Genomic DNA, 57,671 nt, shown 5'->3' on the forward strand with positions numbered 1-57,671 from the left:
GATAGTATTTTTTCAATCAAAGCAAATAAATTACAAAGTTCATCTTCTTCTAATGCACGTTCAACAATAAAGAATAATATTCCGTTATATGTTCCATTGGTTTCAGGTCGTAAAAAATAAGCAAAAAAATCATTATCATAATTTCTTACAAAATCTGAGTAATAATTCATCATTTCATTTATTTTAGCTTCATTACCCTCAAAGTACGTATTAATTTTTTCAATGAATTTACTATTTTCAGAATTACTACTTTCGAGAAGTAAATTATATACAGCAAATGAGTCTGAATAATGATGTAATGCTTCTGCGTTACCATTTCCTTTTAGCACCAAACCCATAACATCGTTAGATTCCAAGATAAACTCTGTAATGCTAACAGCTTTATCTTCTTTGACCAATGTTGCTGCACCTTCAATACTTTTTCTGACTTTATCCATTTTACTAATTCTTTTTTCATCATTATTACTATGTTTTTTTAAGAATTCGTCAATATTATTGATATCTATGGTACGGACTTTCTTATAGTCACTAATGAAAAGAACTGTATGGTAGAGATATATTTCTTTAAAGTAAGATATTATACTTTCACAACTAAAATCGAAACATCTGGAAACAAATATTTCTTCATTTATTGCTCCTCCATGAAACAGTTTTTGCTGCTCTTGGATATATTTTCTAGTTTTGAAGTTAGTTAATGACATATTAAAAAAAATTACTACTCAATATAATCGGCATTGTTTTCAAATTTATCTTTAAGCTGAGTTGTAGCGTAAAAAGCTATCCCAATTGAAAAAAAAGCGACAATAAATGCACTATGTAACAAACTAAATCCCAAATTTTTCAATGGCATATAACCAAACTCAGTTAAAGGGAATAATAAGCCTCTAACTACATTTGGTACAATAGAGGCAACTGTACCTCTTAAATTGGTTCCAAATTGTTCAGTTGCATTCATTACGATTAACCCCCAAAAACCAACACTTGCACCAAGTAATGCACACCTAAAGTAAAAGTCAATCGAAGAAAAAATAGGAACATATAGATATATTGAAATAGCAAGAAATTGAAAAGCTAAGTAATATTGTATTACCCTAATTCTTTTGGCTATAAATATGCTTATCATACTAGCAAAAATATCAAAAATAGCTAAACTAAAATATGCAATCATAACAGCAATTGCTGGTTTGATTTCAGAAAGTAGTTTAACTTCCCCAAACTCTTTTGAAAGTGGGATTAAAAAACCCATTATATAGTATGCTGGTAAACCAGCTAAAATACAGTAAAGCATTTTCAATCTTCTATTCTTATCTGACAAAAGGTATAATAAACTTGTGTCGGCTTCATTTTCGGATGTTTTTTCAAATAAAATAGACTCCGAAATTGCAGAACGGAAAAATAATAGAATAATACCCAAGACTCCGCCTATAATAAATGCCCAGCGCCACCCACTTAAACTCAAATAAGTTGTATGTTCCAGTGATAACGCTACAACTCCAGCTATTACGGCTCCAAACATTCCAATTACTAAAAATATCATGTTTGTTAAAGTAGTCTTATTTGGAGGTACGACTTCTTTTATCAATGCTAACCCAACTCCCATCTCTCCAGCTAAACCAAAGCCTGAGAAAAATCTAAGGGCTTTGTACCAAGCTATATCTTGAATAAATGCATTTGCAATGGTTGCTATTGAAAAAGTAAGAATTATGCCTATAAGTGCTATTTTTCTGCCGTAAATATCTGAAATTCTACCCCAAAAAATTCCACCAATAAAAAAGCCAACAACTGTCCAATTCATTAACGAAATAGCAAAAGTACCTAACTCAGTCTCTGGGATATTCAATTCCAGTAGACTTTCAACTCTAACATTAGCAAAAATGGTTAGGTCATACAAGTCCACAAAATATCCAAATGATGCTATTAAAACAATAAACCACATTTTTCGAGTCATTTTTTTATTTTCCATAGATTTATAAGTTTAGTAAAATAATGCAAGCAAGTTGCGGATAAATTTTAGTAGAAATCTTATTTTTTCTTATTTTTTAGCTAATTGTATTACAAGGCATTAATTTTGTTGTCTAAAAGATAAAACTACTTAAATGCAATTAGATTTAAAGAATAAAATTTGCTTAATTACAGGTTCTACCAGCGGAATTGGGCTTGCGATTGCGAAAAAATTACTTGATGAAAAAGCCATTATTTATATTAATGGAAGGGATGAACAGAAGATGAAGGATGTACTTTCATCTCTGAAATCGGAATATCCAAATATCCCAATTAATGGAATTATTGCAGACTTATCAAAAGTTGACGGAGTTGAAAAAGTAATTAAAATGTTGCCTAAAATTGATATACTTATTAATAATGTTGGTTTTTTTGAGCCAAAAAGCTATTCTGATTTGACAGAATCTGATTGGAATGATTCATTTAATGTAAATTTTAGATGTAGCGAAAAATTGTCAAAACACTATGTAAAAGATATGCTATCAAACGGCTGGGGGAGAATTATATTTATTTCAAGTGCTTCTGGAATTCATATACAACCAAATCTTTTACCTTATGGAGCAGCCAAAGCTGCACAATTAACAGTTTCAGAAGGACTTGCAAAGACTACGATATACACAGGGGTTACAGTGAATGTAGTTGCACCAGGACCTACTTGGACAGAAGGGGCAAGAATTTTTATTAAAAAACTTGCCACCCAACGAAATGAAAGTTTTGAAGATACAAAACAAAATTTCTTCAAAATTGATAGGCCTAATTCAAAAATCAAAAGGTGGCTGTCTGTAGATGAAGTTGCAAATCTTGTAATTTTTTTAGTAAGTCCACTTGCTTCAGGGATTAACGGACAAATTTATATGCTTTACTGAAAGTATTTTATAATGTATTTTATTATCCAAAATCATAGAAATAGTCATTAATCATCTTGTTAAAAGTTTTTTCATATTGAATGACCCTATTTTAAATAAAATAGAGCATAAAATATTGCGACCTCATAGCAACTGCCGTTCACAAAGTCTCTCTTGTATAACTGTCTCCAAAATTCCAAATTCTTGAAAACACTAAATATTAAATCTATTAAGGCCTTCTGTCGGAAGGTCTTATTTTTTAGTGTATTTCAAACTAAAACTTTGAGTTGATTTAGTGAAGCGGAACATAAACATTTCTTCAAAACCTATTTTAAAAAGCTCAACCAATCCAGAACCCATATATGGGAATTGTTTTGCTTGGGTGTGGTATAAGCTTCGTGATGAGTTATTAAAGTATTCACCAAAGCCAAGCTGAACTGTAAATTGTTTTATTCTAAGACATACGGAGACCTGTTTTATAGTACACATTCATAGAATTATACCGTTACATAACCGAATAATAAAATTACTAAAATGATTCGCTTTTAATTTGTACTATTGCTGAAAATATTAATTTTTGAGATATAGACACTATTATAATAATACAAAAAGTACAACAAAACATTCGTATTTTTAGGAATTAGTTACAAATTAATGAAGACGATAATTGACAAACCAACCAATATAAACAAAGACTTGTTAAATCAACTTATCAATTTGGTTGAAGAGGGTGCCCAAGTTCAAAGACATTATATAGAGAGAGGAATTGAAACAGCCGACTTAATTGCATTATACGTTTTAAATGGTATTATACTTAGTTCTGTCACTTTGAAAAATCCATTGAAATCATACAAAGACAGCGTGTTTCAGTTAGCACGAGCTAACAAATTGAATATTGACAGTCTTAAAGAGTTAGGTTACATAATTACAAACCCTGAACATGAAGGGCAAAAGCTTTGTCAGAGTTTATTAACAGAGTTTTTTAAAATCATAGGAGAAAAACAAATGTTTGCAACTACACGCAAACCTTCGATGGCTCATATTCTTACGAAATTTGGCTTTGAAAAAATTGGACACACATATAAGACTGATTTGGAACTATTAGTTTTAAATGTTAAGGATAACAGAACAAATATCTAAAAAAAAATGATGAGAGAACAACTATCCACATATAAGTTTTAAAAAATGCAGCGGAATCATTCAAAAATGGCTTGAGGTTATACTTTGATTCAATTTTGCTGTATAATAACAAATCCTGTCCATCAGCTTTCCAATTAGCTGTTTTAGCTCTTGAAGAATTTATTAAATCTTATTGGGTGGAACGCTATTATTATTCAATTTCAAATGAGGGTTTTCCTGATAAGGAATTTGAACAAGAATGGTTGAACCTATTATATTTTCATCCAAGAAAACAGAAAGCCTTTTTTGGGTGGGGCATTTCAAGGGAATACAGTTCAAAGTTTATAACAATGATTGAAAAAGGAGAGTTAAAGTTAAAGAAACAAAAAGCAACGTATGTTGGGCTTAAGAAAACCAAAAAGGTTATTGATGTTAATGGTAAAATATCTTTGCCAACACAAATAAAAGAATTGGACGCTATACAGCTTATCTCGCTTTTAACTGACTATTTAAAGGACCGATGCGAAATGAAAAAGTTTTATGAATATCATTTTGACATTGAGGAAAAAGATGCACTCTTAACCGAAGAACTACATAACGAATTAAAAAAAATGGCGACACCGAAGTTGACTAAAGAGAACACCATCATTTGAGACAATATTGAAAAAAGGCAGCAGGTAACACAGGTAACTGTTGCACAACTACTTCCAAAAATCCAAAATTTCCAAAAAACAAATATATTGACATCCCGAGGTCTTTTTGTTGATTGCTTTAAATTTTAGGTGGCTTGCAACAGTTATATATTTCTTCAAACCCTAATAAAACCTACCCAACTAAGCCAGCCCCCCCCCCCTATACGGGCATTGTTTTGGTTGGGTAGGTATAATCATCACTTCTTCAATATTTTGTTCCGTTTCAATAGCATCAACTAATCTGATAATCTAATGGAAATTGGGTCACTTGTAAACTAAACTTGTCTCCAGTTACAACGAATGGAGCTACTTTAAGGTTATCATATTACCCATTCTACTACATAATCGCCGTTACTTACAGGATTCTAAATTGTATTGTTCTAAGAAATGAGAAAACCTGTTTAGTGGTACAAAATCATAGGATTATGAAGTTTTATTACCGAATAATAAACTTATCAAAATAATAAATGCTGATTCACTTTTAATTTGTAGTATTGCTGATAATACTAATTTTTGTGATATAGTCACTATTATAATACTATAAAATATTACATCAAAAGTATAATACAATATTGTAATAGTCCTAATAAATACAAAAAGTACGATAAAACTTTCGCATATTTAGGAGTTGGCTGCAAGGGTAAAAAGACACTTACTTAAATCATGAATGACATTTTTAGCGATATTGAACAAGCAGAACAAAACAGAAAGAAATTTTCTGACGATATAACTGCAAGCAAGTATGACCTTGACTCTTTACTAACAGAATTTAGACGTATTTCTATGTCTTATTATGATAAAGGAATGACGCCAGAAGAGCAAAAGAAATTTCCCAAAAAAGAATTTTCTACACGTATCAATGGACAAGAAGTAAAAATACCAATTGATAATAATATTTATGTGGATTTAATTACTTTAATCGATACGATGTATCCATCACTTATTGCCCCTTTTCACCATTACAATAATTACATTGACTTTTACTGTAAAGACTTTCTTTGGGACGATATAAAATATGACTTAGACGAAGATGAACCAAGAGATTCTAATACTTTGCGGAAAATTAAATATCAAATTGAAATTCAAGCATTGTTAATGTCAATAAAAGCTGGACTTGATAGATTTGTAAGTTTCTTTTCATACTACTTTAATGGTATTTCACCACACACAACTTTTGGACGTTATAAAAAAGAAAAAGATAAATATGATGGCTTTATGTATATTGTTAATGCTAAAAAAGAAAAAGACTCTTTGATGGCTTTCATACACGCCGAATATTTTGATTGGATAAAAATTGCTGTGGCACCGAGAGACACAATTACTCATTACAACGACTTAGGAATCTACTATGAATTTAATAGTGAAATTCAGGGAGACATTCCAGTTCACTACAATGAAAGGTTAATAAAGGAAAAAGGTCAAGCAGTAAGCCCAGTCTTTGTTTATTCATACCAAACAATTAAAGGATTTACAGAGAGTTGGCATAAATTTATTTCCAAGACATTCTTAGAACTTTTAACGAAGGACCTTATAACTTATCATCCCAAATTTTGAATACTTAATTTAGTTCTTGACCGAAAGAGTCCAGCAACCAACATTAGGTTTGGCATTATTAGGACAGACGGATATGGGTTCAATATTTATACTTTATTTTGCTTCAAGTTATTAATTTAGCTTATGAATAAAACATCAGCAATATTGCAATTATCAACTCTGATTATGGGCTAACGGGACTCGAATTCCCTAACAACGTCAAGCCTTTTCTGTGAGCAGTAATATTAACACACAGCAAACAATGTTTAAATTTTATACAATACCATCAGACGACATTATTGACAAACTTGTTGGTGAACAAGCAACAATAAAATTGTCATCAGCCTTTAATCTTAATGACCCGTATGAACTTAAGTTTAATTTGGACTTAGACCCATTAGCAGAGGGACATGAAGAACAATATTACAGAAATAATCCAGGTAGCACATTCGAAGATTTTAAAAGTTGGCAGAAACACACGTTGGAACACGATGGTTACACTTGGTACATAGAACAACAACTAAGAAATGCAGTGGCTCAAACAATAGCTCTATGCTCGTTTACGGAAGAAAATAAGAACAATTTAATGTGGTCACATTACACCAATAATCACAAAGGCATTTGTATCGAGTATAAACCAGAGTTATTTGAATACTTAAAAACATTAAAAGGTTACGTTGTTTTTAGTAAAGTAAATTATTCTGATGAACCACCAACTATTAAAGCACTTGAGGATGTCAATTCGAAAGTTAGAAAAGTTATGTTTAACAAGCAATCAGAATGGAAATATGAAAAAGAGTATCGAATTGTTTTCTTAAGCGACAAAGACACAGAGTTTATTCCAATACACAAAAAATATATCAAGTCTGTTTATATAGGTGCGAGAGTTGATAAAGAGATAGAGAATAAAATATTTTCAGTCTGTAGAAATACTGAAATTGAGGTATTTTACGGCATAACACTTGGTAAATCCTATGAAGTACATTTCCAAAAACATAAAGACGGAACCTTTTATTCAAAAACATTTTGGAAATAAGACTACAGCTTTTAGGGGTTTGGCATTATAGTGACATACGAGCAAATCCTTATCTTTAGTTTTTAAATCTGACTTTTGTTATAGTTGAGATGAAAAAAATCTATTACACTTACAAAGTCAAGTCCTAAACCGTAAGTGGCAAGGTTATGACTATACCTTGTAGCACAAAAATCATGTTATTACAAAAATCAATCATAGATGAAAGCAGAAGCAATGTCATTAACCTTTTTAGGTAATGAAGGACTGGTTAGAATCCCTTTTTTTCAAAGAGGCTATGTCTGGAACATAGAAAATTGGGAAGATATTATAAGTGATTTATTAGACTTTAAAAAGAGCCACTTTTTAGGTTCCCTTATATTAAAACAACTTGAAAAACAAACAGGTAAGCCCAAAGAAGTTCTTGTAATTGATGGACAACAAAGGCTTACAACATTGAGCATTTTGTTAAGAGCACTATACAATAGCTTTGATGAAGAAACACAAAATAATTGTGACTCATCAATCAGAAATTATTTGTTCTTTAAAAAGAATCAAACCGACAAAAACTTTTTTGTAAAAATTGAACACTCAAAAATTGACAAAAAATATTATCAGAAAGTTATTAATAACGAAATTCCTCAAGATGAATATGATGCTATTGTTGTTGAAAATCCTGCCACCAAGACAACTTCAAAATCAAATAAAGTTTTACAATGCTTTAAATACTTCTCTGATAAACTAAAAGAAACTTCAGTTGAAAATCGTTTAGAGTTATTTAATCGACTTCTTGACCAAGAAAATAAAATATTAGTAGTGATTGACTTGTCTGAAAAAGAAGACGAGCAAGCTATTTTTGACACAATTAATAGTGCTGGTGTTAGGCTGAGTAGTGCTGATATTATTAAGAATGCATTATTTCAGAAAGCTTTAGACCTCTTTGATAGTATTGAAGAGGTAGAAGCTTTATACAAAGACCATTGGGAAAATGTATTTTTGATGGATGAGGATGCAATTAACTTTTGGGACACTCCAAGAGCAACAGGTAGATTGATGAGAGATAATATAGAAATTTTGCTTCACTCTATTTCTGTGATAAAAGGGTTTTTCGACCCAGACAAACATACCTTGTCAGACCTTTCCAGTTTGTATAAGTCATTCATTCTGAAAATCAGCAAGGTTGATTTAGAAGCATTTATAGAAGAAATTTCAAAATATGCGAAACTATTTAGAGAAAAAATCCTTGTGTTTAATAGTAGTAGCTTGTTTAGTTACCAAGACAGTTCGCGACTTTTTCATATTTTGAGTGTGTGTGAAATTTCAACTTTCCATCCTTATATTCTCTCATTATTTTACAAGTATGACAAAAATGAAAGTAAGCTAAATGAGGAATTACACAAGATTGAATCGCTAATCATAAGACGGATGATTACAAAATCAGAAACGAAGAGCTACAATAAAATGTGTAAGGAGTTTATAAAAGACAATTCAAATATTGACATCAAAATTTCAGAACACACCAAAGATGAGATTTTAAATGGACTTTCCAGCATTTCCAACAAAAACGCAACACTACTTTTATTTTGGGTTGAGCTTTATCGTAGAGCAAATGACAGTAAACAATCAGTTAAAGAACTAAAATACAATTATTCATTAGAACATATCATGCCTCAAAAATGGGAAGAGTATTGGGGCGATGTTGATATCCTTGATTCTAATTCAAATATTATTATGGACAAGGAAGCTGCTAAAAGAGAACGATATTCAAAAATCTACTCAATTGGAAATCTGACTTTACTAAACAGTTCTTTAAATACATCACTAAGAAACTATGAGTTCAGTAGAAAGATTGAGGGCGAAGGAAGAAAAAGAGGAATCAGACATTATGCAGATTTGGGAATTACTCGTTTTGACATTTTAGACAATTATGATAATGGTGACAAAGTTTGGAATGAGCAAAAAATAAATCAACGGACAACAAATTTGGCGAATGACATACTGGCTATGTGGTAGATAAAATATAAATTTGCTATATGTAGTAGATTAACGTGAATAAACTAAATTGAAAGAAATAAAACCACTACCTTTTACAAAAGTTTCAGACAAAAAATGGACTTTTCTGTATTCTTTTAATCTAAAAACGATTAGAGATATCTTCATCTATGTTAATAGGCAACCTATTACTAAAAAAGAACTCTATGAAAAAATGGAGCAAAATATCATCAAACCACCAAAAAAACAATGGAGTGATGATAAAAACAAGAAGAAAGATAGATTAAAACTTGAATATTTACATGCGTCTATTTTTCTTGGATTAATTTCTCAAGACAATAACTTTCTGCTAAGTGTTAATTTTGATAGTTTTAGTAAGGAAAAAAAAAATCTCATTAAAGAAAATGAAAAAAGAGATTTTTCTACTGAAAAACAATCTTTAGAGTTAAATGATATTGAGAAAAAAGAGTTTTTGTCTATAATTTTCTCCTACAGTAGAGCAAAAGATTACTTATGGTGGTTTACAAATTTTGAAACACAAGAAATCTCCGATATTACAGTAGAATACATTCAAAGAGAGGGAAAACCTTTCTATCTGATGAAAGACAATACATCTAAAGGTGCAAGAATATTACATAGAACTATAGATAATAAAGATTGGACTATTCCATACGAAGAAGAGAAAATCAATAAAAAAGGAAAATTAACCTTGACCAATGATTATAGTAGGTTAGTAACATTTGTTTTGCCGAGTTGGTTTTGTGAATTAGAAGTAATAAATAGAATCCCTATTTTGAAAGAGTTTGGTTTTAAAAAGGGGAACTGGGAGATGCATTATCCTATATCGTTAGTAGAAATATCCCTTGAAGAGTTTGAAATATTTATTAAAACGACATTTGGAGACAATTCTAAATCTTATAATGCAATATGGATTCCGCAAATAATATACAAAACTGCTCTTAAATATCGATTGCCAACAGAAGTAATAAAAAAACTAATAATTCGATTGTTTGAAGAAAAAAGACAAGAATTTACCTTGGAGAGAAGTTCGTATCAAGTATTGAGATACTCCGCCGAATCGCAAAGGCGAAGTGATAATTTTCACCAAGAACTTTTCATAATTTATAATGATTTTCTAAGAACCTATTTAACAATTAATAACAAAAAGATATGAATACTTTTCAGCAAAGTTTAATTGGTAAACTGAATGAAAATCCTGAAGACAGGTATGCTAAATTAGGATTGAAATTTAATCCTTTTCCCGCTGCTGCAATCGCACAGTTTACGCATTTAGACCCTGTTGATAGTGACATTTTTGAAAAAATAGGTTATTTCATTACCAATACTTACAAAAAAAATGTTAACGATGGCAATATAGGGGATTATGCAGGCTTAACAATAGTTGGTTCTTATGGTTCTGGTAAAACACACTTAATGAAATATATAGAACGTCAAATAAATGACATCTCTATAAACAAATCAGTAGATTTTAGTTCACTAACCGCATTCATAGATAGACCCGAAGAAAAGCCACTAAACATTATTACTAAAATCATTGAGGATTTGCAGCCAGATAATTTACGGAGAATGATTTGGTATTGTATTTACCCCTATTTAATATCAAATAAAGACTCCTTTTTTGAAACGTATTTCAAAACATCTCTATTTACTGATACAGACAAGGAAGAATTGTTTAGACCTGAAATTTTAGGCAATCCTTTGGTCTTTTATGAAAAAGTTAAACGTCTTCGTGGAAATATAAATAAGCTATTTGAGGACTGTCAAAATATACTTACACATTCAAATCATGATTTTCAAATCACTAATGATATTTCAATTGCTCAAAGGTATCTTGGATTGATTTTTCCTGAAAAAGCTCCAAATCATAATTGGGAAGTATTAACGGGTTATGTTACAACGAAAGATGTCCAAAATAAAGAATTTTTATTTCTGAAAAGCCTCGTTAAAATTTTACAGAAAAATGGATATGGTATGTTATATGTTTTCATTGATGAATTTGAGAATTTTGCAACATTGAAAGGTGCAAAACTAACAAATTATATCAATACGCTGAGTACTATGATAAATAAGGAGAGAAATTGGGCGGTTATTACCTCAATAACTCAAGATGCCCTTCAAGCCATAAAACCAGAATCACCTCAATTGTTCGACAGATTGGTAAGTGTAGAAATAAAATTAAATTCACTCAATATGGAAACGGGAAAAAGAATGATAGACAACTATTTAAACTTTGCAAAAAAGTCATCCGAAGTCGAAACGCCTAATGTATTTTCAGAATTACTACTAACAGAAATGATTCGAAAAACAGAGGGAAATGCAAGAGGACTCATAAAACTTTGTAATAAAGTAATAGAAAAAGCTGCCGATAGTAAAAATTTTCAGATTCCTATTCAAAGTGAAATACTTGCTGATATAAACTTTTAACAAAATGCCATCTATCCAACTAACTGATTTAAAATTAAGAGTTTTTGTTGATACAAATGTTTTGATTGATGCTTTTATCACCCCTGACAATATAGTTAAAAATTTTTTGTCAGACCTATCTTCTCATCCTCAAATAGAGTTAGTAACATCTGATTATGCTTTGTGGGAGCAAAACGAGTTTATTAGGCAACAAACGTGGATTACAGACTGTGTAAAAAACAATCGCTCGTACAAAGAAGCTCAAAAACACAGTATCAAAAACACTAAAAAGCTTAGAAGAAAAGTTGAAAAAATGATTACTGTTGCTTCTGAAAAGGCAGAAGAGTTAGGAATTATAAACTATAATTTAATGGATAATGCAACGTTAGAAAGTGACTTTTTTGCTTTTGTTCAATATTTGCAAATAAATACTCGAATTGCAAGTAAAGATATATTGATACTATTGTCGGCATATTCTACTCAATCATCAGCCCTTTTAAGTAGAGATAGTAGATTTAATGGAGAAGTTACAAACTTGGAACTTTCATTAGATAATTCATTATTACCTGATAAATTAAAACAAATTTGCTTCATTAAAATAAACAAAATTAATAATCCATCGAATTTACAATATATGGAGTGGTTCAAAGATAGACTCCAAAAAAAAGCAGCTATTGGAAAATGTATTAATTACTATCAAAATAGAGTTATTGCATTGGACCTTAAAGAAGAAGTTTGTTTAGGCAATTATTTATTACTTGTGAAATTCGGTGACAATAATGAATTACAGAAAATAGTCTTCCAAATCGGTCAAAATTGTTTAAGAGATTATCAAACTAATACTAATGTTCAACAAGGTAAAAAAGTGACAGTAGCTTTACCTCCGGGCAACACTATTTATCCTTTAGACTGGTTTAGATATACAATAGTTTTCAAGCTAACTGATATTTAAGACTATTCCAAAATCAAAATGTTTTCAGAAAGTTCCAAACTATGACGATGCTTTAGTGTTTTCCATTTAGTCCCTCTGGTTCTAATCTTAATCTTTTCATAAGAATTGAAGCCTGCATTTTTGGCAATATCACCTAAAATGTCAGTAGTTGGAATAAAAATGCCGTATGGAGCGGAATCACCAAGTACCATAAAGGTTTTACCTCCTGTTTTCAAAACACGTCTAATTTCTTTAATTACGTTATACATATCTTGAAAATAAAGTAACATCATTATATCGAAACTTTTATTCCCTTTGCGTTCATTTCTGTTGTCAATAATTTGATGATAGTATTCTATTAATTGTTCAGCAACTTTGTTGTTTTTTTGATAAAACTCAGAACTTTTCCATTCTTCAAGAGAAAATTTATTTTCTGCATAATGTGTAGTTGATGCAGTTACTAAATTTTTTCTAACTTTTTGAGTTATATCGTTCCAGTTAGATGTAATTCCAAAAAAATGAGATTGTACTTTTGATACTTCTCCGTAATCTAAATTATTAAGGTATGGTGGCGATGTAATACACGTATCACAAGAATTCGATGGTATCTCTGAATTAATATTTCGAGAGTCTTGTAAATAAATTTTAGATGTTCTTTCTAACGAACTGTAAGTTTTTAAATCTGATAACATTGTAGTTGCTATCTTATAGAAAGCATCCAAACATTTAACATCTTGTAGAACCTTACTTCTTGATATATAAGGAGTAGATATTGGGTTTATACTACATTTATGTAACGTTTGACTTAGTGCTAATTTAAAAAACAAATAAATTTCTTCATCTTCTATTCCCTCAATATAACTTTTAATAGAATATAACTGTGCTAAATTTTCTGAGGTGTAAAGTGTATATAAGAGAGGGTTGATAAATTGGGTTGTGAGTGTACTCTCATTCTTCTGAACAAAATCTATAATATTGACCAGTCTTTTCTGCATGATGGAATCATCGAAATTCCAATTCAATTTTGCTTTAATAACATCGTACATAAACGACTGCCCTTCATTCCCAATCGCTCTAATCTGTCTTTTTTGAGCCTGCACTAATGTTGTCCCACAACCAGCAAATGGCTCAAAAATCATGTCATCTTGTTTTAAAAGGTTGCTATCAATTAATGTATCTATCAATTTATACGAAAATCCTGCGGTAAATTTATACCAACTGTGAATAGGAGATTTTAAATTATCCTTAGCTGTACCAATATTTTCGTGGACAAATTGCATATCTAATTTTTTTACACAAACTTATCAACTAATAAACACTTTTCCCAAGGTTTTAAAATATTTTTAATTTTACAGAGCTACCTTTATTTTGCCCTTGTTTTTTATTCATAAAAGACATATTCTGTGTCCCATAGGTCATAATTGTTTTTGACCCAACCAAAATAATAGCTTAAATACGCAATTAGCTTGGTTGGGTTACTATATGTATAACTTTTTTCATGAAAAATCCATGCCGAAATCTACTACATTATTTTGCTGATTATCAGTGGCTTCGACACTCCAACTTCTTATTCCGATTGTTTTTTGTTCGACTAAATTTTCAGGTAATTCATTAAGGAAATAACTCTCAACGGTCTGATTTTCAAGTTGATAATTTTCAGCATAGATTGATTTTTTTGTACGTGTTACTATCAATTCATCTTTGGCTCTTGTTAAAGCAACATACAAAATCCTTCGCTCTTCCTCCACTTCATCCAAGTTGCCTATGGAATAAGTTAGTGGAAATTGTGCTGGTGAAACATTTAGCACAAAACATGTATCGGCTTCTAAACCTTTGGCTGAGTGTATGGTGGAAATGATGACCTTATCTTTATTTTCACTTTGCTCAATTGTTGCTTTTTGTAATGTTGGGGAATTATTGATTTTCACTGAATTATCCAACAAACATTCAGTAATAAATTCACCCAGATTAGAATATTTACTTGCTAATACCTCTAATACTGGGAAATCTGGCTTTCTCTTGTTTTCCCAATCTTCTAAGTATTTAACAGATAATTGCTCTTTTAACTCCTCATACCCTTGATGTACGGCTTGTACTAAATTATGCCTATTATCAAAAATACTTTTTAAGGTTTTCGTAAGTTTTTGTTCGCTTAAACCAGATAATGTTTGCAACCAACTGATACATTCCTCCATATTACTTAAGCCAAGCATTTTTTCAAGATAAGTTGATGCTCGTACATCTCCAATCCCCTTCCAAAGAGTAAGAAACCTAATCCATGCGATTTCATCATTTTTATTATTAACCACCCTTAAAGCTGCAAATAAATCTTTTAAATGTGCTGATTCCATAAACCCCCTACCACCATAAGTAATAAATGGAATTTTCTTTTCAATAAAAACCGCTTGCAAGCTTCGAGTGTAAAATTGAGACCTTGATAATACCAAATGGCTCTTAAATTCTTTATTTTTATGATGAAAATTATCTAAAATTTTATCTGCAATAAAATACGCTTCTTCCCAGTCGCTTTCAACATTTATTAATTGTGGAATAATACCTGCTCCCCTTACGGCTCTTAATTTTTTATCATAATTGAGTGGTGATTTTTCTAAGAGCCAGTTTGACAAGTCCAGAATCTCTTGTGTAGAACGGTAATTATCTTCGAGTTTATACACTTCCGATTCTTTCACATTATCTTTGAAATTGTGGATATTTTTAAAATCAGCGCCTCTAAAAGAATAAATTGATTGTGCATCATCGCCTACACAAAACAAATGGCAAAACTCTTGAAATGGGCTGAGTAAATCCCACTGTAATGGGTTCGTATCTTGCATTTCGTCCACTAAAATATGCTCATACTTACGACAAATAATTTTTCTCGCATTTTCATCTTTTTGCAGTGTTTTAGCTACGATTTGCAAAATATCGTCATAATCAAGATAGTTTCTCTCTCTTTTCTTAGCTTCGTAACCCCTTAGAATTGCCTCAATACTTGGTTTTATTTGTAGCAACATTTTTTCAGCTTCTTCACCCTTGAGGTCAGATAATAACTTGATTTTGATAGTCTCAGTAAGATTCAACTTAGTATTCCGTGCAAAAGAATACATATCAACCAATTCTTGGGGTTTTATTCTAAGATTTTCAAAATGTAGACTATTCTTGCCGCAAATCAGCTTCATAATATTTATTTGGTCATCTTCATCTATGATAATAAAGTCTTTGATTCCAAATACATTCGGATGTGCAAGTAATAGATGATTACACCAAGAATGGAAAGTACTACCAGATAAACTTTTCGACTGACTAACCCCCAAAGCAGATTCAACTCTGGTTACGATTTCTTGAGCCGAACGCTTGGTAAAAGTAAGAATAAGGATTTTGTTAGAGGGTACTCCTTTAGAAATCAAGTCAATAGCACGAGCAATAATTGTCTTAGTCTTTCCAGTACCTGCCCCAGCCAATAATAGTAGGTGTTTTCCACCAAACTCCACCGCTTTTTTTTGATTTTCATTAAGCTCTGTCATCGTTCTTCAACTTTGAATTTATGTATTATGAGGAAAATGCCTAACTCGTGAATTAAAATTAGACACTTTCCTTCATAATGTGGCTTTCTACTTAGCTAAATCAATTTTTTGAGCAGTGATATTATTGAAATATCTATCCCCAACTTTTCTTGATTTGACATTAGCTTGCACCGATACATGATTTCCGACAGCTATGTTCGGATTATTTACTTTATCATTCCATACTTCTATAACAATAGATTTAGGGAATTTGCCAGCTTCAATTTCAAGTAAAAACTCTACTTTTTTACTCGATTCATTGTTTATAGTCACTTCCACTATTGGAAGGACTTCTGTGATTTGTCCACTGAAATACATTGGAGTGTTTGTTTTGACCCAACCAAAACAATTACCATTATAAGGGTTTGTAATGGTTGGGTAATTAAAAAATTATTATTCAATATCTTGTACCACTAATTCATATTTTGTTGGCTTACCAGCAGCGGTATGAATTTTAAGCGTACAAGGCTCTGACCTTATATTAGTGATTTCAATTTGTAGTTCTTCGATTTCCTTCAACCTTTCTTTCAAAGTATTATCTGAACACTCAAATTCAATCTTTAATATTTCAATCAGTTCTTGCTGAGCCATAGTTGCTTCTTTAAAAATATCACCTATTTTTTCAGCTACCATCTCAACATCTGCTACCTGACGACGTTCTGCCGTCTTCTGTCTTACTAATTCTCTATCTGCTAAAATTAAACCTTTTGCGATATCAGAATAAACTAAATACAAAGGCTCATGTCTTTTACCACTTCTACTCTTCAGGAATTTCAATTTTATGAGTTCAGTATCTTGATTTTTTGCATCCCTTTCAAATCCAATATGGATAACTGATGAAGCCTTGTTACCTCCCTCCGTTCCCGTGTGTCCACGAGCTTTCTCCGAGTTAGGATTCTCATGAAGAATCAACATAAACGTTGCGTTATAGTTATCGCATAGATTCCCTAAGTAATCAAACAACTTCATGCTTTCTGATGCAGAATTAAAATCTCCAACGCAATCGGTTGCAACATCCAACAAAACAAATAACGGATTCTGTGTTTCTGACTTTACATCATTGATAAACTCTTTCACCGCCTCAAGCCTTTTATGCCTGTTAATTGCTTTTATAGAGGTAAATCTAAAGTTTGAGGTTTGAATAGATTTATCAATACAAGATTTATTTTTGATTGATTGAATTCCCATCGGCAACTCTTCTTTCAAATTTCTCTCAGTATCAATATAACAAACCGTAACTACCTCATTATCAGATTTTTGAAAACCTAAAAAATCACTCGAACAACTTGATTCACTCAACAATAAACTACAAAATAATTCTCCAAGTCGTGTTTTATGACTACCATATTTTCCCTGTAGCAGATTAATAGTACACTTACGAACTACTGGAGTATCTCCCAAAACTATCAGAGGTGGTGAATAAACTATTTCTTCCGATGCATATTTTGAAATCAATTGTTCACTTTCCAAAAGCTTCACCAAAATTGTACTTTTCAAAGTTTTTTCTCTTATGATTGGTGGTTCTGGACTTGCCAGAACCTTTTCCAATTCACTCAAGAGTACTTGTTTATCCAATTTTAGTTGAAACCAATCGGCTATATCTTTCCCACCAGAATCTTTCAATATTGATGGCAGAATAAAATTTCGTATGCCCAAACTTTGGGACTTCTTACTACTTCCTTCCAAGCCTTTTCCATCAATATCTAAACACAAAACCAAATTTCTGCACTTACTTTTCAGTAACTCCAAGGTTTCAGCGTTTATTTCGGTAGAAACATTATCAATGCCCACAGACCAAATTCCATCATCATTCAGATTACCATTTGAAACCAGACAATCTTTCAACCCCTCAACAATTAATATCGTAGTACAATTTTCAGGTAATTGATAAACACCGAAAACACCATTATATCCGCTCGGCTTTTGCCCAACCCATTGATGTTTAAATTTTTTATCTTTTACCAATGGCATATATATCTTGTAGGAATTATCGTCAATCTCAAAAGAAAAAATAGGATTTAACTTATTTGAATAAACTTGTTTTCCATTTTTTGTTTTAAATCCTAACCAACTCTCTACCTTGTATTTACTTAATACTTCCTTACTTATGCCATAATCATTCCAGTAGTCGAAAGAACCACCGATTTCAAATTCAACCTTCCGCTCCGTACTCGATAGTCCTAACATAAGGTCATCATTTATTAGGCTCATTGCTACATAAAAGTCAATATTCTTCAGCTTCATCACAAAATCTATCGCATTAAAAACCAACCCTTCTGCAAAATCCTTATATAAGTATATTCCTGAGGTTGATTTAAAAATGCTCACCGATGGTTTTTTATCAGTGCGAAAAGGCGAATTAAAAGCTTTTCCGATTTCTTTAAACTCAGTGGCATAAAACTTGAAAATTTCTAAGCCACCGTAAGTAATGCTTAGAATATTTTCTTTTGTGAGGCTATTCAACCCAATCACTAGTTGTAATATCGGAATCAAGCAATGGAATCAATTTTTTCACCCATCTTTTCCCTTTATCAGAGAATACCAACACTTCTTTAGTTGTTCCCGTTTCACTATTTGTTATTTTCTCATTATCAATCAAACCTCGCAACTTAAACTCATACATTACCCAACCCCTTTTTGTAATGCCGTATCGTTCTAAAATCATTCGAAATTTGAGAGTTGACATATTTAACTCTGTTGCGACATATCTGTCGAGGTGTGCGAAACTATATCTGTGTAATTTCATTGTTTTTTTTTAGTTTTAATGATTTTTTAATAATTGATTTTTTTGTTTCTCGTTGCCCTGACAGCAAAAACATAGAGAGATTTTCTCTTAAAAAATACAATTTTTTTGCTTTCTTTATATAAGAAATATCTCCTCGATTCACCATCGAATAGAGCGTTGGCACTGCCAGATTCAAAAAAGCAGCGGCTTCCTGAATCGTTAAAAATTCAGGTAATGAGTCAATTTTTTGCGGAAGAGAAATCTGTCGAACTGCTACATTCACTGCATCGGTGATGAGTGTCTGGAGTTCTTGGGGGGTGGTTAACACCAGATTATTTTGCATTATCTTTTTGTCATTTGGCTATGATTTTCTCAAATGACGATGCAAAAGTGTGATATAAAAAAAGTAAAATGAATATAAAAAATGGGAAGTTTTTGTGTGGATGTTGAATGTTTTTATCCCATTGATTATCAGTTATTTATGGATAGGTTTTAGCCATTTTTCAACCATTTCTATTCTATCGGATGTTTTTGGGAATTTGTGACCAGACATTTCATAAATATCTGTAAACAATAAGAGTATTTGTCTTTCAGAATAGCCTTGTATTGTAGAGTATGCTGTACAGTTATTGATGTAATTAAAAAATTGTTGGCAAAATAAATGGTTAGTATTGATTTTTTTATACTCCGAAGCTACATTGAGTTTGTCTAAGGCTTTTTCAAATGTCTCCATAAAAAAAATGTCAAGTTTTGCTTTTTCCCAAAGTAAACTATCCTCATTTTTATCATAAATGTTCATTTTTATGGGTTTTGATTTACCTTCATCATCTTTTAGTTCTACTATAATTTTATCAATGATGTACTTATGATGAGAAACGATAACTTTTTTAGGCTCATCTTCTTTAGGCTCATCGTCGTTATTGTAGTAGTCTGGGTCTATAAAATCTAATTCTTGCTCAACTTGCTCTTGGAGTAATCTCTTTAATCTTGATAATTCGCTTTGAATTTTTGATATTTTACCTGCATTGTGAAATTTTGGTTTATTATTTTCATACATGCCCAAGCAGACTATCAATAGAAGTTCGATTTTATTTGAAAGTAGAATTGGATATTTCTTTTTTAATAGGCTATCCATTTTATTATACAAAACTCTTGAAACTGCCAACCTACAGATTTTATCAAATTTTACGCCTAATACTTCTCTTATATTCAAAACAGGAAAAAATGTATCTAACTCTTGAATGATTGAATTATCAAAAAGAATAATTTCAATGGTATCAGAAGGATTTTCACAGAATTCCTTCATTCTTTTAAAAGAAATATCTGCATTGGCAAAATATGTGTCTTTTAAAAAAGATTGAAAATCTATTGATTGTTTTTCTTCCATTAAAAGAATAGGGTTAATTTATCGCAAAATTAATAATTAGGAATAGAGTTCACAGCCTTCTTTTTCATCTCATCGGCTATCCTTATATACTTCATTGTATGTTTCAACGAGGTGTGCCCCATGAGTTTACTTACGGTAGCAACATCACTTCCATAAAATGCTAACAAAGTTCCAAATGTATGCCTTGCACAATGGAATGTGATGTGTTTATCCACCCCTGATACTTTTGCCCAGTTCTCAAGATTCTTAATTGTTGCATTGTGGCTTGGTAAATTAAATACAAAATCATCATCGTTTCTACGCTCAGGTAAAAATTTCTTTGCATTTGCATTCAAAAATAGGTTGACTGCTATATCTGTTTTAGCTTGATTCATTTGCAATGAGTCACCCTTGATGTATTTCCATTTTAAGGCTTTGATATCAACGAACCGTAATCCTGTATTACAAGCAAATAAGAAAGCATTTTTTACATTTTCATTACCACAATAGCTTGCTGTTAGTAATTTCAACTCATCAATATTCAATACATCTTTTTCTATACTCTTCTCTTGTTTTGTATTTTTTACATCTTCGGTTGGGTTTTGCTTGAAAATTCGATTTGTACCTTTACTTGAGTACGTTATAAATTTTTTGAAGCGTGCAAAATATGTGTGAGGGGTTTCACCATTTAGTTTTTTATCAAGGTAGGACTTGAACTTAAGGCACAGCGTTTCATCAACTTGCTTAGTGGAAAGTGGTGGTGGTGCAAATTCTTTAAACTGCTGATAAACTGCCAGCATAACTCTTTTATCTTTCTGCTTATAATTATTTAGATAACTATCGAAATATGTATAGAAGTCTTGGTTTTTTGTTTTCTTTTGCTCTACTATATCATCAATCTCATTATTAAAAAACTGTCTTTCTCTATCATTTCTAAGAGCTTCGACTTTGATTTTTACTTCTTTATTATGCTGCTTCTCAAGTACGCCTTTTGGTGTAATAAAAAGAAATTCATTTGTTGATTCCCATTTACGTTTATTGTTTTGATACCATACAAGATAGAGCCTCTCTTTATTATCAGAAGTAATTTTTCCCTTTATAGAGATACGTTGTTTGGTAGATTGTATTTCCATTTTTAATTCTGTTTTTTTATCTTTGTTTTTCTACACTTTGTAAAGTTAAAAAAAGTGTGGAAGAAACGAAACTAATGGAGGAAATTGTAGAAAAATTGTAGAAATTCAATAAATGAAATTATATAAACATTTGATTATAAGTTATTTATGCACACTAATTAGTACCCGTCCTCGGTACAACCGTAAAGCCTTGATTATCAAGGCTTTACGTGTTTTTAGACACTTGTGTTTTGCGTTAGTGACAAATTAATGACAAAAATTAGTAACTTTCCCTAAAATCTCCATTTTCCTGACAATTATCATACAAAGCTTCTCAAAAAAGCACTTCCTTTGCATAAAAATTACCCACAGATTATTATGCTTATTACCACAGCCGAAGAAGCTCTTAAATTAGTAAAGTCAGGCGATAACATTTTTGTACATAGTGTAGCTGCTACTCCGCATCATTTAACTGATATTTTAGTAAAAAGAGCCGATTCTCTAACAAATGTTGGCTTATATCATCTTCACACCGAAGGCGAAGCTCCTTACACCAAACCTGAATATGCTGGTATATTTCATACCAATGCATTTTTTATTGCAAAAAATACTCGTCAAGCAATTGCCGAAGGACGAGGAAGCTACATCCCCATTTTTTTGTCTGAAATACCAAGTTTATTTCGTCAGAATATTATTAAGTTAAATGTTGCACTGATTTCAGTTTCTCCACCCGAAAAAAGTGGTTTTTGTTCATTAGGTACTTCGGTCGATGCCACTTTGGCTGCCATTGATGCTGCCGATATTGTCATTGCACAAATCAACAAATATATTCCTCGTACGCTGGGAGATAGCCAAATTCATACCAGTCGAATTCATTATGGCGTTCCTTTTGATGAGCCTTTACACGAAGTTTCTTGGGGAAATCCGACCATTGAACAGCAAAAAATTGGCAATAATGTAGCATCTTTAGTAGAAGATGGAGCCACACTACAGATGGGCATCGGAAGTATCCCAAATGCTGTTTTGGCAGCTTTAGAACACCATAAAGACTTAGGTATTCATACTGAAATGTTTTCTGATGGTATCATTCCTCTGATAGAGAAAGGTGTGATTACTGGAAAATACAAAAAACGCAACAAAGGCAAAATCGTATCAACATTTCTTTGTGGTACAAAAGATTTGTATGATTTTGTTGATGATAATCCATTGGTTACAATGATGCGAGTCGACTATGTGAACGATACTTCAATCATTCGCCAAAACCCTAAAGTAACTGCTATTAATAGTGCTATCGAAATTGACATCACAGGTCAGATTTGTGCCGATAGCATTGGTGATTATATGTACTCAGGCGTTGGTGGGCAAATGGATTTTATCAGAGGGGCAGCACTTTCAGAAGGTGGTAAACCCATCATTGCCTTGAATGCAACTACTTCTAATGGTTTATCTAAAATTGTATCTCATCTGAAAGATGGAGCTGGGGTAGTAACAACTCGGGCCCATGTGCATTATGTTGTAACAGAATTCGGCATCGCTTATCTTTATGGAAAAAATTTAGTAGAAAGAGCTAAAGAACTCATCAAAATTGCTCACCCTGCTCATCGTGAAGCATTGGCTAAAGCTGCTTATGAACGATTTAAGCAAAATTATTCCAAATAGTATTTGACTATTGCTAAGCACAAATGCCCACTTCTTAAAAATTCCGTACCTTTGTGTATGGATTATTTCAAAAAATTACTTGATTTGCTTAAGACTGAGCGTGAGGAAGACCACGCTCAGTATCAAAAACTTACCGAACAATCATCTGTTGCCGAGCGTCGAGCCAATGGACTAACTTGGTATCCAATTGCTATCAGAGGCTCAGAAATGAGTCGTGGAGATTACATTACAGTCGAGGTCGAACGAACTACACATCAAGATATTTCACATCAATTACGTACTGGGATGCCTGCCGTTTTTTTTGGCAACCACGATCCACAAAAAGATCGTATTGAAGGCACGATTACGCACCAAAATGGCAATAGATTAAAAATCACACTTCGTACCGATGAATTGCCTGATTTTGCTCGTGATGGCAAATTAGGAATTGATGTACTTTTTGATGATAATTCTTATGATGAAATGCAAACGGCTCTCAAGCTCGCTAATGAACTTTCGGAAAAACCTGAAGGTAATTTAATAAAAATTTTAACGGGTGAACGACAGCCAACATTTAATAAAGATTTATATAAAATCACATTACCAAAACTCAATTCTTCCCAAAACAATGCAGTTGACAAAATACTGTCAGCCACTGAATTAGCCATCGTTCATGGCCCTCCAGGTACTGGAAAAACCACTACTTTGGTACAAGCCATCAAGGCTTTAATCAAGCAAGATAATGCTAAAATTTTGGTTGTTGCACCAAGTAATACCGCAGTAGATTTATTGAGTGAGAAACTTTCGGAAGAAGGCTTAAATGTATTGAGAGTAGGCAACCCTGCAAGAGTAAGCGAGCGTTTGATGTCATTAACTTTAGATAGTAAAATATCCGAACATCCAATGATAAAAAATGCCAAAATGCTAAAAAAACAAGCCAATGAATACAAAAGCATGGCTCATAAATACAAGCGAAATTTTGGAAAGTCGGAGCGTGATCAGCGAAAATTATTGTTTGAAGAAGCTCATAAAATCATGAAGGAAGTTGATAATACCGAGCAGTATATCATTAATGATTTAGTTACAAAAGCTCAGGTGATAACAGCAACTTTGGTTGGTTCAAATCATTATACAGTCCGAAACCTAAAATATCATACAGTAGTAATTGACGAAGCTGGACAAGCCTTAGAACCAGCCTGCTGGATTCCTATTCTAAAAGCTCAAAAAGTAGTCTTAGCTGGTGACCATTGTCAATTATCACCAACGATTAAGTCAAACGAAGCAGCAAAAAATGGTTTAAGTACTACTTTGCTTGAAAAATGTGTAGCTCTTCACCCCGAAGCGGTTACGCTTTTAGAAGAACAATACCGCATGAATGAGCAAATCATGGCACATTCTTCAAAAGTTTTCTATAATAATCAACTAAAAGCCCATGATTCGGTAGCTAAACATTTGCTTTTTGATAATGATTTACCATTACTATTTATTGATACAGCAGGATGCAGCTTCGATGAAAAACTCGACGGTACAAGTTCGACAAACCCCGAAGAAGCAGCATTTTTATTCAAACATTTAAGTTTATTTACGACTGAGTTAAAAACATATTTTTCAAAAGAAAACTTCCCAACGATTGCTATTATTTCGCCTTATAAACAGCAAATCAATATTCTAAAAGAGCAACTCGAACATTCACCCGATTTACAAGATTATCTTAGCAAGATTTCAGTAAATACCATTGATAGTTTTCAAGGACAAGAGCGAGATATTGTCTATATAAGTCTTACTCGAAGCAACGCCGAAGGAGCGATTGGCTTCTTGTCTGACATCCGTCGTATGAATGTGGCCATGACCCGTGCCAGAAAGAAATTAGTTGTGATTGGTGATAGTGCTACACTGGCAAGTTCAGCTTTTTATGCCGATTTCATTGCTTTTTCACAGGAAATTGAAGCTTATCAGAGTGCTTGGGAGTGGATGTAAGGGGATTTATCCATAGTCCTTATTTTTTTTATTAATTCATCGGTATAAATTTTAGCACCATACTTATTCAGATGGTTCTCATCAAACAAGTAGCTTCTTTTTTTCATATTGTTTAGAAACAAAGGTGAATAAAACCATCTATTCTCAGGAAGTATCTTATTGAAAATTGGAAAAGTAAGCGTTTTTTCTTTTATATCTTTAATCGTTGTAGGCACAAAGAAAATGATATTAATATTATTTTCTTTACCCTCATTAATTAATTCTTCAATGAAATGAAGATATTTATGCTGGACAGGATTTAATTCTTTATTTACATTTGCTATTTCTTGAAAAGTAATAACTGTCTTATTACTTCCTTTATAAATTGAAGAATCGTTGACATATCCTATTTCAGGTTTAAGCGTCAAATTTGATTCAAATAGTATCTTGATTGATTCCTTTAAGCTCAGAAAATGAAATATTATGTTATCTATTTTTTCAATTTTTTCACTGAGTGTCAAATGTAATTTCAATAAATTTATGCAATCAGTTTCTGAAAAAAAATATTTATAGGAGACTGGAGGAGTTGGTTGGCTGCTGCAAAGTTCTATAAATATAGTACTTTGAGGTGGAGAAATCTTAATAAGTCTTTTTGCTAATAAGTAGTTATACAAAAAACTTGATTTAGATAATCCAAGGTTATAAATTCCTTTCAATTTAAACGTTTTTTGCAATTGGTCGGTATTAACACTTCGTCGAACCCTACTTGTACCAACAAAATATATTTTTGGTGATTTATTTGCAAAATCAATTTGTTTTTTAAGTTCATCAGCAGTATTAATCATATTAACGACAGTTCTACATCCGATACTAAACAAAACAACTATAAAAACATAGCTTGTGAATTTCAAAAGAGATGGCTTTGTTGAGCTAAGCATATTTAGAAACGGGTGTAATAAAAATTCTGTTGAGGAGTTAAACCAAAGAAAAGGATAAGAATGGTCAAAAGTATATAAATCAACCAACGTTTTGTGAAAGAAAGTGTCGCTATATATTCATCTATACTTTGTTGATTTGCTTTCCGATTGATAAAATCCATAAATAAGAAAAGAGGTGGTATAAAAATGAATTGTTTTATTAACGTTGTTTCATTCAAAAATCTAAAGTTAGAACTTAAAAATAGTGCATTTATTGAGCTTTTAAAGTCATTAGACCTAAAAAAAATAGCAAGAAAAGCAGCAATAATTAAGTGATAGAAAACACCAGCTATTTTTCTAAAATTAGTTGAAAAAACCTCAAAATATTGTTGATAATTTCTTTCTAATAATATCCATGTGGCATTAAGTATTGACCAAATCAAAAATTTAATAGATATTTCATGCCATAATCCAATGAGCAAAAAAGTGATAAAAGTAGCTATATTATTTGCGTTTTTAGACTTTATATTCTTTGCAATAGCAAAAAAGAAATAATCTCTAAACCAATGATTTAGTGTAATATGCCACCCTTTCCAAAAGTTTTGTCTTGAATTTGACAAATAAACTCGATTCCCAAAATTAGGATTGAGACGAATCCCAAAAATGCGAGAAATACCTTGATAAATATCTATATAAGAACTAAAATCACAATAAAGTTGTAAAAAAAACAACAGTCCACCTATCAATACTATTATTCCTTGATAGGTACTTGGCTCATCCATAATTCTATCAACAACGACCTTAAGCTTTTGAGCTAATACAAGATTTTTAAATATACCCCACAAAACTAACCTAAAACCCGCCGAGAAATTTTCATTTGAAAATTCGATTCTATCTGTAAATTGTCGGATAGTTTTTTTATACCGTTGCAAAGGTCCTGCACTTACGTATGGAAAATAACTTAAATATAGTAGAAGGCGTTCGTAGCTATTTTCTGCCACAATATAACTCTTCTTAATGTCAAAAAGATAACTTAAAGCATTAAATGTTATGTATGAAATACCAAGTATTTCAAGCGTTTTTGTTCGATTTTGAACAAATAAGAAAGAAAATTTTAAAAATAAAAGTGGAAGTAGTGTACAGATAATAAGTACAAAATACTGAGCTTTGAAAGCTTTTTTTTCAACGTTTTTTCCTGCAAAAAAAACAAATAAAGTGTAAAAAAGAATAAAGATTAATCCAGTTAACCCAGCATTAAAAGCATAAAATATCAGGCTCCCAAATAAAAGTATTCTCCATGCTTTTATTTTTTTTTGTAGAATACTAACACTTACAAGAGCGATAAAGGCAATAACTATCGTAATCGAAAGATTGATTGACATAGAATGTTCTATTTCTTGGTAACATACAAGTTTTTGATACCACGCATAAAGACCGATTTTTGCCAAACTACTTCATCCTGTTCACTCAAACGATATTTTTTCAAGCAAAGAGCTAATGGTTTTAATAATCCTCGAAGTTCTAAACGGGCTAATTTTGCACCAATACATGAATGTGAGCCACTTCCAAATGCTAAGTGTGGATTATATCCCCTTTCAGGAACAATTTGTTGGGCATTTTCAAATACTGATGGGTCTCTATTAGCAGAAGCTAAACACAAAAAAAGCTTCGAGCCACTCGGGATTTCATGCCCTCCAATTTCAATCGGATTTTTATTAATCCTGATGGTATATTGTTGAGGTGAGGCAAAACGGAATAACTCTTCGACTAAAACATTAACTTGTCTTTCGTTGGCTTTTTCAATAAAATCAAGTAACTTAGGTTGTTTTAACATCTCAAGCATACTCATGGTCAAAGTATCCACAGTCGTTTCAATGGATGCAAAAAAAACTAAAGAAATAAGAGAGATAAGTTCATCTTTAGACAGAGGATTTGCCAATGCTGAATTATGCTTGCAAATTTGCCTAATAAATGAGTTCTTAGGTAAATCTGGGTTATCAAAATCGTCGGATATCAACTCAAAAAGCCATTCTGCTTCTTTATTTATAGCTTGATATGTTTTAATAGGAACATAAATCCCCTGAGACATTGCTAAATGATGGGAAGTATTCCTAAGTTTTTCATAATTATTCCAAACATCTTTAAAATCATTTGGCTGATAAAATGAAGAAAAAATTAAAATGGGAAGTATTGAAGCAACATGCCCTAAATCCAAATTTTCATCCTTAAAATTTTGATCTAACCAATGCTTAACGTTGGTACTCACAATCTCATCATAATCGTACTCTTTTAACGTTTGTTCTAACAAGGCCCTACCAATCAAATGCATCTCATCATTCAAATACATTAACCATTTTTTAGAGCTTTTGGCTAAGTATGGACATTGTGCTGTATTTTTAAAAATAATGGGTTCTTTGATTTCAAAATAACCAGATAAATCAGTAGTATAAAACTCATCAGAACGTAAAATTTGCTTTATATCGCTGTGTCTAAACAATATCCACTCGCTAAAATTTCCTTTTTGAACGGGGTTAAATTCTAAACATTTAGAAAATTGCGGATAAGGGTCTTGGATATATTCGCTCGATGTTGGGTTCCATTTAATTAATTGTTTTTCTTCAATAGCCATTCTATTAATTCGTTTACTGTTTCAAACTCATTAAATATTGTAGGTTCGATTTCATAACCAAGAAATTCTTCTAATGAATAAGAAAGGGAAACTGAAGAAAGAGAGTCTAATCGGTAATCTTCAATGGGTGAATTGAGAGAAATTTGATGTGGTTTTAATGCTAATTCTGAGGCCAAGTTTTCTTTGAACCAGTCTTCTAATTGTTCTTTTGGCATTATTTTAATTTATATTTTTTGATAATTAGATCGTTTACAAAGGTAGCATAAATTCAAAAAAAGATTGATTGTCTTTTCAAAAAATCATCAATACTTATGCTTTTCTTTTTAAAAGAAAGGCATTTATAGCCATACATCTATTATTAAAAAAGCTTTTTGTTCACACATTAAGCAACATAACTTTATTGTTTTTTAAAGGGACTTGGGTTTATTTTAGTTTTTGGTAGATAAGAAAAGAAAAAAGTCAATAAAATAAGACTAATCATTTTATTGACTCCTTCATTTATTTCAGTAAATCCTGCAAAGTTTCAAAATTCAGTTTTTCATCAAAAATCGCCCGAATTGGGATTTCAAAGCCTTTTATCACACTACTTTTAATCGTTCCATTACTCGATTTTAGATTTAATTCATAGCGTTTTTCGTTTAATAAATATTGCTCAATTACCTCACTATCAGGGTCTATTATCCAATATTCAGCTACTTTATGAGTTTCATAATCATCAAATTTAACCCCTCTATCATTCTTTGCTGTACTTTTTGAAAGAATTTCTACCACAAAATCAGGAACAGGGAATAATGTTTGAACTTCCTTGAAATCTTTTGCTTTTTCATTTCCGAAAAAAACAATATCTGGTTCATAATCATTTCGAGTAAAAACTGTCATTATTTTCTCAAAACCTACAAAACCCAACTTGTATTTATAGCAGTGGGTATCCAATAATTTGTACAGCAAACCTGTAGCCTGATTATGTCTTTTCATTACAGGTGAATGCACAACAATTTCACCATTAATGAATTCAACTTTCATTGATTCATCAATTTCGTTATAGAATATCTCCCTACGTACTCGCTCTTCATTCAATTTACTACTTACTTCTTGAATCAACAAAGGAGCATCAGGTAAATCTAAGATCTGTTCTAAAAGATTTTGGTGGAACATTCATTTGCTTTTTAATAGCACTAAGTTAGTTATTTTCACAAATACTTCCAAAGTTTTACTCATCAAACTTCACCCCTACTGGCTTACGATATTGCTCAAAAGGGATTTTCAGTAAACTTCCCAATCGGGCATTTTCTTCAGGTTTCATGTGTGTATCAATGCCATAAATGATTTTGTCACGGTCGAGAATCATAAATGTCCCAAAAATTCTATCCCAAATCGAAAAGATATTTCCGTAATTTGAGTCTGTATAAGGCAATACATAATGATGATGTACTTTGTGCATATCAGGTGAAACAAGCACCCAACTCATAGCATTGTCTAGCCATTTAGGAATCACAATATTAGCATGATTGAACTGAGAAAGTAATACTGAAATCGCTTGATACATAAAAACCATCCACATCGGAGCTCCTGCTATTACAATACCCATTGTCGTAAAGATAAAACGAAAAACACTTTCGCCTGGGTGATGGCGATTGGCCGAGGTTGTGTCCACGTTTGTGTCCGAATGATGTACCAAATGAAATTTCCACATCCATTTCACTTTATGTTCTGTCCAATGTACAAACCACGCCCCTATCAAATCTAATAATAGTAATCCTACAATTGTAAAAGCCCAAAGCGGCATTTCGGGCAACCATTGTAGAATGCCAAAGTGATTTTGTACAGCCCAATCAGCCGATTTAAGTAAAATAAAGGCCAAAGCAAAATTGACAATAATTGAAGTAATGGTAAAGAAAATATTGATTCCTGCATGTTGAATTTTGTTGTATTTAAAATTGAACAACGGAACTGCGTATTCCACCATCCAAAAAAAAGCAATTCCACCAACTAAAATAATACTTCGGTGCAATGAAGGTATCGTTGCAAAATAATCTACTATTTGTTGCATAAGTTTATAGGTTTTTAGTTTCTTGGCATAAAGTTAGAGAGAAGAACGAGATATTAATATTTTTTTTATGCGAAAAAATTACAAATATTTATATTTTTTCTTTAATTTGTGATATAATAACTTTTGTTTATCTATTTTAGTTTTTTTGAAGGTGTTTAATTGATTTTACATGAAAAAATGTGTTTTCCTTGATCGTGACGGTGTATTAAATGAAGAACAGCATGACTATGTAAGTCGTGAGGAAGATTTTGTGATTCGAGATGGCGTAGTTGAAGGACTGGTTTTATTAAAAAACGCAGGTTATTTACTCATCGTAGTAACAAATCAAGCTGGAATAGCCAAAGGAATGTACACCGAAAGCCTTGTCAGGGATTTACACAATATTCTTCAAAATAAATGTGGTGGCATTATTGACGACCTTTATTTTGCCAAACATCATCCAAAATATACTTCAGATTCGCTTCTTCGTAAACCTGATTCGCTCATGCTTGAAAAAGCGATGGCAAAATACCATATAGATTCTACCCAGTCATTTATGATTGGTGATGCCGAGCGTGACGTAAAAGCAGGAAAAAAAGCTGGTGTAAAAACAATTCACATTACGGGAGGTAAAGAAACAACCGATTTAGCCGACTGGCAATTTGGCAGTCTGTTGGAAGCTTCAAAATTTATTACTAACTCAATATAGTAAAATCAAGCGTGTCTTTTTTCTACAGGTGTTTTCGGAGCAACTTTGCCATAAGCAGGGCATTGTTGACGGCGACATGATGCCATTCCTACAATCATCAAAAGGCTTAATATCAATAATTTAGACTTCATTAGTAAATATTTTATTGGTTGTTTTAATATCTTTATTCATGTCCTGAGTCTATCGAAAGAATCAGGACATGAGTAATTTTTTTCAAGTTCACAATGTTTAATTTCTAAACGCAAATATCGCAAAATTTATTTTATAGCACCGCCTCTTCCTGTAACTCTTCTGTGGTCTTTTTGCTCTTTTTGCTAATACTATTATTGATCAATTTTTGTGGCTCTGTTTTTTTATCTGACTTATAACCTAAAATTTTCATCATTGAGTCACTGTCTTGTTCGGGTGAAAACAATTCGGTCGTAATATTTCCTTCATCATCCAAATTAACCAAAACGTGCTGTGGAGCTGGAATCAAACAATGTTGAATACCACCGTAGCCACCCAAAGATTCTTGGTAAGCTCCTGTATGGAAAAATCCAATATATTGGTCTTCGTTGTCAATGTCAAAAACTGGTAAATATAAGTCTTCTGAGTGAGCCTCTGTATTATAAAAATCAGCAGAATCACAGGTCAATCCTCCCAAATTTACTTTTTCATAAGGACTATCCCAGTTATTGACAGGCATCATGATATATTTCTGACCAATTCCCCAAGAATCTGGCAATTGTGTAATAAATGAGCCATCAATCATGTACCATAACTCACGGTCATTTTGCTGTTTTTTATCAATTACCTTGTAAATAACTGCCCCACTTTCACCCACAGTATAACTACCAAACTCTGTAAAAATATGTGGAACTGGTACGTTATTTTTATTACAAATCCACTGAATATTTTCTATAATTTCATCAATCATTGCTTGATAATCATAATTAAAAACCAATGATGTTTGAATCGGCAAACCTCCACCAATATCAATCGAATCAAGTTCTGGACAAAGTTTCTTCATCTCGCAATACTTGAACATAAAACGAGTAAGCTCAGACCAATAATAAGCATTGTCTTTGATACCTGCGTTGATAAAAAAGTGCAACATTTTGAGTTTAAAGCGAGAATTTGGCTTTATTTTCTCTAAATACAAGCTATTAATATCATTATAACGCACACCCAAACGTGAGGTATAAAAAGCAAAGTTTGGTTCTTCATCAGTTGCAATTCTTATGCCAACACTTACAGTTTCGGCGGTAGAATTTTCGAGATAATAATCAATTTCTTTCAGATTATCCAAAATTGGAATACAGTTTACAAAGCCATCGTTATGCAAAGCCGAAATATCCTCTAAATACTTCGGACGCTTATATCCATTTGAAATGATATAAGTATTTTTATTTATTTTTCCATCTTCATACAAAGCTCTGATGATATTGATATCAAAAGCCGACGAAGTTTCTAAATGCACATTACTTTTCAAGGCAGTTTCGATCACAAATTTAAAATGTGATGACTTTGTACAATAACAATACGTATAATTGCCTTTATAATTATACTTTTTCATCGCATTTCTGAAAAGCAATTTGGCATTGTCAATATGCTCTGCTATTTTTGGCAAATAGCTTATCTTAAGCGGTGTACCATATTGCTTGATAATATCAGTTAGGCGAACGTTGTTAAAAAGGAGTGTATGGCTATCATCGACACCAAATTCACGAGTTGGAAACTCAAATGTTTGTTCGATTAGATCTATGTAACGTTTCATATTAAGTGTAAAATTGAAAAATATGTGCAAATGTCATATTAAATTAAGAACTTTGCAATGAAATTATTAGCTTCTTTTGGCTTTTAGCAATTAGCTATTAGCATTTAGCTAAAAAACGTTTCCCTCCATTAGAGAAACGAAAGTTTTCTATAAAAATTTAAAAGCCAAACGCTAAAGGCTACTAGCTTTTCTTTATGAGCAAAAAAATACATTTTATAGCTGTTGGTGGTGCTGTGATGCACAACCTTGCACTTGCCTTACACAAAAAGGGTTATCAAGTTACTGGTTCAGATGATGAAATCAATGACCCATCGAAAAGCCGCTTGGCTGCAGTAGGTATCTTACCTACTGAATTAGGTTGGTTTCCTGAAAAAATAACTGCCGATTTAGATGCCGTGATTTTGGGGATGCACGCCTTTGTTGATAATCCGGAGTTGGCAAAAGCACAAGAGCTTGGTCTAAAAATATACTCTTTCCCAGAATATATTTATGAGCAAAGCCTTAATAAACAAAGAGTGGTAATTGCAGGAAGTCATGGCAAAACAAGCATTACAAGCATCATTCTTCATGTTTTAAAGTTTTATAAACGAAAATTTGATTATTTGGTTGGTGCTCAAATTGAAGGCTTTGATATAATGGTCGAACTCAATGATGATTCACCAGTTATTATCATCGAAGGTGATGAATATCCAGAATCAAAAATTCATCTCAAATCAAAATTTTTATTTTATCACCCACATATTTGTTTGATTAGTGGCGTAGCTTGGGACCATTTTAATATTTTCCCAACTTTCGAGAGTTATGTACAAACTTTTGAAGAATTGGCCGATGGTTTGCCAAAAGCAGGAAGCATCATTTATGATGAAACCGATGACATTGCCAAAGTTATTGGGGAAAAAGACCGTGCTGATGTGGCTAAGTTTCCTTATAAAGCTCATCCGTACAAAGTCGAAAATGGCAAATGTGTATTATTAACCAGCAAAGGCGACGTACCATTAGAGATTTTTGGAGAGCATAATATGAAAAATTTGAATGGTGCAAGACTCATTCTTGACCGTTTGGGAATAAGTGATGAAGAATTTTATATAGCAATCCAACATTTTACTGGAGCATCAAAGCGTTTGGAAAAGCTGGGTGAAAATACCAATACATTGATTTATAAAGATTTTGCTCATGCACCTTCAAAACTTGAAGCTACCACCAATGCTACCAAATCTTTGTACCCAAGTCGTCGATTGATTGCCTGCTACGAATTGCATACTTTTAGTAGCTTAAATAAAGATTTCTTGCCACAATACGAGCATAAAATGGACGATGCTGATTTGTCTATTGTCTTTTATTCGCCACATACCCTTGAAATGAAACGCTTGGCGATGATTTCGCCAGAAGATATTAAAAAGGCTTTTGGGGACAAAAACTTGCTTGTATTTACTGATAGTCAACAACTTATTGACTTTTTATTAAGTCAAAACTGGTATCAAACTAACCTTTTAATGATGTCTTCTGGAACATTTGGAGGCATTGATTTAGCAAAGTTAGCAGCCGATGTTTTGGCTAAGGATGTCCAAGAAGAATTCCCGAAAGTAAAGGTTATTTCGCAAGTAAAAGAAGACAATTCATGGTCAGGCTTGCTTTCACAATTTAAGAAAGCATTTGAATAAAAATAAAACTTTTCAATAGCCATAGTACTACTGATGATAAAATTATAGTTTAAAAGTCTTTTTCAGGTAAAATCATTTTTTAAAACATAATTTTATCATCAAAATCAAAAACAAGTCGTAACTTGAATTTTGAAAATAATTGAGCAACTTTTTGCTAATGACTGTAAAAAGGTTTTTTATTCATTAATGATGAATATTAAATTTATACCAAATGGAAAAAAATCAGGAAGTAAAAAAAAGAATACCCCCGATAAGGGCAACTATTAGATTTAATTCATACCCCTCTGAAATTTGGAAAGAATTTTTTCCAGAAGGCCAAAAAAGACGATATATGGTGTCCAATATGGGGAGGGTAGCATCGTTTTATACAGATATTAATAAAGATGGGTATCTCTTGAAATTGTCACTTGGTGATTTAAAAAGTGGTCTGAAAATTTCGCTGAAAAAATATTTCAAAGACGAAAATGGTAAAACCATCTCTGAAAATCAGTCTTATCCAGTCCACTACCTCGTTGCTGAGAACTTTATGGAAAAAACTGATCCTGATCATGTAAAAGTTCTACACATTGATCACGATAAAGCCAATAATCAAGTAACAAATTTGAAGTGGGGAACGCTTGATGATGCCTTGGCTCATTTAAAAAAGAGTCCATTTTATAAAGAAAGGACAAAAGGTCAAAAATTGACTGTTGAAAAAGTAAGACTTATCAAAAAGAAAATTGCGGAAGGAAAAACTAAACAATCTATTTTAGCAAAACAGTTTGGTTTATCTGAAATGGCTATTTATCGCTTGAAAACTGGAAAAAACTGGGCAAATGTAAAGATTTGATAAATAATAAGATAGCCATCAACTTATTTCATATACTTCCAAAAGCCCCAAATTTTTCTGTTTTTTAAGTAGGTGAAATCGGTTTCATTATCGTATGCTTCACGCTCAAAACTGATTCTTCGATAAGCTATCCAAGTATGACGGCATTTGCTAAAGTGATATAGCCATTCCGATAAATACCATATATAAAAAGGTATGATCAATAATTCCAACTGTTGCCGAATATGGATTCGCTCATGATTGAGCAAAACCATACTCGGCATTTTTGGTTTTACGATAATAAATGGAAAAAGCGTAATTCCTTGTATTTTTTTGAATGGAATTCCTTTAATTAATATCATTTTTTTTGGTATTAGGATTTAGGTAAGGGTGGATTTAAGAATAGAGATATTAGGCGAAAGTTTTGAGAATAATATACTAAAAAAATACTTACTTCTCAAAACCTTATTCCTACTCCCTAACACCTAATTCCTAACACCTATTTCACAAAAATATCTTTTATTGGCTTCCCAACACAGCCATTTGGCTCTAAGATATTCAATAAAGCTGCCAAAGTAGCTGCAATATCTGAAATATACGTTTGTTCGACGGTTTCGCCTTGAGGTATTTTCCAGCCATACCAAAGTAAAGGTACATGGCGGTCGCTTTGCCACATTGTGCCATGTGTTGTTCCTTTTTTAGAGCCACTATACCACGAAGGTTCAAACAAAAGCATGATATCTCCACTACGTTTTGGATTATAAATATTCTCAATGAGTGGCTTATAAAACGGTGGAATTGAAGCTGAATTGATGTCATGTAAATTGACGACTTGGTAAATAGAAGAACCGAGTACAAACATCTTTTCTTTTACCAAATCATATACTTGCGACATAGTAACATTCTTCTTTGCCATCAATTCGTGATCAAGATATAACTGATAATTGTCTTGTGCTTTTATCCATTTTCCTTCACCAAATTTTTCTACCATTTGCCCATTCAAATAGTTAATTTCCTTTGTCAGTTCTAATACCCCTGATGGAATTTTATGCTTTTTCAAGAAACCTGCAATATCGGTCACTCCGTGATCAGCGGTTAAGAAAACCAAATAATTGTTTTTCCCTAAAGTAGCATCTAAGTTATTAAGAATCTCAGCAATATCACGATCAAGGCGAAGGTATGTATCTTCAATCTCTATCGAATGAGTGCCTGTTGCATGACCAACATAGTCGGGTGTTGAGAAACTTACACACAAGAAATCAGTTTCTTTTCCTTTCCCCATCGCCTCATTTTTTAGCGTTGCCAAAGTCAATTCTTTGGTAATGGTATTCCCATAAGGCGAAGTCAATAAAGCACCATTATTACTGACAGTATGAGGAAAAACTGGTAATTTTTCTCCAGACAAAACATTTTCATATTCCTGATTATCTTCTTCACTTTCGGTATATTGCTCAATTGGCAGTAGCGTTTCCCACTTTTTTGCCATTAATTTTTCTGGCAGTTTTTGTGCATTAAAATCTTGTAACCATTTAGGCAATTCTTTCATGTAATAAGTACTACTAATCCAGTTGCCCGATTTAGAATCAAACCAATAAGCAGCATCTGCTGAGTGACCTGCAGGTAAAATACCACCTCTATCTTTTACAGCAATCCCGATAACTTTTGATCGAAATGAAGTTGCTAATTTGAGTTGATCGGTTATGGTACTTGTGTGCATATTTACAGGTGAACGCTTGCCTTCAGTGGCCGTGGCTTCAGTCCCAACGGCACGAGCAGTTGTATCTTCGGCTACATAAACTGAGCGATTTGCCAAAGGATCATACCACTCATTGCCAATGATCCCATTTACTGCAGGAATTGAGCCAGTATAAACAGCAGCGTGTCCAGGACCAGTAATGGTACTTGCATAATGATAATGGTTGTTTTTGCAATTAAAGCCTTGATTCATCAATCTTTTAAAGCCACCTTCGCTATACTTAGCATAATAACGATAGAGATAGTCATAACGCATTTGGTCAATCATGATTCCCAAAACCAATTTTGGTTTAGCGGCATAAACGATATTTTTATTTTTTTGTGCAAAAAGCGGAGTGCCGCTCAGTGGTAGAATTATTAAGAGAAACAAATAAGATAGATATTTCATATTGATGTTTGAAAGATGATTGATGGTCCAAAAATAGTTATCTTCTTTTGAAATCATTGGTAAACAAGATTAATTAATTAAAAAATTAGATAAAAACGCCTTAATATGAGAGATGTATTTGTACTGATTTCAATATTTTATTGGAATAATCACGGAATAGTACAACTTTAATTGAATTTTAACCCCCCAATTTTGTTTTGTTTTGCTCAAAAGTAGTAATCTTGTGAAAAGAAATCTCAAAGAGTATTTTATTATTACTCGGGAAATCAAAAAAAAATATGAAAACTTTTTTTGTCTTGATATTGATTAGCTTTAAGCTCCTTGCCTTTCCAATAGGCGATGGCAAAGCTATGTTTGCATCAGACACTAAAAGTACACATCTTAAAGAGTACCAAAACGCTGTCAATATAGCATCTTTTGATGAAGAATTGACCGAAAAAAAAGAATCAGAACATGATTCTACACCAATAGTTACTGAGAAATTAAGTTTCAATTTTGAAGATATCTTCTCTTCTTTACTCGTACAAAGAAATAATATCAGTTGGGTATATTCTCCACAACTCAATTCTGATCAACAGCTATATAGGCTTTATTCCAATTTTCGTATTTGATACTCCTCAAATATTCCCAGTTTTGCTTATTTGTTTTGAACAAATCTCCACTCCTCATTAAAATTTTTGGTAGTATTATTTATATGATGGCTATTAGATTTATTGTATCTAAAATGGCTAAATATTAATCATTTTATCAAAAAACGGTATTTATATTTCTGTCAATAAAACTATAACTTTTATGAAAGCACACAATTCAGAAAAATTGTCGCCACAGTTTGATGAACATGAAGTATTGCATGATTTGAAGCATTTTTTGCCAGCACAAGCTCCGCTAAAAGACTTTGTTCATCATAATACATTACATGCTTTTCAGAATCTCAAATTTTATGATGCCATTCGTAATGCTTCAAAAATATTTGGATATAAGGTCTCGCTCTCACTCGAAGAGTATAGATCACTATACGATACAAAACGTATCAACCCTTTGATTTTAGACAAGATAATTTCAGAAAAAAAAGGAGTGGAATTACTTGAAGAATGGAAAGCAAAAGCACTTTATGGCAAATATGATGAATCGAATCAGCCAAGAATTGGTCAATTAAGAGCTAATTGGAAAAAGAAATATTATATTGACTTAGATTTATTAGTTCATCCAATTTTGTTTCGCATTTTATGCAGTTATCTTGATCAAGGTATTGCCATTTGGGGATTCCCTGTTTCGCATAAAGGTTTTCTTGATTCACTTCGAGAAATGGAATTGAATACTTTCACAAGTTTCTTTAAAACCCAGAGAGCAAAAGATCTTCTTCTTAAAGGTGATTATAAAATTGAGGAATTACTAAAAATTGTCGTTGGCGATGAATCGCTTTACAAACAATATATTTTTGACCAACAATTTGCTCATCAAGGCTGGTCGGGAATTGTATCTGCCATAGAAGATTTTCCTCAGACGCTTTTAGATACAAAGAAAATTTCAATCCATGAATTGATAGTATTTGAACTTCTACTTGAAATTGATGCTCTTGATAATAAGTTTGGTGAAAAATGGGTTCCAATTGCCGTTGGAGATATTGAAGGCAAAGCCGATGATCTTTTTGCAAATGTACCAAAAACCCAACTTCACGAGGTACTTAATATTTGGCAAGATGCTTTTGAGTGGAGCTACTATGACCAAGTATTTGCAGGAATTAAAGAAACGCTCCCAACCGAACGAAATTTGGGTGATAGACGCCAAACACAAGAACAAAGTTTTCAAGCATTGTTTTGTATTGATGACAGAGAATGCTCATTGCGACGTTATCTTGAAAAGTTTGATGAAAACTGTGAAACCTTCGGAACTGCAGGTTTCTTTGGAGTTGAATTCTTTTTTCAACCAGAATTTGCCAATTCTTATACCAAACAATGCCCCGCTCCTGTAACACCCAAATATTTAATCAAAGAACTTTCTAATGAATCGGTAATTGGTAAGTCAAAAAAGCAACAAGACATACATTTTAGAAAACAAAGCCATGCACTTTTCAGTGGTTGGCTTATTTCTCAAACGCTTGGTTTTTGGTCGGCTTTCCGTTTATTCCTAAATATTTTCAGGCCTTCAATGAGTACAGCTTCTGTTTCATCATTTAGGCACATGGATAAAGCATCGGTTCTCTCTATTGAAAATACCGATCCAAATCATAGAGAATTTGACCTACAAGTAGGTTTCACCGTTCCTGAAATGGTACAAAGGGTTGAAAACCTTTTGAATAGCATTGGTTTAGTGAAAGACTTTGCTCCAATTGTTTATGTGGTTGGACACGGAGCAAGCAGTGTGAATAACACCCATTACGCAGGATACGACTGCGGTGCGTGTTCGGGCAGACCAGGGTCTGTTAATGCAAGAGTCATTAGCTTTATGGCAAATCATCCAAAAGTCAGAGAAATCTTGCGTACAAAAGGTATTGATATTCCCTCAAAAACACAGTTTATTGGTTCGTTGCACGATACAACCAGAGATGAAATTGCATTTTATGATTTGGAAATTCTTACTTCGGAAAACCAAAAAAATCATGCAAAAAACGAAGCACTTTTTACCAAATCCTTAGATTTCAACGCAAAAGAACGATCAAGAAGATTTGAATCTATTGACACAAAACTAAGTCCTGAGCAAATTCATGAGCAAATACGAACAAGAGCTGTCTCATTATTTGAGCCTCGTCCTGAGCTAAATCATGCCACAAATGCCCTTTGTATAGTTGGGAAAAGAGAGTTGTCGAAAGGTTTATTTTTAGACCGACGTTCATTTATGAATTCGTTCGACTATCAAGTTGACCCCGAAGGAAAATACCTTGTAAATATCATGAATGCTGTTGCTCCAGTGTGTGGTGGTATCAATCTTGAATATTATTTTTCAAGAGTTGATAACCATAAATTAGGAGCTGGCTCAAAACTTCCACACAATGTGATGGGACTTTTTGGTGTAGCCAATGGTATTGATGGAGATTTAAGACCTGGCTTACCAAGCCAAATGATTGAAGTACACGATCCTATTCGTTTAATGGTCATTGTTGAGCATTTCCCTGAGGTTGTGTTGGCATCAATAAAAAAATCAGAACAAACGTATGAGTGGTTTCAAAATGAATGGATTCATTTAATGGTTGTAAATCCTGAAACACGAGAGCTTTATTATTTCAAAAATGGTGGTTTCAGCATTTATCAACCGCTCCAAAAATCACTTGATTCGGTGCATGATATTGCTACTTTATTAGAATCACACCAAGAAAACTTTCCTGTTTATTTAATCAAGTAATACTTTGTTTAAAGCGTAAAAATATGGTTTCAATCATTCAGCTTTTTATTTTCATACCTCTTTTAGGATTAATCATTAGCTTGTTTATTCCTGCCAAAAAAGAATCCGCCCTTTCTTGGGTTGCATTTTTGACGGTCGGTATCAACTTACTCAGTGTAGTCGCTTTTGTTATTTATTGGCTGCTAAACCAATATCCTGTTCTCAATTTGAAAGAAGTCGATATTTTCAAATCAAAAGAATATGAATTTTTATTGGATTTATACTTCGATAAAATCACAGTTGTTTATCTTTTAGTAGGGTCTTTTATTACATTCTTGATCACAATTTATAGCCGATATTATTTACATCGTGAAAGTGGTTATAAACGTTTTTTTAACACCATTCTCTTCTTTTATTTAGGCTACAATATTGCCATTTTATCAGGCAATTTTGAAACTTTATTCATCGGCTGGGAAATATTAGGCATCTGCTCATTTCTACTCATCTCATTTTACCGAGATCGATATTTACCAGTAAAAAATGCCATTAAAGTGTTTTCAGTTTATCGAATTGGTGATGTGGGTTTGATTTTGGCGATGTGGGCAAGCCACCATTTATGGCACGAAAATATCACTTTTTTGAAACTCAATAATTATGAATTGGTACATGAACATTTACTAAGTCATAGCTATACAGGCGTTTTTATTTCGCTAATGATTTTGGTTGCAGCGGCTGCGAAATCAGCACAATTACCCTTTTCTTCTTGGTTGCCTCGTGCGATGGAAGGGCCAACTCCTTCGAGTGCCATTTTTTATGGCTCTCTTTCGGTGCATTTAGGTGTTTTTCTTTTATTAAGAACTTATCCTTTTTGGGAACATCAAATTTCGGTACGAGTACTTATTGCCTTACTTGGTTTAGCAACCAGTATTGTTGCTTCGCTTATTGCGAGGGTACAATCATCGGTAAAAAGCCAAATTGCGTATGCTTCAGTAGCTCAAATCGGTATCATTTTTATAGAAATTGCCTTAGGTTTTGAAAAATTTGCCTTGTTTCACTTTGCAGGAAATGCCTTCTTTAGAACTTATCAATTATTGGTTTCACCATCTGTGGTGAGCTATATGATTCGTGAGCAGTTTTATAATTTTGAGCCACACCAACATACTTTTGAAGACTCACTTCCTAAAAAGATTGAATATTCTATTTTCCAATTGAGTCTTAAAGAGTGGAATCTCGAATTATTCATGAATTATATTGTTTGGAGACCATTAAAAGATGTTGGTAGAAAATTAGACTTTCTAACTGTCAATCGACTTTTACTCTTATTTATTCCAGCTTATGTTATTGGTTTGATATTCTTATTTATGAGCGACTCTTCAGTCAATCAACACCACGAATACTTGCCAGGCTTATTTGCATTGATAGGTTTATTAATGATAATAAAATCATATTCTGAGAGAAAAAGTCCATTAATGAGTTGGTTACTCTTAATTATGAATCATTTATGGATAGCATTGGCGATATCATTCAACGAGAAATTTGAACTTGAAGAAGTCTTATTTTATCTAAGTGGTGTAGCTATTTCAGGAATTATTGGATATTGGGTACTCAATCGACTAAAATCATTTGAAGCAATTGATTTAGAACAATTTCATGGACATTCATTTGAACATCCAAAGCTTGCCCTTGTTTTTTTACTTTCATGTTTAGGTTTAGCTGGATTTCCTATTACTCCTACTTTTATTGGGCTTGATTTGGTATTCAGCCATATCCACGAAAACCAATTTGTGTTGGCTTATGCCGCCGCCTCCAGCTTTATTTTGGCGGGAATTTCATTAATCAGACTCTATTCTCGATTATTCCTTGGGCCTCACGTAAAAACCTATCACGAAACACCGTACAAGTCATCATAATTTATCAAGATTTTAAGCACATTAACGAAGAAAATTATTAAAAATGGAAACAGAAAACAAAAAACTTAAACTCCCTCTCGACGGCTTAGCTGGTCTGAAGGAAAATTTCTCAACTGATGCCATTTCTGGCTTTATTGTATTTTTATTGGCACTCCCACTAAGTTTGGGTATTGCCAAAGCATCAGAATTCCCGCCAATCATGGGTCTGATAACTGCCATTATTGGTGGTATAGTTGTCAGTCTTTTCATGGGTTCTCGTCTAACAATTAAAGGTCCTGCTGCTGGCTTAATTGTCATTGTAGCAGGTGCAGTTGGCGAATTTGGCGGTGGAGAAATTGGCTGGCACTTAGCACTTGGAGCAATGGTTGTAGCGGGTATCGTTCAGATTTTGTTTGGTGTTTTTAAATTGGGTAAATTAGCTGACTTCTTTCCTTTATCAGCTATTCATGGTATGTTGGCTGCTATTGGTTTAATTATCATTGCCAAACAAATCCCTGTTTTGTTAGATGTTGCTCCTGCCTTAGTGAAAGGCAAAGGTCCTATCGAATTGCTTGCATCAATACCGACCTTCATCATGAATATGGATCCTAAAGCTACGCTCGTTGGCTTAGTGAGTTTGACCATTATGTTGATTTGGCCATTTATCAATCATCCAATCAAAAAAATCCCAGCACCTTTGATGGTATTATTGTTTGCCGTACCTGCCGAGTTGATGTTAGATTTTCAGACAACTGAACCGGCTTATGCGTTGGTACATATTGGAAATTTATTAGAAAATATAAAAATCAATGTTGATTTCGGTGGAATTGCTCAAACAGGTGTTTTTATTAAATATGTTATTATGTTTGCACTTGTCGGTACATTAGAGTCGTTGCTAACTGTAAAAGCAATTGACATGCTTGACCCATTCCGTCGTAAATCAGATACCAACAAAGATTTGATAGCAGTTGGAATTGGAAATACTTTGGCTGCAATTTTAGGTGGTTTACCAATGATTTCAGAAGTAGCACGTAGTTCATCTAACGTTAATAATGGAGCAAGAACTCGCTGGGCAAACTTCTTCCACGGATTTTTTATCTTAGGTTTTGTATTATTAGCTGCTCACCTTATCGAATTAATTCCTAATACAGCATTAGCTGCTATGCTTATTACGGTCGGTATAAAATTAGCTCACCCAAGAGAATTTATTCAAACTTTCAAAATCGGAAAAGAACAATTAGCGATATTTTTAGTGACAATTTTCTTTACATTGTTTGAAGATTTATTGGTAGGAATTGGTGCTGGTATGTTGTTAAAAATCATTATTCACGTCTATCATGGAGCTCCTGTTTTAGCATTATTTAAAGCTCCTGTTATTGTTTCGTTTACTGATGATACTTATTTAGTTGAAATTGACAAAGCAGCAGTATTTACCAATTATTTAGGAATTAAAAGTAAATTGGAAGCGATTCCTCCTGGGTTTAATGTAATCATTGATTTGAAAAACACTAAACTAATTGACCACTCAGTAATGGAGAATTTGCACCATTTCGAGCATGATTACCATATCAATGGTGGCAATGTTACCATTCTTGGATTAGAAACACATACACCTGTTTCAGAACATAAGCTAGCAGCTCGTAAGAAAAAATAAGAAGTTTTTTAAGGTAAATTTTTGCTTGGATATTCAAGCAAAAATTTACCTTTTTTTTACAAAAAACATTCAATTTTAAGTAAAATGTACCTTGTTTTAACCATTTTTTAATTTATTATTTAGCTAAATTTCATCTTGTTTCTCTAATTTTGTTCAGATATTAAAGATAAAATCTATTATCTTTACGCCATATTTTATTCCACCAATTGAAAAAACAACCAATTGAATCGGCAACAATAATGAAATTTAAAAACTTCCTTAACTTCAGTCTAACACTCATGTTATCTGCATGGATAATAAGTGGAAGTTATGTTTTTGCCCCAAATATTCAATTATTTTCTTTTTCATCTCAACTTTCTAAGTCACTTCCATCAAATCCTACTAAAAAAATTGACATTATCTCTGTCTTCAATTTAATTGAAGAAAACGAAAAAAAAGAAGATAATACCTCACATTCCAATTTAGGATTTATACCTTCAAGTTCATATAATAATATCAATAGGGCTTTCCAAAAAATTGCTCTTACTAAACTCAAAGTTAGATTTTCTACTTCATTCAAGAACAAACTCAATATTTTGAACTGTTCCTTCTTAATTTGATTTAAATACGCTGCTTGCTCTCATTTTTTTCTTTTCATTCATGTTGGTTGAATGATATAAATTCCTGTGATAATTACGTAAGATTCATACGTATTAAATAACGCACCTTTGAGAGCTACAAAATAAGTTTTATCCTGTTCAAAAAGCTGATAATCAACCAATTAAAGATTAAAAAATACTCATTTGGTAATACTATTTTCTTATAATTATTCATAAAGAACGTATATAAACAAGGTAAATTATAATGAAAGTTAAACTTATAGGACTCGGAGTACTGCTATTTTTTAGTTACATAACTTTTGCACAGAAAAAACTCGATTTGAGTAACTGTGAAGAACAATTTCTGAAAAACAACCTATTATTACTTGCCAAACACTATAACATTGATGCCAGCAAAGCTCTTACGATGCAGGCTAAAATTTGGGATTTACCCTATCTATCAGGCGAATTCAATGCAATCAATCCACCCAATGGAAGAGTTTTGGACGTGGGTGGTAGAGGGCAAAAAGCACTTGCCATTCAGCAGTTAATTTATTTGGGTGGAAAGAGAAAGAATGAAGTCGCACTTGCCAAAGTCAACGAGCAAATAGCCGAACTTGATTTTCAAGATTTATTGAGGAATTTGAAGTTTCAACTCCGCAAAAGCTTTTTTACACTCTATTTCAATAATAAAAAAATTGAAACAACTGATTTACAAATCAATCATATCAATGATTTAGTAAATGCCTATACTGAGCAAGTTCAAAAAGCCAATGTATCATTGAAAGAGCTTATTCGATTGCAATCGCTATTGATTACTTTCAGAAATGAAAGAACTGAGATTGTTAATAGCAATTTTGAAGAACAAAATAATTTAAAATTACTGCTCAACGAAGTCGAAAATATCATTCCTGTTTATGATGAAACAAGCTTCAATAGGTATATCCGAGAGACGGTTGGTGACATAAAAACTTTAGAGGGAATTGCGGTAGAAAATCGTCCAGATTACTCATTGATGAAAAAAAATATTGAAGCAAACGAATGGAATGTAAAATGGCAGCAATCGCTTGCCAAACCAGATATTAATCTTGGTCTTTCATATGATCAGCGTGGCGGAGCTTTCAACAATCAAGTCAATATAACCTTCGGTATTCCACTTGCTTTTTGGAATCGTAATCAAGGAAATATTAAGTTTTCACAAATAATTCTGCAACAAGCAAAAGCTGATAAAGAGACTTTCTCACAAAAACTTCAAACCGAAATTGCCACAAATCTGAATAAGTGGAATGAAGCGAAAATCAACTATCGGCAATTATCACCGAGTATAATTTCGGGTTTTGAAGAAGTCTATAATGGTGTTTTGCAAAATTTTCAAAAACGAAATATAAGCATTTTAGAGTTTACTGATTTTATGGAAAGCTATAATGTGATGTCTTTGCAAGTAAACGAATCGAAAAAAAGAGTAGCCCTAACCGCAGAAGAATTGAATAGTGTTTTAAATTATAATGTATTCTAAAAGATATGAAAAATAAATATTACGTGTTATTGGTGTTATCGGTATTAACCTTTGCTTGTGCAGAGAAAAAAGAAGCTGAACAAAAAACTGAAGGTTTTACACTGACAGATACAATGTTAAATACAACAACAACAACGCCTGCAAAGCTAATTCCACTGAAAAATCAATTGAACTTTTATGGAAAAATAACAGCCGATAACAATAAACTCATTGAAGTTTTTCCGATTGTAGGAGGAAATGTTATTCAAGTAAATGTCGAGTTAGGCGATTATGTGAATAAAGGGCAAGTATTGGCAGTTATCAGAAGTACCGAAGTCGCTGATTTTGAAAAACAACTCATTGACGCCAAAAACGACTTACTAATTGCAAAAAACAATCTGAAAGTAACACAGGAATTGTATGAAGGTAAACTCAATGCCGAACGTGATGTAATTGAAGCAAAAGGATTGGTCGATAAAGCAACTTCACAACTCAATCGTATGGAAGAAACCTACAAGGTTTATAATATTAAAGCTGGTTCTTTGTATGAGGTAAAAGCTCCGATTAGTGGTTTTATCATTGAAAAGCATATCAACCAAGATATGCTTTTGAGAAGTGACAAGACTGATAATATCTTCGATATTGCTCAAATCAATGAGGTGTGGGCCATTGCCAATGTCAATGAAAGTGACATTAATCAAGTAAAATTAGGGGAAAGTGCCTCTATAACTACCCTGAGTGATCCCGATAAAATATACAATGGAAAAGTAGATAAAATCTTCAATATTATCGACCCCGAAACAAAGGCAATGAAGGTGCGTATCATTCTTCAAAATCCTAATTATTTATTAAAACCCGAAATGCGTGCAACTATTAAGTTGTCATACACCGAAGACAAATCAATGATTGCGATTCCCTCAGAAGCCATCATTTTCGATAAAAGTAAAAACTACATCATGATTTTTCATGATAAAAGTAATATTGAAACTCGACAAGTTGAAGTATTCCGCCAAGTTGATAACATCACTTATATCTCAAGTGGTTTGAAAGAAAACGAAAAGGTAATTAATCATAATCAACTATTGATTTATGATGCAATTAACGACTGATTTTAATTGATGATCAAAAATTGTTAATGGTCAATATACAATGAAATGAATTAGGAATCACCTCTTGTCTTGACTAAAATATCAATTCTCCGTTATCAATTTCCCATTCTCAATTATCAATTATACTATGAATAAATTCATTAAAAATATTATTGCCTTTTCCTTAAAAAACAAGGGTTTTACCTTCTTTTGGGTAGGTCTTTTGGCTGTTTCAGGGTTTATTGCCTTCCGCAATATGCCCATCGAAGCCTTTCCCGATGTTACTAACACACAAATAATAATTGTCACTGAATGGAATGGAAGAAGTGCGGAAGAAATTGAGCGTTTTGTAACAACCCCCATCGAAATTTCGATGAATTCTGTTCAAAAGAAAACCAGTGTTCGTAGTATCACTATGTTTGGTTTATCAGTCATTAAAATTATTTTTGATGACGATGTAGAGGACTTTTTTGCTCGCCAACAAGTCAACAATTTACTTAGAAATGTAACCTTGCCCGATGGAGTTGAACCTGATGTACAACCTCCTTATGGGCCAACGGGTGAGATTTTTAGATATGTTTTGAAAAGTGATTCTCGTGATACGCGTGATTTATTGACCATCCAAAACTGGGTAATTGACCGTCAATTAAGGGCAGTTCCAGGCGTAGCAGATTTAGTTGCTTTTGGTGGACAAGAGAAAACTTACGAGATAAGTGTTGACCCTAATCGTCTTTCAAAATATAATTTAACACCTCTTCAAGTATTTGAAGCAACGAGTAAAAGTAACCTCAACGTAGGCGGAGATGTAATTGAAAAAAACGGACAGGCTTATGTTGTTCGTGGTATAGGTTTGATACAATCAATTCAAGATATTGAAAATATTATTGTTGATGATGCGGGTGGGAATCCAATTTTGGTAAAAAACGTTGCTGATGTGCGTGAAAGTTCTATGCCACGAGTGGGACAAGTAGGGCTGAATAGCAATGATGATGTAGTAGAGGGAATCGTGGTCATGCGAAAAGGCGAAAACCCAAAAGAGGTTTTGGAAAGAGTGAAACTAAAAATTGGTGAATTGAACGAAAAGATTTTACCTAAAGACGTAAAAATGGAAACATTTTACGACCGTGACAACCTCATGAATTATACAACTGGCACGGTAATGCACAATCTTTTTGAAGGAATTATTTTGGTTACAGTCATCGTTTTTCTATTCATGGCCGATTGGCGAACGACGTTGATTGTGTCAATTATCATTCCTTTGGCCTTACTTTTTGCCTTTTTATGCTTAAAATTGAAAGGAATGAGTGCCAATTTGCTAAGTCTTGGTGCAGTTGACTTTGGTATCATTATCGACGGAGCGGTAGTGATGGTCGAAGGACTTTTTGTGGCTTTAGACCACAAAGCCCATAAAATGGGTATACCTGCTTTCAATAAAATTGCCAAAGGTAGCATGATTAAGAAAACAGGTACAGAAATGGGTAAAGCCATTTTCTTCTCAAAACTAATCATCATTACTGCCTTGCTCCCAATCTTCGCTTTCCAAAAAGTTGAGGGAAAGATGTTTTCGCCTTTGGCTTATACCCTTGGTTTCGCCTTGATGGGTGCATTGCTATTTACACTTACTTTCGTACCTGTCATGTCGCATCTTTTACTCAATAAAAACGTAAAAGAAGTAAACAACCCCTTTGTTAATTTTTGGAATAGAATTGTAGAAAAAGGCTTCCGTTGGACATTCAAGCACAAAATTATAACATTAGTTGGTTCACTTATTATTTTAGCAGGTTCGTTTTTTTCAGCTACTTTTCTCGGAACTGAATTCTTACCTCAACTTAATGAAGGTGCTTTGTGGGTAGAAGCTAAATTGCCTATGAGTACAAGTTTGACAGAAACTGTCAAAACTACGGCTACGCTTAGAAAAGAACTTCAAAGTTTTCCAGAGGTAAATGGTGTGTTATCGCAAGTAGGTAGAAGCAACGATGGTACTGACCCAAGTGGCTTTTACTATGTACAAATGCAAGTAAACCTCAAGCCAAAAGAAGAATGGAAACGTAAGATTTCGATGGATGGTTTGGTTGAAGAAATGGACAAGAAAATGAAAAAATATCAAGGTATTGGTTATAATTATTCACAACCAATTATTGATAATGTTGCAGAATCGGTAGCGGGTATCAATGCTTCAAATGCGGTAAAAATTTATGGTGATAACTTAGATAAATTGGACGAAATTGCCAATAAAGTGCTTGACCAAATCAAACATGTTGATGGTATCAAAGATGTGGGTATTCTCCGAAATGTTGGACAACCAGAAATAAGTGTCGTGCTTGACCGTGAAAAAATGGCAGCGTATGGCGTAAATCCTGCCGACGCACAAGCTGTTTTGGAATTGGCCTATGGAGGAAAAACTGCTACACAAAAGTATGAAGGAGAGAAAAAGTTTGACATTAGAGTTCGTTATCAAAAAGAGTACAGAAAAGATGAAAATGACATCATTAATCTAAAAGTACCAACCATCAGTGGAGCGAAAATTCCATTGAAAGAGATTGCAGCTGTCAAGAAAATTACTGGCCCTGCTTTTATTTATAGAGACAATACCAAGCGATTTATCGGTGTAAAATTTTCTGTAAGGGATAGAGATTTAGGAAGTACCATTGCTGACGCTCAAGCACAAGTTGAAAAAAATGTAAAACTTCCTACAGGTTATTCGATTGGTTGGACTGGCGAATTTGAAAATCAAGTACGTGCCAGTGGTCGCTTGGGGCAAGTTGTACCTATTAGTTTGATTGGTATTTTTGTGTTACTGTTTATTATGTTTGGCAATGTAAAAGACTCACTTTTGGTATTGGCCAATGTGCCTTTTGCGATCATAGGGGGTATTATTGCTTTGCACGTTACAGGCATGAACTTTGGCATTTCGGCAGGTGTTGGATTCATTGCTTTACTTGGCATTTGTATCCAAAATGGTGTTATTCTGATTTCCGAATTCCATAATAATATTAAATTCAAAATGACACTCAATGATGCCATTGCTGAAGCGGTAAAGGTTCGTACTCGCCCAGTTGTAATGACAGCCCTCATGGCCTCTATTGGGCTTTTACCAGCGGCTATTTCAACTGGTATCGGTTCAGAATCTCAAAAACCATTGGCTATTGTTATCATTGGAGGCTTGATAACTGCTACTATTCTGACTTTACTCGTTTTTCCTATTATCTTCTGGATTTTCAACCGAACCAAACATGAGGAAATTGTATAGCATTAACTTTGAAAAGTTAAGAAAAAGCGTATTTTTCTTAACTTTTCTCTTACTTTTAGGTGAGTTGAAAGCACAAAGTCCTTTCACATTTCACTTTCAACAGACTGTTGTTTCGCAGACTAAACCCCAAATTAATGCCCCATATTCAGGAACAAATAGTTTAATTCCAGAAAAAGAGACACAAGCTTCTATTACAGCAACACTTTTTACAGGGGCAAAACTTTGGAAGGGTGCAGAGGGTTATTTCAATGCTGAATTATCGGGAGGAAGTGGTCTAAGTGGAGCAAAAGGGATAGGTGGTTTTACTAATGGAGAAGCTTTCCGAATTGGAGACGCTGCACCCAAAATTTATTTGGCAAGACTTTATTTGAAACAAACCATCGCTTTAAGTAAAAAATATGTAGATGTTGAAGACGGTTTGAATCAAGTAGAAACCAAAGACCCCACCAAGTATTTGCGGTTTATTGTTGGGAAGTTTTGTCTATCTGATTTTTTCGATCTAAATTCTTATAGCCACGACCCACGTTCACAGTTTATGAATTGGTCTTTGATGAGCCATGGGGCCTGGGATTATGCGGCCAACGTAAGAGGCTATACTTCGGGCTATGTGGTCGAATATGGAAGCCCCGATTTTGGGGCAAGATTCAGTACCACAGCAGTACCTACAACCGCAAATGGGCCAGATTTGAATTATAATTTTGCAAAAAACTATTCTCATTCTGCTGAAATTAACAAAAGTTTTGGAAAATTCAATAAAGAAACCACGATTCGACTATTAGGATATTTCACCAAAACTTACATGGGTAGCTATACCGAAGCCATCAAAAGGAGTGACAAAGACATTACCCAAACTCGCCTTGACGGCCGAACAAAAAAAGGCTTAGGTTTGAATATCGAGCAAAAATTAAATGAAAATTCTGGTTTATTTTTTAGAACAAGTTGGAACGACGGAAAAAATGAAACTTGGGCTTTTACAGAAATCGACCGTTCGATAAGTCTTGGCTACTCAAATGCTGGAACAAAATGGAAAAGACCAAACGATACCTTTGGCGTAGCTGTCGTAGCCAATGGACTTTCGACTGAACATCGCAATTATTTGGCAAGTGGAGGCTACGGCTTTATTGTTGGCGATGGAAAATTGAGCTATGGCTTAGAAAAAATATTTGAAACTTATTATGCCATTCATTTACACGACCGCCATTTTTGGATCACTCCTAATTATCAATTTGTAGTAAATCCAGCTTACAATAAAGATAGAGGGCCTGTTCATGTATTTAGTATAAGAGCTCATGCAGAGTTTTAAGGTTTAACTTTATCATTACAATTAAAAATCAAAGAAAATTATGAAACCATTCAAAAACACCATTGTAAAAGTATTTTTACTAATTATTACCTTTGGCATATTATCTACACAAGCCCAAACCAAAAGTCAAAATAATGACATTTGGTTACATTATGTTGGTAAAAATATGCTTACAAAAAAACTCTCATTTACTCTCGAAGCAACGATGCGTTATGCCAATGGTTTTAGCGAAAAGCAACAGTATTTTATTCGTCCATCATTTGATTATCAATTTACAAAGCATTTTATCGGAAGTGTGGGTTATAGCCATTATAATACTTATGTTTATGGAAGCCCTGCCATCAATAAACGCCCGATTCCAGAAAATCATCCTTGGGTTCAAGGTACTTTTAATCATCAATTTGGTGATTTGAAACTAACCAATCGCTTGCGTAACGAATTCCGTTTTGTAGGAATTGCTACGAGTACCGTGACTCCTCCAACAAGTCAAAACGACTATGCTATTACCGACTATAAATTTCGTGACCGTGTTCGTTATATGGTTTTGGCAACGTATCCTATCTTGAAAAAAGATAAAAAACCTGTACTTAATGCCTTTGTTGGCGACGAAGCCTTCATGAATATTGGGCCTTTAGGAACGGATATTACTAAGAATAATGTCGGTAAAACTTTCATGAACCAAAATCGTGTCATTGTTGGTTTGGGCTATGTGATTAATCCACATCACCAAATTCAGTTAAGCTATATCCATCAAAATATTTGGAACTTCTCTGATACTATTGAAGAAAGCAATCCAACTGTACGTATTTCGTATTTGACTACCTTTTCTTTTGCGAAAAAGTAAATTAAAAAAGTACCGTTCCAAAGTCTCTGTTTTGAAAGCAGAGACTTTTTTTATGACAAACATGCTAAAATCATATTTTATCTCAAACAATCATTTGTAACTTTGTGTTAAGAATATAGAACTAAATCAAATATTCAAAGTATCATGGTTATCAAGTTTTTAATAGTAATTGGCACATTTGCATTTATGGAATTCATGGCTTGGTTTGCCCATAAATATATCATGCACGGTTTTGGCTGGGCATGGCACGCCGACCACCACAACCACCACAAAGGTTTTTTTGAGAAAAATGACTACTATGCAATTGTTTTTAGCATCGTTGCTTCCTCAACAATCATTTATGGAAATACCCACACTGATTTTTGGTATTTAACTTGGTTTGGAGCAGGTGTGACTTGCTATGGAATTGCCTATTTTATTTTCCATGATATTATTGTACATCGTCGAGTGAAAATAAAATTCGTGGCAAAAAGCAAATACATGAAACGAATCATGCACGCCCACTACATCCATCACAAAGTACATACGAAAGAAGGTGCAGAAGCATTTGGATTTTTATATGCACCAGAAAAATACGAACCAAAACAAAGAGAATAATTACCGACTATTCAATTCTCTACTCTCCTAAGGTGTATTTCTAAAAAAGATTTACACCTTTTTTTTAGAAAACAGCTAAACTCAATCTATCAATAATCATTCCTAAAGTGTCAATTTATTACTAAGCGGTTCCAATTAACTGATAAACTACTGTCTATCAGTTAATTATATTTAAAAATAAAAGTACGGTATTACAATTCATTTTAGCATGATTTTTGCTTTTTTTATGAAAACGAAACCGACTTTCGTCTATTTATGAAAAAAATTGCTACAAGCCTAATACTATATTTTTTGATTAGCCAATCATTTGCTCAGTCAAATGATAAGCTTTCGGAATCTATCTATCGCAGTTTTTATAACGAAACTATCACTATTCGTCCTGATAATCCTGACAAAGTGATAAAAAAGCGTTATGGAGTATTTATTGATACGACTCAAAATTCAGTTTTTTGTAAAAATCTTATCGAACGAACTGAGTTCGACGATTATCATCAATCACTCATCTTTAGGGCATGTAGAGACTTTAAGGCTTCAAAAAAATTGAATGAACTTTGGTCATTCAAAGATGACCCTCTTTATAGTATGCTTCCCAAAAAATGGTTTGAAGCACAAGAACTTAATGGAAAAACCTATATTTTCTGTCCAAAAGTACTAAAAGGTCATTATTATTTTCATTTGACCGACTCAACAATTATTGTCAGTAAAGGAGAAGGGCCTAATACATATTTTATAAAATCAGTTAAGAAGTTTCAAAATTCCATTATCATCGAATGTTTTCAGGGAGCTAAGTTTACGGTAAGAATACTTGATGAAAAGACTAAATTAGCTGTTTGGAAGATTGAAGACACGAGTTTTGATCACGGTGTAATTTATCGTTTATCAGTGCCTGTGAGTAGTTTCAAATACTATAATATGATTGTTAATCATAGTGCGGAAGACAAAGTACCCGATGATTTTATATTTGACGAAATAGACTTCGAAAACTTCCTTTCTTTCTCAGGAAAAACAAAGGCACGATTTTGATATTCAAACAAAATCCTGTAAGGTTAAAACAAAACCTTACAGGATTTACTATCTCACAAGCTACACTTCAAATAAAGTCCTTCTGCATGTTCAAAAATGCGATTTTGAAAATCATAATGTGGCTCTAATCTGAGCGATGCAGTAATTCCTTTAGCAATTTTCCAATCACGTACAAGTCTCATTATCAATATATTACGATACTCTTCATAATAATCTGTGTCGAATTTTCTTGAGGTTGACTGAAATAAATCTCCACCCATTGGCGAATTAAAATAATGCCCAAGCCAATAACTAAATCCAATTTGATATTTCGGATTCTTCCAAAAAGTATTCAAATAATAAGCCGTACCTTGTTTAGGTGATTCAAAATAAGCTACATAATAATTATCAATAGTAAAGACTTGTTCATTGCCTAATTCTTTCTGCATTCTCAAGCCAAAAGCAGGATTTATCAACGTTCGCACGGGTAGAAGGCTTTGAATATTTTGTCCTCCTTTGTGATAAATACTGGTTTGGGCAAGTGCTTGAAACTTAAGATCTTTGATTTTCAGGGGTTTTGAATAAAACGACACACCATTCCAAATATACTCTTGATTTGTTTGCCCAGGCAGAGTGCTTCGTTGCCAATCAATCCAAGCATCAAAAAAAGCTTCTTTGTACTGATATTTTGCCTGAATTCCATGCTCAAGCGGCCTGCTTAATAAGCGTTCAAAACCTGCCAAAGGTTCGATCATTCGGTGGCTTGCTGTCCCTTCAATATTGCCAAATAAAAACCGCCAGTCGGCGTGTTTGACTTGTACTGTAAAGGTAGGCTCCACTTCTTTCAAACCCGAAGTTCCAAATTCTTTTCTTACAAATACACCTGCTTCTATTTGTATTTTTTCGTGAGGTTGATATGCTACTTTAGGGTTTAAATAATAGCCAAAAAGAGTATATCCATCAGCTATTTGATCGAAATATTCATTATTTTTTACATAATTCATTGAGCTAAACATAAATTGCACTTTTTTAAGTTTATCTCTATTAAAAACATATTCATTTTCAAGGCTTTTTATATCTACTTGAGCCATCAATTGGGTGGTTAGAAGCAGAAGGCAACATATACAAAATTTTTGCTGATTTAAAAAACCATTCATCACTAAAAAAAACCGTTTGTCAAAATTATTTTGCATTATAGGTGAAATTTATGTTACCTTTGTAGCGTTCAAAATAGGAACACGGGTAAAAATTAAAAATAAAACATTATTAAAAAAGACATTAATTTTTAAACTATTTTTTCATAAAATTAATTGTACTTTTTTAATATACATCAAAGCAAGTATCAATAGTAAACTCAAATTATCTGATAATATAAGTAAAATTTACCTAAAAAATAGTAGTTTGCAGTAATATCATTAAAATTCAATTTTAAAAATAAAATGGCAGCAGAAAAAGAAGTAAAAGGCGACAACAAAGCAGAAAAATTAAAAAGTCTCCAAACCACCATGGAGAAATTAGATAAAACCTATGGTAAAGGTACAGTCATGCGTTTGAGCGATACGAAAGTAATGGAGGTTCCTGTTATCTCAACTGGTTCACTCGGACTTGACCTTGCTTTAGGTGTGGGTGGTTTTCCAAAAGCCCGTATCGTTGAAATCTATGGACCTGAATCTTCTGGTAAAACAACGCTTGCCATGCAAGCAATTGCTGAAGCACAAAAAGCAGGTGGTATTGCAGCCTTTATTGATGCTGAACATGCTTTTGACCGCACTTATGCCGAGAAATTAGGTATTGATACCAAAAACTTACTTATCTCACAACCTGACTACGGTGAGCAAGCACTCGAAATTGCTGAACATTTGATTAGTTCTGGAGCGGTTGATATTGTAGTAGTCGATTCAGTTGCTGCCCTTGTACCAAAAGCCGAATTAGAAGGCGACATGGGTGATAGTAAAATGGGTTTGCAAGCACGTATGATGTCACAAGCCATGCGTAAACTCACGGGAACTATCAATAAAACTGGCTGTTGTGTTATTTTCATCAACCAATTGCGTGATAAAATTGGCGTGATGTTTGGTAGTCCCGAAACAACTACGGGTGGTAATGCTTTGAAATTCTACGCATCTATTCGTATTGATATTCGCCGAATTGGAGCAATCAAAGATGGTGATGATATTTTAGGAAACCGTACTCGTGTGAAAGTAGTTAAAAACAAATTAGCTCCTCCATTTAAAGTAGTAGAATTTGATATTCTTTATGGACAAGGTGTATCAAAAGCAGGAGAAGTGCTTGACTTAGCAGTTGATTTGGATATTGTCAAAAAATCAGGTTCATGGTTCTCTTATGGTACAAGTAAATTAGGACAAGGACGTGATGGTGTGCGTGATATGTTGAAAGACAATCCAGAGTTAATGGCCGAATTAGAATCAAAAATCAAAGCTACAGTAGCAACTAATGCTGACGCTCTCATGGATACCAAACCTGGCGACCAAGATGGTGTTGTAGAAGAAGAATAATATTAGATTATAGGAAATAAGTTAAAATTGAAAAAAGGCTGCCTTTTAGGCAGTCCTTTTTTTTATATTTATAAAGTAGAGTCACTTTTGGCTGCTTGCACCCTAACTGTATCAACTTTAGGTTTTAATACTTCGATGGGTGCTGGAGGAGGAGTGATAAATTCAACATCATCAATAAAATATTTGGTATCACCATTCCACGGAAATTGGAAGAATTTCTCTGAATATTTTAATGTTACACGTTCGCCCGTTTTTAAGCCTTTTTGTAACTTAGTAATTGTTGAATCTACTTTACATGAAAATTCAAAATAACGAGGGGTAAGTGAACCTGTTTCGCCCGAATAGCCTCCTTCATTCAATACTCCTTCATAAGTTTTAAAAACATAGCCTCTTTCACTTAGTTTTGAAATAGTACCAGCTCTTTCGCCTTTTGAGTAATAGCCTGCTGTTAAATAATAACCAATACCAATAAGCAATACTAATAAAATGAAAAGGAAGATTTTAAATTTCATTGGTCAAAATGTTTAAATGAGTTTTCTGGTACAAAAGAAAGGATTTTTTAGAAAAATGCAA

48 protein-coding genes and 1 pseudogene (1 of these 49 running past the window's edge) are annotated in these 57,671 nt (G+C 33.0%); 27 read left to right on the plus strand and 22 right to left on the minus strand.

Annotation, left to right across the window (positions count from 1 at the left end; translation table 11 throughout):
• Together ACQUQZ_RS18610 and ACQUQZ_RS18615 are read right to left on the minus strand one after the other, a co-directional pair.
• Nucleotides 1–701: the start of a hypothetical protein gene (locus ACQUQZ_RS18610; RefSeq protein ID WP_435356591.1), read on the minus strand. It extends 850 nt beyond the left edge of the window; 701 of the gene's 1,551 nt are visible here — the first part of the coding sequence; its start codon is at nt 699–701; its stop codon lies off the left edge, out of view.
• A gap of 14 nt (nt 702–715) precedes the next feature.
• Entirely contained in the window at nt 716–1,963 is a 1,248-nt protein-coding gene (locus tag ACQUQZ_RS18615; RefSeq protein ID WP_435356592.1) for an MFS transporter, read from the minus strand.
• A 133-nt stretch (nt 1,964–2,096) separates the two neighbouring features.
• On the opposite strand from ACQUQZ_RS18615, the gene ACQUQZ_RS18620 reads away from it, so the two are divergent.
• The 9 genes and pseudogenes from ACQUQZ_RS18620 (at nt 2,097) to ACQUQZ_RS18660 (ending at nt 12,570) form a co-directional block, all read left to right on the plus strand.
• Nucleotides 2,097–2,867: an SDR family NAD(P)-dependent oxidoreductase gene (locus ACQUQZ_RS18620; protein WP_435356593.1), complete on the plus strand. Its 771-nt coding sequence runs from the start codon at nt 2,097–2,099 to the stop codon at nt 2,865–2,867.
• 633 nt (nt 2,868–3,500) lie between these two features.
• Nucleotides 3,501–3,986 (plus strand): hypothetical protein, encoded by a 486-nt coding sequence (locus ACQUQZ_RS18625; RefSeq protein WP_435356594.1) that lies wholly within the window; start codon nt 3,501–3,503, stop codon nt 3,984–3,986.
• A 59-nt stretch (nt 3,987–4,045) separates the two neighbouring features.
• A pseudogene (locus ACQUQZ_RS18630) lies at nt 4,046–4,618 on the plus strand (AbiV family abortive infection protein); the annotation flags it as partial.
• 702 nt (nt 4,619–5,320) lie between these two features.
• Nucleotides 5,321–6,211 (plus strand): hypothetical protein, encoded by an 891-nt coding sequence (locus tag ACQUQZ_RS18635; protein WP_435356595.1) that lies wholly within the window; start codon nt 5,321–5,323, stop codon nt 6,209–6,211.
• 241 nt (nt 6,212–6,452) lie between these two features.
• The gene (locus tag ACQUQZ_RS18640) at nt 6,453–7,226 is read left to right on the plus strand and encodes a DUF2971 domain-containing protein (RefSeq protein ID WP_435356596.1); all 774 of its coding nucleotides are present in this window, start codon (nt 6,453–6,455) and stop codon (nt 7,224–7,226) included.
• 198 nt (nt 7,227–7,424) lie between these two features.
• Nucleotides 7,425–9,215 (plus strand): DUF262 domain-containing protein, encoded by a 1,791-nt coding sequence (locus ACQUQZ_RS18645; RefSeq protein ID WP_435356597.1) that lies wholly within the window; start codon nt 7,425–7,427, stop codon nt 9,213–9,215.
• A gap of 49 nt (nt 9,216–9,264) precedes the next feature.
• Complete coding sequence (locus ACQUQZ_RS18650; RefSeq protein ID WP_435356598.1) at nt 9,265–10,368, plus strand: hypothetical protein; 1,104 nt, start codon at nt 9,265–9,267, stop codon at nt 10,366–10,368.
• On the plus strand, nt 10,365–11,639 hold the full coding sequence (locus tag ACQUQZ_RS18655) for a hypothetical protein (protein ID WP_435356599.1): 1,275 nt from the start codon (nt 10,365–10,367) through the stop codon (nt 11,637–11,639). The genes ACQUQZ_RS18650 and ACQUQZ_RS18655 overlap by 4 nt, the downstream gene beginning before the upstream one ends.
• A gap of 4 nt (nt 11,640–11,643) precedes the next feature.
• Nucleotides 11,644–12,570 carry a hypothetical protein gene (locus ACQUQZ_RS18660; RefSeq protein ID WP_435356600.1) on the plus strand — a complete coding sequence of 309 codons (927 nt, stop codon included), beginning with the start codon at nt 11,644–11,646 and terminating at the stop codon, nt 12,568–12,570.
• A gap of 2 nt (nt 12,571–12,572) precedes the next feature.
• Here the strand turns inward: ACQUQZ_RS18660 and ACQUQZ_RS18665 are convergent, their stop codons facing one another.
• From ACQUQZ_RS18665 to ACQUQZ_RS18700, 8 genes are all read right to left on the minus strand, one after another.
• Nucleotides 12,573–13,829, minus strand: coding sequence for a hypothetical protein (locus ACQUQZ_RS18665; RefSeq protein WP_435356601.1), 1,257 nt, complete (start codon nt 13,827–13,829; stop codon nt 12,573–12,575).
• A gap of 216 nt (nt 13,830–14,045) precedes the next feature.
• Entirely contained in the window at nt 14,046–16,073 is a 2,028-nt protein-coding gene (locus ACQUQZ_RS18670; RefSeq protein ID WP_435356602.1) for an ATP-dependent helicase, read from the minus strand.
• An 87-nt stretch (nt 16,074–16,160) separates the two neighbouring features.
• The gene (locus tag ACQUQZ_RS18675; protein ID WP_435356603.1) at nt 16,161–16,430 is read right to left on the minus strand and encodes a DUF3127 domain-containing protein; all 270 of its coding nucleotides are present in this window, start codon (nt 16,428–16,430) and stop codon (nt 16,161–16,163) included.
• Nucleotides 16,431–16,505: 75 nt separating this feature from the next.
• A complete protein-coding gene (locus ACQUQZ_RS18680; RefSeq protein ID WP_435356604.1) occupies nt 16,506–18,575 on the minus strand; it encodes a toprim domain-containing protein in 2,070 nt (689 codons plus the stop codon).
• Entirely contained in the window at nt 18,568–18,858 is a 291-nt protein-coding gene (locus ACQUQZ_RS18685) for a hypothetical protein (RefSeq protein ID WP_435356605.1), read from the minus strand. The genes ACQUQZ_RS18680 and ACQUQZ_RS18685 overlap by 8 nt, the downstream gene beginning before the upstream one ends.
• Nucleotides 18,839–19,180 carry a helix-turn-helix domain-containing protein gene (locus tag ACQUQZ_RS18690; RefSeq protein ID WP_435356606.1) on the minus strand — a complete coding sequence of 114 codons (342 nt, stop codon included), beginning with the start codon at nt 19,178–19,180 and terminating at the stop codon, nt 18,839–18,841. The genes ACQUQZ_RS18685 and ACQUQZ_RS18690 overlap by 20 nt, the downstream gene beginning before the upstream one ends.
• A gap of 132 nt (nt 19,181–19,312) precedes the next feature.
• Nucleotides 19,313–20,224 (minus strand): hypothetical protein, encoded by a 912-nt coding sequence (locus tag ACQUQZ_RS18695; RefSeq protein WP_435356607.1) that lies wholly within the window; start codon nt 20,222–20,224, stop codon nt 19,313–19,315.
• Nucleotides 20,225–20,253: 29 nt separating this feature from the next.
• On the minus strand, nt 20,254–21,336 hold the full coding sequence (locus ACQUQZ_RS18700) for a tyrosine-type recombinase/integrase (RefSeq protein WP_435356608.1): 1,083 nt from the start codon (nt 21,334–21,336) through the stop codon (nt 20,254–20,256).
• 357 nt (nt 21,337–21,693) lie between these two features.
• On the opposite strand from ACQUQZ_RS18700, the gene ACQUQZ_RS18705 reads away from it, so the two are divergent.
• Nucleotides 21,694–22,974, plus strand: coding sequence for an acetyl-CoA hydrolase/transferase family protein (locus ACQUQZ_RS18705; protein ID WP_435356609.1), 1,281 nt, complete (start codon nt 21,694–21,696; stop codon nt 22,972–22,974).
• Nucleotides 22,975–23,031: 57 nt separating this feature from the next.
• The gene (locus tag ACQUQZ_RS18710; RefSeq protein WP_435356610.1) at nt 23,032–24,930 is read left to right on the plus strand and encodes an AAA domain-containing protein; all 1,899 of its coding nucleotides are present in this window, start codon (nt 23,032–23,034) and stop codon (nt 24,928–24,930) included.
• Here the strand turns inward: ACQUQZ_RS18710 and ACQUQZ_RS18715 are convergent.
• From ACQUQZ_RS18715 to ACQUQZ_RS18740, 6 genes are all read right to left on the minus strand, one after another.
• Complete coding sequence (locus ACQUQZ_RS18715) at nt 24,906–25,847, minus strand: hypothetical protein (RefSeq protein WP_435356611.1); 942 nt, start codon at nt 25,845–25,847, stop codon at nt 24,906–24,908. The two genes, ACQUQZ_RS18710 and ACQUQZ_RS18715, sit on opposite strands and share 25 nt — an antisense overlap.
• Before the next feature lie 2 nt (nt 25,848–25,849).
• On the minus strand, nt 25,850–27,208 hold the full coding sequence (locus ACQUQZ_RS18720) for an MBOAT family O-acyltransferase (protein ID WP_435356612.1): 1,359 nt from the start codon (nt 27,206–27,208) through the stop codon (nt 25,850–25,852).
• A gap of 8 nt (nt 27,209–27,216) precedes the next feature.
• Nucleotides 27,217–28,455, minus strand: coding sequence for a cytochrome P450 (locus ACQUQZ_RS18725; RefSeq protein WP_435356613.1), 1,239 nt, complete (start codon nt 28,453–28,455; stop codon nt 27,217–27,219).
• Nucleotides 28,431–28,670, minus strand: a complete 240-nt coding sequence (locus tag ACQUQZ_RS18730; RefSeq protein WP_435356614.1) for a phosphopantetheine-binding protein — start codon at nt 28,668–28,670, stop codon at nt 28,431–28,433. Before ACQUQZ_RS18730 ends, ACQUQZ_RS18725 begins: the two co-directional genes overlap by 25 nt.
• Nucleotides 28,671–28,953: 283 nt before the next feature.
• The gene (locus ACQUQZ_RS18735; RefSeq protein ID WP_435356615.1) at nt 28,954–29,610 is read right to left on the minus strand and encodes a Uma2 family endonuclease; all 657 of its coding nucleotides are present in this window, start codon (nt 29,608–29,610) and stop codon (nt 28,954–28,956) included.
• A gap of 55 nt (nt 29,611–29,665) precedes the next feature.
• Complete coding sequence (locus ACQUQZ_RS18740; protein ID WP_435356616.1) at nt 29,666–30,505, minus strand: sterol desaturase family protein; 840 nt, start codon at nt 30,503–30,505, stop codon at nt 29,666–29,668.
• A 169-nt stretch (nt 30,506–30,674) separates the two neighbouring features.
• On the opposite strand from ACQUQZ_RS18740, the gene ACQUQZ_RS18745 reads away from it, so the two are divergent.
• A complete protein-coding gene (locus ACQUQZ_RS18745) occupies nt 30,675–31,193 on the plus strand; it encodes a D-glycero-alpha-D-manno-heptose-1,7-bisphosphate 7-phosphatase (protein ID WP_435356617.1) in 519 nt (172 codons plus the stop codon).
• A 5-nt stretch (nt 31,194–31,198) separates the two neighbouring features.
• Here the strand turns inward: ACQUQZ_RS18745 and ACQUQZ_RS18750 are convergent, their stop codons facing one another.
• Nucleotides 31,199–31,324, minus strand: coding sequence for a hypothetical protein (locus ACQUQZ_RS18750; protein ID WP_435356618.1), 126 nt, complete (start codon nt 31,322–31,324; stop codon nt 31,199–31,201).
• A gap of 131 nt (nt 31,325–31,455) precedes the next feature.
• Nucleotides 31,456–32,952, minus strand: coding sequence for an arginine decarboxylase (locus ACQUQZ_RS18755; RefSeq protein WP_435356619.1), 1,497 nt, complete (start codon nt 32,950–32,952; stop codon nt 31,456–31,458).
• A gap of 194 nt (nt 32,953–33,146) precedes the next feature.
• Here ACQUQZ_RS18755 and ACQUQZ_RS18760 point away from each other — a divergent pair, with 194 nt between their 5' ends.
• Complete coding sequence (locus tag ACQUQZ_RS18760) at nt 33,147–34,613, plus strand: UDP-N-acetylmuramate--L-alanine ligase (RefSeq protein ID WP_435356620.1); 1,467 nt, start codon at nt 33,147–33,149, stop codon at nt 34,611–34,613.
• A gap of 211 nt (nt 34,614–34,824) precedes the next feature.
• On the plus strand, nt 34,825–35,442 hold the full coding sequence (locus ACQUQZ_RS18765; RefSeq protein ID WP_435356621.1) for an NUMOD4 domain-containing protein: 618 nt from the start codon (nt 34,825–34,827) through the stop codon (nt 35,440–35,442).
• A gap of 23 nt (nt 35,443–35,465) precedes the next feature.
• Here the strand turns inward: ACQUQZ_RS18765 and ACQUQZ_RS18770 are convergent, their stop codons facing one another.
• Both ACQUQZ_RS18770 and pafA read right to left on the minus strand, forming a co-directional pair.
• Nucleotides 35,466–35,783, minus strand: coding sequence for a hypothetical protein (locus tag ACQUQZ_RS18770; protein WP_435356622.1), 318 nt, complete (start codon nt 35,781–35,783; stop codon nt 35,466–35,468).
• 137 nt (nt 35,784–35,920) lie between these two features.
• Nucleotides 35,921–37,621 (minus strand): alkaline phosphatase PafA, encoded by a 1,701-nt coding sequence (pafA, locus tag ACQUQZ_RS18775; protein ID WP_435356623.1) that lies wholly within the window; start codon nt 37,619–37,621, stop codon nt 35,921–35,923.
• A 221-nt stretch (nt 37,622–37,842) separates the two neighbouring features.
• On the opposite strand from pafA, the gene ACQUQZ_RS18780 reads away from it, so the two are divergent.
• The 12 genes from ACQUQZ_RS18780 to ACQUQZ_RS18835 all read left to right on the plus strand — a co-directional run bounded on the left by ACQUQZ_RS18780 (nt 37,843) and on the right by ACQUQZ_RS18835 (nt 54,603).
• Complete coding sequence (locus ACQUQZ_RS18780; RefSeq protein WP_435356624.1) at nt 37,843–38,175, plus strand: hypothetical protein; 333 nt, start codon at nt 37,843–37,845, stop codon at nt 38,173–38,175.
• A gap of 181 nt (nt 38,176–38,356) precedes the next feature.
• Nucleotides 38,357–40,903, plus strand: a complete 2,547-nt coding sequence (locus ACQUQZ_RS18785) for a YbcC family protein (protein ID WP_435356625.1) — start codon at nt 38,357–38,359, stop codon at nt 40,901–40,903.
• 23 nt (nt 40,904–40,926) lie between these two features.
• Entirely contained in the window at nt 40,927–42,792 is a 1,866-nt protein-coding gene (locus ACQUQZ_RS18790) for a proton-conducting transporter transmembrane domain-containing protein (protein WP_435356626.1), read from the plus strand.
• A gap of 43 nt (nt 42,793–42,835) precedes the next feature.
• Complete coding sequence (locus ACQUQZ_RS18795) at nt 42,836–44,425, plus strand: SulP family inorganic anion transporter (protein WP_435356627.1); 1,590 nt, start codon at nt 42,836–42,838, stop codon at nt 44,423–44,425.
• Between the two features lie 239 nt (nt 44,426–44,664).
• Nucleotides 44,665–45,024, plus strand: a complete 360-nt coding sequence (locus ACQUQZ_RS18800) for a hypothetical protein (RefSeq protein ID WP_435356628.1) — start codon at nt 44,665–44,667, stop codon at nt 45,022–45,024.
• Nucleotides 45,025–45,268: 244 nt separating this feature from the next.
• Complete coding sequence (locus ACQUQZ_RS18805; protein ID WP_435356629.1) at nt 45,269–46,519, plus strand: TolC family protein; 1,251 nt, start codon at nt 45,269–45,271, stop codon at nt 46,517–46,519.
• Nucleotides 46,520–46,524: 5 nt separating this feature from the next.
• On the plus strand, nt 46,525–47,607 hold the full coding sequence (locus ACQUQZ_RS18810) for an efflux RND transporter periplasmic adaptor subunit (RefSeq protein WP_435356630.1): 1,083 nt from the start codon (nt 46,525–46,527) through the stop codon (nt 47,605–47,607).
• Nucleotides 47,608–47,734: 127 nt separating this feature from the next.
• On the plus strand, nt 47,735–50,836 hold the full coding sequence (locus ACQUQZ_RS18815) for an efflux RND transporter permease subunit (protein WP_435356631.1): 3,102 nt from the start codon (nt 47,735–47,737) through the stop codon (nt 50,834–50,836).
• Nucleotides 50,820–52,139 (plus strand): carbohydrate porin, encoded by a 1,320-nt coding sequence (locus ACQUQZ_RS18820; protein ID WP_435356632.1) that lies wholly within the window; start codon nt 50,820–50,822, stop codon nt 52,137–52,139. Before ACQUQZ_RS18815 ends, ACQUQZ_RS18820 begins: the two co-directional genes overlap by 17 nt.
• A gap of 40 nt (nt 52,140–52,179) precedes the next feature.
• Complete coding sequence (locus tag ACQUQZ_RS18825) at nt 52,180–52,983, plus strand: DUF2490 domain-containing protein (RefSeq protein WP_435356633.1); 804 nt, start codon at nt 52,180–52,182, stop codon at nt 52,981–52,983.
• A gap of 144 nt (nt 52,984–53,127) precedes the next feature.
• Entirely contained in the window at nt 53,128–53,580 is a 453-nt protein-coding gene (locus ACQUQZ_RS18830; RefSeq protein WP_435356634.1) for a beta-carotene hydroxylase, read from the plus strand.
• A 255-nt stretch (nt 53,581–53,835) separates the two neighbouring features.
• On the plus strand, nt 53,836–54,603 hold the full coding sequence (locus tag ACQUQZ_RS18835) for a hypothetical protein (RefSeq protein WP_435356635.1): 768 nt from the start codon (nt 53,836–53,838) through the stop codon (nt 54,601–54,603).
• A 53-nt stretch (nt 54,604–54,656) separates the two neighbouring features.
• On the opposite strand, the gene ACQUQZ_RS18840 is transcribed toward ACQUQZ_RS18835, so the two are convergent.
• Nucleotides 54,657–55,673: a hypothetical protein gene (locus ACQUQZ_RS18840; RefSeq protein ID WP_435356636.1), complete on the minus strand. Its 1,017-nt coding sequence runs from the start codon at nt 55,671–55,673 to the stop codon at nt 54,657–54,659.
• Between the two features lie 348 nt (nt 55,674–56,021).
• Here ACQUQZ_RS18840 and recA point away from each other — a divergent pair, with 348 nt between their 5' ends.
• Nucleotides 56,022–57,098, plus strand: a complete 1,077-nt coding sequence (gene recA, locus ACQUQZ_RS18845) for a recombinase RecA (RefSeq protein WP_435356637.1) — start codon at nt 56,022–56,024, stop codon at nt 57,096–57,098.
• Nucleotides 57,099–57,166: 68 nt separating this feature from the next.
• On the opposite strand, the gene ACQUQZ_RS18850 is transcribed toward recA, so the two are convergent.
• Entirely contained in the window at nt 57,167–57,610 is a 444-nt protein-coding gene (locus tag ACQUQZ_RS18850; RefSeq protein ID WP_435356638.1) for a hypothetical protein, read from the minus strand.
• Nucleotides 57,611–57,671 lie beyond the last annotated feature (61 nt).

The sequence above is a fragment of the Emticicia sp. SJ17W-69 genome (assembly GCF_051209875.1).
Taxonomy (GTDB): Bacteria; Bacteroidota; Bacteroidia; order Cytophagales; family Spirosomataceae; genus Emticicia.

Bases quoted from the DNA above. Each gene is read 5' to 3' on its own strand.
- ACQUQZ_RS18615 (WP_435356592.1), bottom strand. From the start codon at position 1,963: ATGGAAAATAAAAAAATGACTCGAAAAATGTGGTTTATTGTTTTAATA.
- ACQUQZ_RS18620 (WP_435356593.1), top strand. From the start codon at position 2,097: ATGCAATTAGATTTAAAGAATAAAATTTGCTTAATTACAGGTTCTACC.
- ACQUQZ_RS18625 (WP_435356594.1), top strand. From the start codon at position 3,501: ATGAAGACGATAATTGACAAACCAACCAATATAAACAAAGACTTGTTA.
- ACQUQZ_RS18635 (WP_435356595.1), top strand. From the start codon at position 5,321: ATGAATGACATTTTTAGCGATATTGAACAAGCAGAACAAAACAGAAAG.
- ACQUQZ_RS18640 (WP_435356596.1), top strand. From the start codon at position 6,453: ATGTTTAAATTTTATACAATACCATCAGACGACATTATTGACAAACTT.
- ACQUQZ_RS18645 (WP_435356597.1), top strand. From the start codon at position 7,425: ATGAAAGCAGAAGCAATGTCATTAACCTTTTTAGGTAATGAAGGACTG.
- ACQUQZ_RS18655 (WP_435356599.1), top strand. From the start codon at position 10,365: ATGAATACTTTTCAGCAAAGTTTAATTGGTAAACTGAATGAAAATCCT.
- ACQUQZ_RS18660 (WP_435356600.1), top strand. From the start codon at position 11,644: ATGCCATCTATCCAACTAACTGATTTAAAATTAAGAGTTTTTGTTGAT.
- ACQUQZ_RS18665 (WP_435356601.1), bottom strand. From the start codon at position 13,829: ATGCAATTTGTCCACGAAAATATTGGTACAGCTAAGGATAATTTAAAA.
- ACQUQZ_RS18670 (WP_435356602.1), bottom strand. From the start codon at position 16,073: ATGACAGAGCTTAATGAAAATCAAAAAAAAGCGGTGGAGTTTGGTGGA.
- ACQUQZ_RS18675 (WP_435356603.1), bottom strand. From the start codon at position 16,430: ATGTATTTCAGTGGACAAATCACAGAAGTCCTTCCAATAGTGGAAGTG.
- ACQUQZ_RS18685 (WP_435356605.1), bottom strand. From the start codon at position 18,858: ATGAAATTACACAGATATAGTTTCGCACACCTCGACAGATATGTCGCA.
- ACQUQZ_RS18690 (WP_435356606.1), bottom strand. From the start codon at position 19,180: ATGCAAAATAATCTGGTGTTAACCACCCCCCAAGAACTCCAGACACTC.
- ACQUQZ_RS18695 (WP_435356607.1), bottom strand. From the start codon at position 20,224: ATGGAAGAAAAACAATCAATAGATTTTCAATCTTTTTTAAAAGACACA.
- ACQUQZ_RS18700 (WP_435356608.1), bottom strand. From the start codon at position 21,336: ATGGAAATACAATCTACCAAACAACGTATCTCTATAAAGGGAAAAATT.
- ACQUQZ_RS18705 (WP_435356609.1), top strand. From the start codon at position 21,694: ATGCTTATTACCACAGCCGAAGAAGCTCTTAAATTAGTAAAGTCAGGC.
- ACQUQZ_RS18710 (WP_435356610.1), top strand. From the start codon at position 23,032: ATGGATTATTTCAAAAAATTACTTGATTTGCTTAAGACTGAGCGTGAG.
- ACQUQZ_RS18715 (WP_435356611.1), bottom strand. From the start codon at position 25,847: ATGCTTAGCTCAACAAAGCCATCTCTTTTGAAATTCACAAGCTATGTT.
- ACQUQZ_RS18720 (WP_435356612.1), bottom strand. From the start codon at position 27,208: ATGTCAATCAATCTTTCGATTACGATAGTTATTGCCTTTATCGCTCTT.
- ACQUQZ_RS18725 (WP_435356613.1), bottom strand. From the start codon at position 28,455: ATGGCTATTGAAGAAAAACAATTAATTAAATGGAACCCAACATCGAGC.
- ACQUQZ_RS18730 (WP_435356614.1), bottom strand. From the start codon at position 28,670: ATGCCAAAAGAACAATTAGAAGACTGGTTCAAAGAAAACTTGGCCTCA.
- ACQUQZ_RS18735 (WP_435356615.1), bottom strand. From the start codon at position 29,610: ATGTTCCACCAAAATCTTTTAGAACAGATCTTAGATTTACCTGATGCT.
- ACQUQZ_RS18740 (WP_435356616.1), bottom strand. From the start codon at position 30,505: ATGCAACAAATAGTAGATTATTTTGCAACGATACCTTCATTGCACCGA.
- ACQUQZ_RS18745 (WP_435356617.1), top strand. From the start codon at position 30,675: ATGAAAAAATGTGTTTTCCTTGATCGTGACGGTGTATTAAATGAAGAA.
- ACQUQZ_RS18750 (WP_435356618.1), bottom strand. From the start codon at position 31,324: ATGAAGTCTAAATTATTGATATTAAGCCTTTTGATGATTGTAGGAATG.
- ACQUQZ_RS18755 (WP_435356619.1), bottom strand. From the start codon at position 32,952: ATGAAACGTTACATAGATCTAATCGAACAAACATTTGAGTTTCCAACT.
- ACQUQZ_RS18760 (WP_435356620.1), top strand. From the start codon at position 33,147: ATGAGCAAAAAAATACATTTTATAGCTGTTGGTGGTGCTGTGATGCAC.
- ACQUQZ_RS18765 (WP_435356621.1), top strand. From the start codon at position 34,825: ATGGAAAAAAATCAGGAAGTAAAAAAAAGAATACCCCCGATAAGGGCA.
- ACQUQZ_RS18770 (WP_435356622.1), bottom strand. From the start codon at position 35,783: ATGATATTAATTAAAGGAATTCCATTCAAAAAAATACAAGGAATTACG.
- pafA (WP_435356623.1), bottom strand. From the start codon at position 37,621: ATGATTTCAAAAGAAGATAACTATTTTTGGACCATCAATCATCTTTCA.
- ACQUQZ_RS18780 (WP_435356624.1), top strand. From the start codon at position 37,843: ATGAAAACTTTTTTTGTCTTGATATTGATTAGCTTTAAGCTCCTTGCC.
- ACQUQZ_RS18785 (WP_435356625.1), top strand. From the start codon at position 38,357: ATGAAAGCACACAATTCAGAAAAATTGTCGCCACAGTTTGATGAACAT.
- ACQUQZ_RS18790 (WP_435356626.1), top strand. From the start codon at position 40,927: ATGGTTTCAATCATTCAGCTTTTTATTTTCATACCTCTTTTAGGATTA.
- ACQUQZ_RS18795 (WP_435356627.1), top strand. From the start codon at position 42,836: ATGGAAACAGAAAACAAAAAACTTAAACTCCCTCTCGACGGCTTAGCT.
- ACQUQZ_RS18800 (WP_435356628.1), top strand. From the start codon at position 44,665: ATGAAATTTAAAAACTTCCTTAACTTCAGTCTAACACTCATGTTATCT.
- ACQUQZ_RS18805 (WP_435356629.1), top strand. From the start codon at position 45,269: ATGAAAGTTAAACTTATAGGACTCGGAGTACTGCTATTTTTTAGTTAC.
- ACQUQZ_RS18810 (WP_435356630.1), top strand. From the start codon at position 46,525: ATGAAAAATAAATATTACGTGTTATTGGTGTTATCGGTATTAACCTTT.
- ACQUQZ_RS18815 (WP_435356631.1), top strand. From the start codon at position 47,735: ATGAATAAATTCATTAAAAATATTATTGCCTTTTCCTTAAAAAACAAG.
- ACQUQZ_RS18820 (WP_435356632.1), top strand. From the start codon at position 50,820: ATGAGGAAATTGTATAGCATTAACTTTGAAAAGTTAAGAAAAAGCGTA.
- ACQUQZ_RS18825 (WP_435356633.1), top strand. From the start codon at position 52,180: ATGAAACCATTCAAAAACACCATTGTAAAAGTATTTTTACTAATTATT.
- ACQUQZ_RS18830 (WP_435356634.1), top strand. From the start codon at position 53,128: ATGGTTATCAAGTTTTTAATAGTAATTGGCACATTTGCATTTATGGAA.
- ACQUQZ_RS18835 (WP_435356635.1), top strand. From the start codon at position 53,836: ATGAAAAAAATTGCTACAAGCCTAATACTATATTTTTTGATTAGCCAA.
- ACQUQZ_RS18840 (WP_435356636.1), bottom strand. From the start codon at position 55,673: ATGGCTCAAGTAGATATAAAAAGCCTTGAAAATGAATATGTTTTTAAT.
- recA (WP_435356637.1), top strand. From the start codon at position 56,022: ATGGCAGCAGAAAAAGAAGTAAAAGGCGACAACAAAGCAGAAAAATTA.
- ACQUQZ_RS18850 (WP_435356638.1), bottom strand. From the start codon at position 57,610: ATGAAATTTAAAATCTTCCTTTTCATTTTATTAGTATTGCTTATTGGT.